General features: G+C 47.1%; 53 protein-coding genes (2 of these 53 cut by a window edge). All 53 read right to left on the bottom strand.

All coding sequences use genetic code 11. The features are described from left to right. Positions 1 to 98 carry the start of a YlbF/YmcA family competence regulator gene (locus J2S00_RS00585; protein WP_307334370.1) on the bottom strand. The gene continues 337 nt to the left of window position 1, outside the view, so the window shows 98 of its 435 coding nt (coding positions 1–98); it begins with the start codon at positions 96 to 98; its stop codon lies off the left edge, out of view. 4 nt (positions 99 to 102) lie between these two features. Beyond that, complete coding sequence (gene miaB / locus J2S00_RS00580; protein ID WP_307334368.1) at positions 103 to 1,632, bottom strand: tRNA (N6-isopentenyl adenosine(37)-C2)-methylthiotransferase MiaB; 1,530 nt, start codon at positions 1,630 to 1,632, stop codon at positions 103 to 105. A 144-nt stretch (positions 1,633 to 1,776) separates the two neighbouring features. Then, on the bottom strand, positions 1,777 to 2,235 hold the full coding sequence (locus tag J2S00_RS00575) for a DUF420 domain-containing protein (RefSeq protein WP_307334365.1): 459 nt from the start codon (positions 2,233 to 2,235) through the stop codon (positions 1,777 to 1,779). 78 nt (positions 2,236 to 2,313) lie between these two features. Next, on the bottom strand, positions 2,314 to 3,231 hold the full coding sequence (locus J2S00_RS00570; protein ID WP_307334363.1) for a cytochrome c oxidase assembly protein: 918 nt from the start codon (positions 3,229 to 3,231) through the stop codon (positions 2,314 to 2,316). A 204-nt stretch (positions 3,232 to 3,435) separates the two neighbouring features. Beyond that, complete coding sequence (locus tag J2S00_RS00565) at positions 3,436 to 3,777, bottom strand: cytochrome C oxidase subunit IV family protein (protein WP_307334360.1); 342 nt, start codon at positions 3,775 to 3,777, stop codon at positions 3,436 to 3,438. Between the two features lie 4 nt (positions 3,778 to 3,781). After that, complete coding sequence (locus J2S00_RS00560) at positions 3,782 to 4,390, bottom strand: cytochrome c oxidase subunit 3 (RefSeq protein ID WP_370875814.1); 609 nt, start codon at positions 4,388 to 4,390, stop codon at positions 3,782 to 3,784. Positions 4,391 to 4,395: 5 nt separating this feature from the next. Further along, positions 4,396 to 6,294: a cytochrome c oxidase subunit I gene (ctaD, locus tag J2S00_RS00555; protein WP_307334355.1), complete on the bottom strand. Its 1,899-nt coding sequence runs from the start codon at positions 6,292 to 6,294 to the stop codon at positions 4,396 to 4,398. Positions 6,295 to 6,351: 57 nt separating this feature from the next. Next, entirely contained in the window at positions 6,352 to 7,374 is a 1,023-nt protein-coding gene (gene coxB / locus J2S00_RS00550) for a cytochrome c oxidase subunit II (protein WP_307335186.1), read from the bottom strand. Between the two features lie 258 nt (positions 7,375 to 7,632). Then, entirely contained in the window at positions 7,633 to 8,373 is a 741-nt protein-coding gene (locus J2S00_RS00545) for an MBL fold metallo-hydrolase (protein ID WP_307334352.1), read from the bottom strand. A gap of 133 nt (positions 8,374 to 8,506) precedes the next feature. Next, positions 8,507 to 9,373 (bottom strand): 2-oxoacid:ferredoxin oxidoreductase subunit beta, encoded by an 867-nt coding sequence (locus J2S00_RS00540; protein WP_307334349.1) that lies wholly within the window; start codon positions 9,371 to 9,373, stop codon positions 8,507 to 8,509. 1 nt (position 9,374) lies between these two features. Continuing rightward, positions 9,375 to 11,105: a 2-oxoacid:acceptor oxidoreductase subunit alpha gene (locus tag J2S00_RS00535; protein ID WP_307334346.1), complete on the bottom strand. Its 1,731-nt coding sequence runs from the start codon at positions 11,103 to 11,105 to the stop codon at positions 9,375 to 9,377. A gap of 181 nt (positions 11,106 to 11,286) precedes the next feature. Next, positions 11,287 to 12,297, bottom strand: a complete 1,011-nt coding sequence (locus J2S00_RS00530) for a dipeptidase (protein ID WP_307334343.1) — start codon at positions 12,295 to 12,297, stop codon at positions 11,287 to 11,289. 51 nt (positions 12,298 to 12,348) lie between these two features. After that, positions 12,349 to 12,609 (bottom strand): stage V sporulation protein SpoVS, encoded by a 261-nt coding sequence (gene spoVS / locus J2S00_RS00525; RefSeq protein ID WP_307334340.1) that lies wholly within the window; start codon positions 12,607 to 12,609, stop codon positions 12,349 to 12,351. Between the two features lie 120 nt (positions 12,610 to 12,729). After that, positions 12,730 to 13,533: a TIGR00282 family metallophosphoesterase gene (locus J2S00_RS00520; RefSeq protein WP_307334337.1), complete on the bottom strand. Its 804-nt coding sequence runs from the start codon at positions 13,531 to 13,533 to the stop codon at positions 12,730 to 12,732. A gap of 95 nt (positions 13,534 to 13,628) precedes the next feature. Continuing rightward, positions 13,629 to 15,182 (bottom strand): ribonuclease Y, encoded by a 1,554-nt coding sequence (rny, locus tag J2S00_RS00515; protein WP_370875803.1) that lies wholly within the window; start codon positions 15,180 to 15,182, stop codon positions 13,629 to 13,631. Positions 15,183 to 15,375: 193 nt separating this feature from the next. Further along, a complete protein-coding gene (locus J2S00_RS00510) occupies positions 15,376 to 16,017 on the bottom strand; it encodes a RecX family transcriptional regulator (protein ID WP_307334334.1) in 642 nt (213 codons plus the stop codon). A 70-nt stretch (positions 16,018 to 16,087) separates the two neighbouring features. Then, entirely contained in the window at positions 16,088 to 17,140 is a 1,053-nt protein-coding gene (gene recA / locus J2S00_RS00505; RefSeq protein ID WP_307334331.1) for a recombinase RecA, read from the bottom strand. Positions 17,141 to 17,309: 169 nt separating this feature from the next. Continuing rightward, positions 17,310 to 18,551 carry a competence/damage-inducible protein A gene (locus tag J2S00_RS00500; RefSeq protein WP_307334328.1) on the bottom strand — a complete coding sequence of 414 codons (1,242 nt, stop codon included), beginning with the start codon at positions 18,549 to 18,551 and terminating at the stop codon, positions 17,310 to 17,312. Between the two features lie 58 nt (positions 18,552 to 18,609). Continuing rightward, positions 18,610 to 19,200 carry a CDP-diacylglycerol--glycerol-3-phosphate 3-phosphatidyltransferase gene (pgsA, locus tag J2S00_RS00495; protein ID WP_307334325.1) on the bottom strand — a complete coding sequence of 197 codons (591 nt, stop codon included), beginning with the start codon at positions 19,198 to 19,200 and terminating at the stop codon, positions 18,610 to 18,612. Positions 19,201 to 19,400: 200 nt separating this feature from the next. Further along, entirely contained in the window at positions 19,401 to 20,294 is an 894-nt protein-coding gene (locus J2S00_RS00490) for a helix-turn-helix domain-containing protein (RefSeq protein ID WP_307334323.1), read from the bottom strand. A gap of 5 nt (positions 20,295 to 20,299) precedes the next feature. After that, on the bottom strand, positions 20,300 to 21,112 hold the full coding sequence (locus tag J2S00_RS00485; RefSeq protein WP_307334320.1) for a DUF3388 domain-containing protein: 813 nt from the start codon (positions 21,110 to 21,112) through the stop codon (positions 20,300 to 20,302). Positions 21,113 to 21,255: 143 nt separating this feature from the next. Then, positions 21,256 to 21,516: a DUF3243 domain-containing protein gene (locus J2S00_RS00480; protein WP_307334317.1), complete on the bottom strand. Its 261-nt coding sequence runs from the start codon at positions 21,514 to 21,516 to the stop codon at positions 21,256 to 21,258. Positions 21,517 to 21,598: 82 nt separating this feature from the next. Continuing rightward, positions 21,599 to 22,327 (bottom strand): elongation factor P 5-aminopentanone reductase, encoded by a 729-nt coding sequence (ymfI, locus tag J2S00_RS00475; RefSeq protein ID WP_307334315.1) that lies wholly within the window; start codon positions 22,325 to 22,327, stop codon positions 21,599 to 21,601. A gap of 41 nt (positions 22,328 to 22,368) precedes the next feature. Continuing rightward, a complete protein-coding gene (yfmH, locus tag J2S00_RS00470; RefSeq protein ID WP_307334313.1) occupies positions 22,369 to 23,649 on the bottom strand; it encodes an EF-P 5-aminopentanol modification-associated protein YfmH in 1,281 nt (426 codons plus the stop codon). After that, a complete protein-coding gene (gene yfmF / locus J2S00_RS00465; protein WP_307334311.1) occupies positions 23,646 to 24,932 on the bottom strand; it encodes an EF-P 5-aminopentanol modification-associated protein YfmF in 1,287 nt (428 codons plus the stop codon). The genes yfmH and yfmF overlap by 4 nt, the downstream gene beginning before the upstream one ends. 101 nt (positions 24,933 to 25,033) lie before the next feature. Continuing rightward, on the bottom strand, positions 25,034 to 27,421 hold the full coding sequence (locus tag J2S00_RS00460; RefSeq protein ID WP_307334310.1) for an FtsK/SpoIIIE family DNA translocase: 2,388 nt from the start codon (positions 27,419 to 27,421) through the stop codon (positions 25,034 to 25,036). Between the two features lie 97 nt (positions 27,422 to 27,518). Continuing rightward, positions 27,519 to 27,719 (bottom strand): YlzJ-like family protein, encoded by a 201-nt coding sequence (locus J2S00_RS00455; RefSeq protein ID WP_307334307.1) that lies wholly within the window; start codon positions 27,717 to 27,719, stop codon positions 27,519 to 27,521. A gap of 14 nt (positions 27,720 to 27,733) precedes the next feature. Further along, the gene (locus J2S00_RS00450) at positions 27,734 to 28,549 is read right to left on the bottom strand and encodes a ClpP family protease (RefSeq protein WP_307334304.1); all 816 of its coding nucleotides are present in this window, start codon (positions 28,547 to 28,549) and stop codon (positions 27,734 to 27,736) included. A 131-nt stretch (positions 28,550 to 28,680) separates the two neighbouring features. Further along, entirely contained in the window at positions 28,681 to 30,348 is a 1,668-nt protein-coding gene (locus tag J2S00_RS00445; RefSeq protein ID WP_307334302.1) for a ribonuclease J, read from the bottom strand. 201 nt (positions 30,349 to 30,549) lie between these two features. Further along, on the bottom strand, positions 30,550 to 31,416 hold the full coding sequence (dapA, locus tag J2S00_RS00440; RefSeq protein WP_307335182.1) for a 4-hydroxy-tetrahydrodipicolinate synthase: 867 nt from the start codon (positions 31,414 to 31,416) through the stop codon (positions 30,550 to 30,552). Positions 31,417 to 31,438: 22 nt separating this feature from the next. Then, positions 31,439 to 32,665 carry an aspartate kinase gene (gene dapG, locus J2S00_RS00435; RefSeq protein WP_307334300.1) on the bottom strand — a complete coding sequence of 409 codons (1,227 nt, stop codon included), beginning with the start codon at positions 32,663 to 32,665 and terminating at the stop codon, positions 31,439 to 31,441. Between the two features lie 49 nt (positions 32,666 to 32,714). After that, positions 32,715 to 33,758, bottom strand: a complete 1,044-nt coding sequence (locus tag J2S00_RS00430; protein WP_307334297.1) for an aspartate-semialdehyde dehydrogenase — start codon at positions 33,756 to 33,758, stop codon at positions 32,715 to 32,717. Between the two features lie 49 nt (positions 33,759 to 33,807). Then, complete coding sequence (locus J2S00_RS00425; RefSeq protein WP_307334294.1) at positions 33,808 to 34,407, bottom strand: dipicolinate synthase subunit B; 600 nt, start codon at positions 34,405 to 34,407, stop codon at positions 33,808 to 33,810. Next, positions 34,407 to 35,303 carry a dipicolinic acid synthetase subunit A gene (gene dpaA, locus J2S00_RS00420; RefSeq protein ID WP_307334291.1) on the bottom strand — a complete coding sequence of 299 codons (897 nt, stop codon included), beginning with the start codon at positions 35,301 to 35,303 and terminating at the stop codon, positions 34,407 to 34,409. The genes J2S00_RS00425 and dpaA overlap by 1 nt, the downstream gene beginning before the upstream one ends. Before the next feature lie 118 nt (positions 35,304 to 35,421). Continuing rightward, positions 35,422 to 35,676: a YlmC/YmxH family sporulation protein gene (locus J2S00_RS00415; RefSeq protein ID WP_307335181.1), complete on the bottom strand. Its 255-nt coding sequence runs from the start codon at positions 35,674 to 35,676 to the stop codon at positions 35,422 to 35,424. Between the two features lie 122 nt (positions 35,677 to 35,798). Then, positions 35,799 to 37,058, bottom strand: coding sequence for a M16 family metallopeptidase (locus J2S00_RS00410; protein WP_307334289.1), 1,260 nt, complete (start codon positions 37,056 to 37,058; stop codon positions 35,799 to 35,801). A 61-nt stretch (positions 37,059 to 37,119) separates the two neighbouring features. After that, positions 37,120 to 38,193 (bottom strand): polysaccharide deacetylase family protein, encoded by a 1,074-nt coding sequence (locus J2S00_RS00405; protein WP_307334286.1) that lies wholly within the window; start codon positions 38,191 to 38,193, stop codon positions 37,120 to 37,122. A gap of 94 nt (positions 38,194 to 38,287) precedes the next feature. Beyond that, positions 38,288 to 40,426 (bottom strand): polyribonucleotide nucleotidyltransferase, encoded by a 2,139-nt coding sequence (pnp, locus tag J2S00_RS00400; protein ID WP_307334283.1) that lies wholly within the window; start codon positions 40,424 to 40,426, stop codon positions 38,288 to 38,290. A gap of 151 nt (positions 40,427 to 40,577) precedes the next feature. After that, positions 40,578 to 40,847: a 30S ribosomal protein S15 gene (rpsO, locus tag J2S00_RS00395; protein WP_307334280.1), complete on the bottom strand. Its 270-nt coding sequence runs from the start codon at positions 40,845 to 40,847 to the stop codon at positions 40,578 to 40,580. Positions 40,848 to 40,968: 121 nt separating this feature from the next. Next, positions 40,969 to 41,919, bottom strand: a complete 951-nt coding sequence (locus J2S00_RS00390; protein ID WP_307334278.1) for a bifunctional riboflavin kinase/FAD synthetase — start codon at positions 41,917 to 41,919, stop codon at positions 40,969 to 40,971. 11 nt (positions 41,920 to 41,930) lie between these two features. Further along, positions 41,931 to 42,833 carry a tRNA pseudouridine(55) synthase TruB gene (truB, locus tag J2S00_RS00385; protein ID WP_307334277.1) on the bottom strand — a complete coding sequence of 301 codons (903 nt, stop codon included), beginning with the start codon at positions 42,831 to 42,833 and terminating at the stop codon, positions 41,931 to 41,933. Positions 42,834 to 42,838: 5 nt separating this feature from the next. Continuing rightward, positions 42,839 to 43,822 (bottom strand): DHH family phosphoesterase, encoded by a 984-nt coding sequence (locus J2S00_RS00380; protein ID WP_307334276.1) that lies wholly within the window; start codon positions 43,820 to 43,822, stop codon positions 42,839 to 42,841. Positions 43,823 to 43,838: 16 nt separating this feature from the next. Continuing rightward, complete coding sequence (gene rbfA, locus J2S00_RS00375) at positions 43,839 to 44,192, bottom strand: 30S ribosome-binding factor RbfA (RefSeq protein ID WP_307334274.1); 354 nt, start codon at positions 44,190 to 44,192, stop codon at positions 43,839 to 43,841. Positions 44,193 to 44,218: 26 nt separating this feature from the next. Further along, the gene (infB, locus tag J2S00_RS00370) at positions 44,219 to 46,477 is read right to left on the bottom strand and encodes a translation initiation factor IF-2 (RefSeq protein ID WP_307334272.1); all 2,259 of its coding nucleotides are present in this window, start codon (positions 46,475 to 46,477) and stop codon (positions 44,219 to 44,221) included. Positions 46,478 to 46,500: 23 nt separating this feature from the next. After that, positions 46,501 to 46,803 (bottom strand): YlxQ family RNA-binding protein, encoded by a 303-nt coding sequence (locus J2S00_RS00365; protein WP_307334270.1) that lies wholly within the window; start codon positions 46,801 to 46,803, stop codon positions 46,501 to 46,503. Beyond that, a complete protein-coding gene (gene rnpM, locus J2S00_RS00360) occupies positions 46,793 to 47,080 on the bottom strand; it encodes an RNase P modulator RnpM (protein WP_307334268.1) in 288 nt (95 codons plus the stop codon). Before rnpM ends, J2S00_RS00365 begins: the two co-directional genes overlap by 11 nt. 25 nt (positions 47,081 to 47,105) lie before the next feature. Then, positions 47,106 to 48,233 carry a transcription termination factor NusA gene (nusA, locus tag J2S00_RS00355; protein ID WP_307334266.1) on the bottom strand — a complete coding sequence of 376 codons (1,128 nt, stop codon included), beginning with the start codon at positions 48,231 to 48,233 and terminating at the stop codon, positions 47,106 to 47,108. A gap of 21 nt (positions 48,234 to 48,254) precedes the next feature. Further along, complete coding sequence (gene rimP / locus J2S00_RS00350; RefSeq protein ID WP_307334264.1) at positions 48,255 to 48,722, bottom strand: ribosome maturation factor RimP; 468 nt, start codon at positions 48,720 to 48,722, stop codon at positions 48,255 to 48,257. Between the two features lie 156 nt (positions 48,723 to 48,878). Further along, positions 48,879 to 53,183: a PolC-type DNA polymerase III gene (locus J2S00_RS00345; RefSeq protein WP_307334262.1), complete on the bottom strand. Its 4,305-nt coding sequence runs from the start codon at positions 53,181 to 53,183 to the stop codon at positions 48,879 to 48,881. A gap of 100 nt (positions 53,184 to 53,283) precedes the next feature. Beyond that, a complete protein-coding gene (locus J2S00_RS00340; protein ID WP_307334259.1) occupies positions 53,284 to 54,990 on the bottom strand; it encodes a proline--tRNA ligase in 1,707 nt (568 codons plus the stop codon). Between the two features lie 49 nt (positions 54,991 to 55,039). Further along, on the bottom strand, positions 55,040 to 56,305 hold the full coding sequence (gene rseP, locus J2S00_RS00335; RefSeq protein ID WP_307334257.1) for an RIP metalloprotease RseP: 1,266 nt from the start codon (positions 56,303 to 56,305) through the stop codon (positions 55,040 to 55,042). Between the two features lies 1 nt (position 56,306). Continuing rightward, the gene (locus J2S00_RS00330) at positions 56,307 to 57,458 is read right to left on the bottom strand and encodes a 1-deoxy-D-xylulose-5-phosphate reductoisomerase (RefSeq protein WP_307334254.1); all 1,152 of its coding nucleotides are present in this window, start codon (positions 57,456 to 57,458) and stop codon (positions 56,307 to 56,309) included. Positions 57,459 to 57,544: 86 nt separating this feature from the next. Next, positions 57,545 to 57,671, bottom strand: partial view of a phosphatidate cytidylyltransferase gene (locus tag J2S00_RS00325; RefSeq protein WP_307334251.1) — the 3' end only. Its footprint extends 668 nt past the window's final position; 127 of the gene's 795 nt are visible here — the last part of the coding sequence; its start codon lies beyond the right edge, outside the window; it ends in the stop codon at positions 57,545 to 57,547.

The following is a 57,671-nucleotide window of genomic DNA, read 5'->3' as shown; positions in this document are numbered from 1 at the left end:
TTAAAGAAATCCACTTCTGCAGATTGGGCAATCAGTGTTGCTAGCTTTTCTGCTTGTCGAATAATTTCTTTGCGGGTGACAATTTCAGTGTTTGTCATGGCTTCATACCTCCACTGGCTGAACCTGCTCACCTTTTAATGTCCATGTTTGAGGCTCAGTGATTTTAACATAAACAAGCTTGCCAATAGAATCTTTAGATCCCTTAAAGTTGACCAGCTTATTGGTGCGTGTTCTCCCGGCCAAAATGTCAGGATTATTTTTGCTTTCGCCTTCCACCAATACTTCCACCACATGGCCCCGCAGGGCCTCGTTTTTGCGGCGGCTGATTTCGTTTTGCAGGGCATTGAGCCGGTACAGCCGCTCTTTTTTGACCTCTTCCGGGACATTGTCCTCCAATTGAGCAGCCGGGGTACCATGGCGTGGTGAATAGATAAAGGTAAACGCAGAATCAAATTCTACCTCTTTAACAAGGGACAAGGTGTCCTCAAACTGTGCTTCTGTTTCATTAGGAAAGCCGACGATAATATCGGTGGTCAGGGAAACGTTTGGAATGGCAGCTTTGATTTTCCGCACCAGTTCCAGATACTCTTCCCGCGTATATTTGCGTCCCATCAGTTTAAGCACATCATTGTTGCCGGATTGAACTGGAAGATGAATATGCTCAACCAGATTGCCGCCTTTGGCCAATACTTCAATCAGCTCATCGTCAAAGTCCCACGGGTGACTGGTGGTGAAACGCACTCGGGGGATATCAATCTTGCGGATATCCTCAAACAGATCGGCCAAACGGTAGCGCCTGTCGGTAAAATCTTTCCCATAGGCATTCACATTTTGGCCCAAAACGGTAATCTCCTGATAACCTTGGCGTGCCAGCTCACGCACCTCAGCCAGCACATCTTCCGGCCGGCGGCTGCGCTCTTTACCTCGGGTAAAGGGGACAATGCAATAGGTGCAAAACTTGTCACACCCGTACATGATATTGACCCAAGCTTTAATGCCTCCCTCCCGCTTCTGAGGAAGATTCTCAATGATATCTCCCTCTTTGGACCATACTTCGATCACCATCTCCTTGGAGAGGATGGCATCACGCAAAAGTACTGGCAAACGGTGAATGTTGTGTGTGCCGAAAATCAGATCCACATGGTGGTAACTGCGCAAAATCTTATTGACCACCGCTTCCTCCTGGGACATACAGCCGCATACTCCGATGATCAGCTCCGGCTTTTCCGTTTTCAAACGTTTCAGGCGGCCCAGTTCCCCGAACACTTTATCCTCAGCGTTTTCGCGAATGGCACAGGTATTATACAGGATCACATCCGCCTCTGTTTCCTCTTCCGTAGGGGTATAGCCCATACTTTCCAGCAATCCAGCAATATGCTCACTGTCATGCACGTTCATCTGACAGCCGTAGGTGACCAGCAGATACTTTTTGCCCTTGCCAATGCTGAGCATGTCTTCAGGGATCTCTGCTTCAAATACTTTAATATCTTCTTTACCCCGCCGGCGCCCTTCTTTAAAGTCCGGCTCCGAGTAAATGGTCACCTGACGTCCTTTTATGCGAATCCGTTTACGGTTATTCTCTTCAGAAATCACCCTAAATGAATCAAAGTATTTGCTGTAGTCTTTTGCCATCTATATCAACTCCTGTAACAAGGATGCAATTGCATTGTATTTTAACATAGTTATTATAACGGAATTTAAGATGATGAGCAAACGAACAGTTTGGCTATTTTAGCAACACATAGAAATATAAAAGGAGACTGACTGACAGTCTCCTTATCCACCAATAATGGCCCGAAACATATTTGTTGTCTCACCGGGCGGATAAATAACATAAAGTAACAGATACACAGCCACACCAGTTACAGCTGTGGAAAACCAAATCACCGATGTCACGGGACCAATCCGTTTATGTTTGCCAAACTGTTTTTTAAAGCCGTAATACAGTGTCAACAGTCCCAATACAGCGGCCACTGTGGCCAATACAATATGAAATAGCAAAAAGATGTGATAGAAGGGTGCCACGTGATCGGGGCCGCCAAAAGCGGTATTACCTACAAGCACCGTTCTGGACATATAAATGACAAAAAACAAAACAGCAAACAGCGAAGCTAGGCCCATCACCTGGATATGACGTTTCGTCTCTCCCCGGCGGATCAAAGCCCAGCCGATAGCCACAAGTATGGCACTCAGCACAATCATCGAGGTGCTTAACAAGGGCAAAATATAAGCCATTGCCATCCCTTCCCCAAATTAAGATGATAATAAAGCTGTGCTCAACAAGTAGCACTGCTTTCCCGACACGTTTAATCCTTAATTTCCCCGCTCTGTAGAGGGTTCTCTGATCAGTACTTGAGGCTGGTGTTCAGGTTCGCGGTTGGTGTTCAGATAAGCCAAGTCCGCTTCACTGACCGGATCAATATCCCGTCTGCTGCGTTCATTTCTCACCCACTGGAAGAAGATAATGATTAAGGCTGTGGCAAACGCACCTTCCTGCACCAGTTTCATGATCACGCCCCCCATTTGCTGGTCATCCAGGACAGGCAGTGGAGCAAATATTTGGGGTGTATCAATATAGGTGGTATACAGAATACCTTGGGCAAAAATAACCAGTGCACAGACAGGAGTAATCAAAACACTTCCTGTAATAATGTAGCCAAATTTGCGCAAAAAGCTCAACTGCTTTTCACCCGGCAGAGGAGTGATAATCGGCCACCACATGAAACAGGCTGCCACAAAGAGAAAAGTATGATAAACGACATGCAGCCAGTGGTTTTGCATCACTGTGTCAAACACGAAAGGCACGTGGTAAAAAGACAGAAAAGCATTAAAGTTAATCACTGCCACAACAGGATGGGTCATACAAGCAAATACGTTTTTTACAGCCCGAACACTCAACAAGGCATTCCATCCCCACTGCGGAATACCGATCATTAGCAAAGGGGCCGCGATCATATAGCTGACAGCCATCTGCAGCATATGGGCACTGAATAGATAGTAATAACCCAAAACATTCACTGGTGTCCCGTGAACAAAGTACAAAATAAGCAGCCCAGAGAGAAACATGGATTTTTTACCCCAGGATACGGGTTGTGTGAAATAAGGCAGGCGTTTTCTTAACGGACCCGTCAGTAAGATATAAAGGGTCGCTGCCAGCAGAACCATAGCCAATATATCCGGACGCCACAGCTCAACAAAGCTGTAGTTGTTCAGCACATTTTGCAAAGTCATGGCCGAGATCTCCTTTCTCCAGCCTCGCCAAAGCATTTTTGAAAAAAATTCTTAATCCTGGGTGAGTACACCATTCATCCCTTAAACAGGATATCTGCTCAACCATATTTTAAAACCCCTGCATGTCCTTTGCAAGCTATGACAAGGAATTGTCATGAATAAAGAACATGCCAGGGGCTTAACGTTATCCAGTATTGATGGATTTTACCACCAAATGAGCAGCATCAGGGAAGCAATGGTCAAAATAGCCACAAAAACGCCGCTAAATATAAACAAAATGGGGTATTCGCTTCCTTTTTCATTCAGATGCATGAAAATGAACAGTTGCAAAATGAACTGTATACAAGCCAGCAGCAAAATAAAGGGAATGGCAAAACCAGCCGGAATTTGCTCACTGGCTACTGCCACAAATGCCATCGCCGTTAGTACGATCATTAAGGCGAATGAAACATAGAGCTGAATGGTATCTTTCTTTTCAGCCTGCTTGTCTCTAATGGTTTCATCAACCGTATGCCGCCCGGGTGAGGTATTATTAACATTGGCCATCAGCTTAACCCACCTTTCCCATGAGGTAAACCAGGGTAAAGACGAACACCCACACCACGTCTACAAAGTGCCAATACAGACTGGCTACATAAAATTTAGGAGCCGTGTAGGTATTAATTCCTTGAGTACGGGAGCGGATCAACAGTGTGGCGATCCACAGCACCCCAAAGGTGACGTGAGCCCCGTGGAACCCAAGGAGGGTGTAGAAAGCAGAAGCAAAAGCACTCGTAGTATACCCGAAATCCTCATGAACTACAAATTGATAAAACTCATTAATTTCCAATCCAAGGAAGGCCAATCCCAACAGAATGGTAATCCAGAACCACAGCTGCATTCTGGCAAAGTCATTGCGCTGCATGGCTTTGATGCCCAGCACACTGGTCATGCTGCTGACCAACAGAATGAATGTCATCAGGGCCACATATTCCAGGTGGAAAAGATCCTTAGGCCCAGGGCCTCCCTGGGTTGAACCTTTGAGGCCCAGATAGGTACCGAACAGTGAAGCAAATAAAACAACGTCACTGCCGATAAAAAACCAGAAGCCAAGAAGTTTATTTTTACCTTCCAACGTCGCTTTTTCAGGATGGGCAGGAAGTGTATCAGCATGTTTCATTGCCATTATGCCCCAACCCCCTTATCCATGCCGTCATCATGCGGTTCGATGTGATGGCCGTGATCTTCAATGACAGAGCGTAATAACATACAGAACAGTGTACTGGCGATTCCGGCACCTGCAATGGTGAACGGAATAACATTGGACTCATAGAAAGAATGCAAGCAAAAGCCCAGTCCGGCAATGAACAGTCCAATGGACATAATCAATGGTAGTATTGACTGGTTAGGCATATGAATAGAACCTAAAGGTTCGGCAGGTATAATCTTGCCGTTACCTTCCGTTTTCTCTACAAACAGCGGGTCCAAGCCGCGTACTTTAGGGGTTTGGGCAAAATTATATTCCGGAATCGGTGTTTTTGTGGCCCATTCCAATGTACGTCCGTCCCATGGGTCATCTTCAGCCAGATCAGCCCGAAGCTGAGTATAAATAACATTGACCAAGAACAGGATGGTTGCCACTGCCATGAAGATAGCACCAATTGTACTGATAAAGTTTCCAGTTTCCAGTCCCAAACCTTCCAGATAGGTAAATACGCGTCTGGGCATGCCCTGTAATCCCAGGAAGTGTTGAATAAAGAAGGTCAGATGGAAGCCAATCAGGAACAGCCAAAACATCCATTTTCCTAGCGTTTCGTTTAACTTTCTGTTAAACATTTTCGGCCACCAGTAGAAAATACCGGCAAACAGACCAAATACAACCCCGCCGATAATAACATAGTGGAAGTGAGCAACAACAAAATAAGTATCATGATACTGGTAGTTAGCAGGAGCTGTAGCCAGCATAACACCGGTTACACCGCCAATGACAAACGTCGGCAGAAAACCGAGACAGAACAGCATGGCCGTTGTCATCTGAATCCGGCCGCCCCACATGGTGAGAAGCCAGTTGAAGATCTTAATCCCAGTTGGCACCGCTATGGCCATAGTTGCCACAGCAAACAGAGCATTAGCTACAGGACCCATACCGACAGTGAACATATGGTGAGCCCAGACCATAAAACCAATAAAGCCAATCAAAATGGTGGCAAACACCATCGAGGTATAACCGAACAGTCGCTTTTTGGAGAAGGTGCTGATCACCTCAGAAATAATCCCGAATGCAGGCAATACCAAGATGTATACTTCGGGGTGTCCGAAAATCCAGAACAGATGCTGCCAGATGATCACGTTTCCTCCGCCGGAAACGTTAAAAAACTGGCCATCAAAAATACGTTCGAACATCAGCAAGAACAGTCCTGCAGTCAAAGCAGGAAAAGCAAACAAAATGAGGGCAGAAGCAATAAAAGTTGTCCAAGTGAACATGGGCATGCGCATCAGGGTCATGCCAGGTGCCCGCATATTTAATATGGTCACCAAAAAGTTAATCCCGCTGATTAATGTCCCTGCACCGGAAATCTGTAAACCAAGTACATAAAAGTCAAGACCAGAACCGCTATATTGACTGGACAACGGCACATAAGCTGTCCAGCCGGCATCAGGTGCGCCACCCATGAACCAGCTCAGGTTCAACAGAATGCCTCCAAACAGAAACAGCCAGAAACCCAAAGCATTCATGAAGGGAAAAGCCACGTCTCTGGCCCCAATTTGCAAAGGAACAATCACGTTCATTAAACCGAACAAGAGTGGCATGGCAGCCAGAAAAATCATCGTTGTCCCATGCATGGTTAACAACTCATTAAAGGTGGAACCACTGATCAATGTATTTTCAGGGTACATGAGCTGCAGGCGAATCAACATGGCCTCAATTCCACCAAGTAAAAAGAAGAAAAAGCCTGCAGAGAAGTACATAATGCCGATTTTCTTGTGATCAACAGTCGTCAGCCAATCCCATATAACACTTCCAAAGCCAGTTTTTGGTCCCGCCGTGGAGACCTGACTCTGGCCTACGGCATGTGTTGACATATATCGTTACCCCCTTCATCACAAACCATATTGCTTAAGGTATAGCTTGTGCCAGTCTTATTGCAACTTTAACTGCATCAAGTATTCAACCAAAGCTTCAATATCATTTTCACTCAGGCCCAGCTCGGTTGCAGAAGGCATCTGATTTCCTTCCTTCACTTCCTCTGGGTTGGATATCCATCGAGCCAGATTCTCCTCATTGTGCTGTAAAATGCCCGCAATCATTTCCCGATCCCCAAAACCAGCCAAATTGGGATAAGGAGACTTGGTTACACCATCAGTGGCATGACAGGCAATACAGCTTTGCTCAAAGATTGCACGTCCTTCTTCAGCCAGCGCTGTTTTGGGTTTATCGTCATATTCTGTCATAGTTGCTACCCATTGTTCGAACTGCTCAGGCTCCACAGCAATCACTTTAAAGTCCATCAAGGCGTGAGACGGACCACAAAGTTCAGCACATTTGCCGTGATACACACCAGGCTCGCTTGCTTTGAGCCACATGTTGTTGGTCAGCCCCGGGTTGGTGTCTGTTTTACCTCCTAAGCTGGGTACCCAGAAGGAGTGAATCACATCTTTGGAAGTCAATTCAAAATAAACACGCTGACCGGTAGGAATATAAATATCCTGGGCAGTGACAATACCTTGGTCCGGATACTCCACTTCCCACCAATACTGATGAGCGGTTACCTTAATTAACAAAGCATCACCGGCCTCTTCTTCATCCGAATAGGATTCGGCAAGGGAAAACGTGGTGACAACCGTCGGTATGGCCAAAATAATGAGCAAAATAATCGGGATGACAGTCCAGATAATCTCCAGAGTATGGCTTCCTTCAACTTGCTCAGGATAGCCATCTTGACCGGGGCGTTGCCGAAACTTAATCAAGACATAGACATAAATGATCATAACAACAGCAAGCACGCCGATCATGATGTACAAGCTAAGCTTGATCAGAGAAAACTGCTTCTCAGCTACCGGGCCCGCCGGATCCAATGCAGACAGATATGGCTTGCCACAACCTGTTAGAACCAGTGCGAGCACTAAAAATAAAAATAGTGATCGCCACATGCTACGACTCATTAATCCATCAACCCCACTTTCTTTCTCTGTTGTGTCATTGTCCACCATTTGCCCATCTTGACGCCAGCATCCAGTCATGCAGCATCTTGGAAAGCATGGCAGAACTGCTTGTGTCCTTCATTTTTTCCATCATTCCAGCTCGGATACATAACTAGAATAGCACACCGGATACCCTCCGACAAGTTTTTCACAATTTTGTCATATATACTCGTGATGTGAGCCCGATTGGAAAACAAAAGCTGCTCCCGTATGTCTACTTTATGAGAGCGATAGGTGAAACCCCATAAGGGCGGCAGAAATTTTTCCACTAAAAAATGCTTTTGCTTCCTGCACATATTGATAGGGATCAACCTCAGGGTAAAAATGGGTTAAAACAAGGTGTTTTGCTTCTAATCTGGCGGCGATTAAGGCCGCTTCTTTGGCAGACAGATGCTTAACTCCCGTTCGTTTATTCTGCTCTAAAAAAGAGGACTCAAGAATGAGTACATCCGGCCGGAGTGGAACATGATCCCAATCCGTATCCGGGCCGCTATCAGCTCCATACACCAGGGAAGATCGTCCGTCAGTGACATGCCAGCCATAACACGGACCTTGATGATCTGTCTGGAAAAAGCGGAACCGACAAGAACCCAACTCAATATCTTGGCCTTGGCCAATGTCCTTAGCTACACTAATATCTTTATATGTTCTAATTTCTGCCTTATCTGGCGGAAGCGATGGCCCATAAATGGTAAGAGGTCCAGAACGCGATCCATTAAGTAAGGCCATATACGCTGCGTACTGAAAAACTCCCACATCTGCCACATGATCATGGTGGTAGTGAGATAAGATAATAGCATCTACTTCTTTGGGGTTAATCCATTTATGGATATGACTAGCAACTCCACTTCCACAATCAAACAAGAGCTTTGTACCAGTGTGATCCTCAAACAAATAACCTGGTGTCGCTTCACCTGCTTTGGGAAACGGGGAGTAACAACCAATGACTGTCAATTTCACTTGCCATACCTCCTGCTTCATTCAGCGTGATTTCGATTGTGTATCTTGCCGGAATGACGGTCTCTACATTGCAAAAAAGGGGGAAGCAGTGCTTCCCCCTTTCAGCGCTCACATTTATTATTTACGCATCAGTTTACATAAACTCGTGAACCAAATCATTAAATTTTTCTTCACTGATGTGGATGGATTGATGGGCCAGCGGCTCTTTCTTAAATCCTTTTAACTGGTCTTCATAAGCCGGTTTATCAAGATCTTGATAAATCAGACCGGTGACTAACCCATTGTGTTCCATGAGCACTTGCATCGCTTGCAAACGGTTGTGAGGATCATAACCTTCAATGCTGGACAGGTCAGTCAGGTTTTCTTTATACCAATCATAGGTGTTCACTTTATTGTAAGTGACGCAAGGACTGAACACATTGATGAGGGCGAATCCTTTATGTTTCATACCTTGCTCAATTAAGGAAGTTAATCCTTTCAAGTCACTGGAGAAGCTTTGGGCAACAAAGGTGGCTCCTGCCGTTAAGGCTGCTTCAAGAATGGCGATTGGTGATTCAATTTGCCCGTCAGGTGTACTTTTTGTTTTAAAACCAACCTGAGAGCGGGGAGAGGTTTGCCCTTTGGTCAGACCATAGATGTGGTTATCCATGACAATATAGGTAAGATCAATGTTGCGACGGATGGCATGCAATGTATGTCCCAAACCGATGGCAAATCCGTCTCCGTCTCCCCCTGCAGCGACAACAGTCAGATCCCGGTTGGCCAGTTTCAGCCCTTGGGCAATGGGCAGCGCTCTCCCATGAACACCATGAAATCCGTTGGCATTAATATACCCGGAGATACGTCCAGAGCAGCCAATTCCAGCTACAACAGCCAGGTCCTCCGGCTCCAAACCCACATTGGCAGCGGCGCGCTGCAAAGCGGCCTGGACGGAGAAGTCACCGCATCCTGGGCACCAGTTTGGTTTCACTTTATTGCGAAAATCTTTGAAAGTGGCCATCTTATAACAGCTCCTTTAATCCTTTTTCAATTTCGTGGGGCAAGAACGGATTACCGTCATATTTGTTTAATTGACGTATTTTTTCAGCATACCCCACGTTCAGTCGCACCAGATTGGCCAGCTGGCCGGTGGCGTTGTTTTCAACCACAAGCACTTGTTTGGCACTTTCAATATATGGTTTCAGTTCATCAGTTGGGAATGGGTGCAGCAAGCGGACGTGGACATGGTTCACTTTATGGCCCTCGGCCTCAAGCCGCTCTTTGGCTTCGGTAATGGTACCCACCGTGGAACCCATACCCAACACCAGAATGTCAGGATCTTCATACTTGGCATCAAAGGTTAAAGGCTTGTAGAATTTAAGGTTGCTTAACTTGCGCAAGCGTTTATCCATTTGTAATTTACGGTTTACGGCATCTTCGGACGGGCGTCCGTTTTCCCCGTGTTCAACGCCAGTGGCATGAATCAAGCCGTTTTTTGTTCCGGGAAGCACCCGCGGAGAAATACCGTCATCGGTGATCTCAAACCGTTTAAACAGCTCGTCTCCCTGTTCAGGAACTTCATCAAGCAATTTACCCCGGCGGATCTCGACCCGACTGTAATCCAGGGGATCAACGGTCTGTTTACCCAGTGACAACTGCAGGTCAGAAGCAATAATAACCGGGCATTGCAATTCCTCTGCAATATTAAAGGCTTCTACGGTATCATAAAAAGCCTCTTCCGCGGTACTCGGTGCAATGACCACTTTCGGGATCTCGCCGTGAGTACCGTGAATCAAGGCATTGATGTCACTTTGTTCCTGTTTGGTCGGCAAACCTGTGCTGGGGCCGCCCCGCTGAGTATCAACAATGACGACGGGTGTCTCTGTCATGCCGGCCAGGCCAATGCCTTCCATCATCAAAGAAAGACCAGGGCCTGCCGAAGCGGTCAAGGCTCGTACACCTCCAAAGTTGGCGCCAATAGCCATGGTAATCGCTGCAATTTCGTCTTCGGTCTGAACAACAGTTCCACCAAACTCAGGCAATTTCTTAATCAAATATTCCATAATTTCGGAAGCGGGTGTGATAGGATAAGCAGCCATCAAACGGCAACCAGCTGCAATGGCCCCCAGGGCGATGGCATCGTTACCAATCATAAACATACGCTTCTTGCCGTCGGCTTGCTCCAGACGCAGACTTTCCAGCTCTCCCCCGGCCTGTTCCATAAATACATCATACCCTTTATTCAGGGCTTGAATGTTCATGTCAATGATTTTGTCACCTTTACGTTTAAATATCTCTCTGACGACATCATGGAACGCATCAATATTAATGCCCAGTGCTGAGGCTGATGCGCCAACAGCCACCATGTTTTTCATTAAAGAGCTGCCTAGTTCATCTGCAATCTGGGTAAAAGGGACAGCATACAAAGTTCCATTTGCCCCTTCCGGCAGCTTGGGATTAAACTTGCTGTCAGCAATGACAATGCCGTGCTCAGCCAATTCGTGGATATTAAGATCGATCGTTTCCTGGTCAAAAGCGACTAGAACGTCCAGATCATCCGAAATGGCCCGGGTCGGCCTGGTGCTGACTCTGATTTTGTTGTTCGTATGGCCCCCCTTGATTCGAGACGAAAAATGGCGATAACCATACAAATGATAGCCCATACGCTTGAGGGCAACCGCGAAGATCTCCCCTGTACTTTCAATCCCTTCTCCTTGTTGGCCGCCAACTTTCCATGAAAGTTGATTCATCATGAACATTTCCACTCCTTCTACCCTTACCATCATGACGTTGTATTTAGAAGAAAAAGAATCATAAAAATTAGAGAATCACTTCTTAAACTTTTACAATTGTAGACCTATCGGCCTAAAATTGCAACCCTTTTCATCTAAAAAGTAGTAAGTGATTTTCTCATATTATTGTAACGTATTTTTATTAATTGCTCCATACTCTTAAATAATAGTTTTTCCAATTGGTAAATAGAATTTTATCAAGAAAGTCAGCGGAAAAATGTTTTTGGCATGTCTCTATCAAACGAGGCCACTTGCCGCTATGTTCCAATCCTTGAACTGTTGAATCAATCCCATCAAAGTCAGAGCCAAAACCGATATAATCCTCTCCCCCCAAAGAGACCATATGATCGATTTGGTATAAAACAGATTCAATGGAAACGGAGTCATCTCCGCCTAGGAAATAGGGTACAAAGTTGATACCCACTAAACCTTTCATTTCAAAAATAGCTTTTAACTGCTCGTCTGTCAGATTACGGCGGTGTTCATAAAGTTTTCTGGCATTACAGTGGGAGGCCATCACCGGCTGTCTTGAGCGGGAGATAACATCCCAGAAAGCAGGTTCAGCCAGGTGGGAAATATCGATTGCCATCTTTAGACGATTCATTTCTTCTACCACTTCTATTCCAAATTGTGACAACCCACCAGGATTAGGCTCACCCACACCGTCAGCTACCATATTGCGGTGGTTCCATGTCAGTCCCATACTTCTGACACCTAACTCATAAAACGTTCTTAAAAACAGCAGATTATCTCCAATCGGTTCTGCTCCTTCCATTGACAATATGACAAACAGGGCATCATCTTGTTCAACTCGCTCCAAGGTTTCCCGGTCTTTGATGAGACGAACCCCTTTTGCGGATCTTAGGATATGATGGTGAAAAATATCTATCATACGCAAAGCTTCCGTCAGTTTTTGAGCCTGAGGTACCTCAGGCGGAACAAAAATAGCCATGGTTTGTACTTTAACTTGTCCCTTCTTCAAACGTTGAAAGGAACAGTGCAGCTCCTCCGCCGAGGTAAAAAAAAGCTGTGCATCCCCCTTCTCCCACAAGCGGAACAACACATCACAATGGCCATCAAATACATGTCCTTTCATTGGCATGATCCTTTCTGATCCATGTTCATCGTTATAAACAGCAAACAGTGCATCCAATTTAAAACAGAAACCTGTCTGCCCAAAAAAAGGCAGACAGGTCCCACTTCATTATCTAGGTTCTACAATTAGCTTTATGGCTGTCCGTTCTTCACCGTCAATCAAGATATCAGTGAAAGCAGGAATGCAAATAAGGTCAACACCACTAGGTGCTACAAACCCTCTGGCAATCGCTACGGCTTTAACCGCTTGGTTGAGTGCACCAGCACCAATGGCCTGAATTTCAGCGGATCCACGTTCCCTTAACACACCAGCAAGTGCACCAGCTACAGAATTGGGATTAGATTTTGCTGAAACTTTTAATACCTCCATTTTTTGTTCCTCCTCATTTAGTGTGATGATTGATATCACTTCTATGTGTATTCGCGGTCGGCTGTAATAATTCCTGCTTCGGAACTAAAAAATTCTAAATATTTTTCCTATTACTTCGGACTATTGATCGGCATTGAAAGGGTGATCATCATCAATCCGGATGCGGGCTATGTCCAACGCTTTTCCAGTTTCGCCGTTGATAGTCACCAAGACAGCATTGAGTTGGGCCGGGCCTTCTTTCAATACCTCAAAGCGAGCTGGCATGGCGGTCAGAAACCGGTATAAAATCGCTTCTTTTTTCATGCCTAATATACCGTTGCGGGGACCTGTCATACCCACATCAGTAATGTAAGCCGTTTGTTTGGGTAAAATTCGCTCATCTGCCGTCTGAACATGGGTATGGGTACCTACCACTGCAGAAACTTTACCATCCAAATACCAGCCCATCGCTTCCTTTTCACTGGTCGCTTCCGCATGAAAATCAACGAAAATAATATCGGTCTCTTTTTTTACTATATCAATCAATTCATCTGCTTTTCGGAACGGACAATCAATGGCCGGCAGAAAAGTGCGTCCTTGCAGATTAATCACGGCAATTTTAAGCTGATTCATATTAAGGATCGTGTGTCCTTTGCCGGGCGTTCCCTCGGGGAAGTTTGCAGGACGTATCACGTTGGCGGCTTTTTCCAGAAAGTCTCCTGTATCTTTTTGGTCCCACGTATGATTGCCTAGAGTGATCACCTGGGCCCCAGCTTCAAATAATTGTTTGGCCAATTTTTCAGTGATGCCTTTACCACCGGCAGCATTTTCACCGTTGATAATCGTCACGGTTGGCTGATATTTTGCTTTAAGTTTTGGCAAATATTTTTTAACCATGTCCCGTCCGGGCGAACCGACTATATCCCCGATAAATAATACTTTCATGTATTCCCTCCTTGCTTCTGTTTTCATTTTATCATATTCTTTCACTCAAAAAAATAAAGTGGCTCAAACGCCACTTTATTATTCACACAATCTGTTTACTTTGCATATTGCACTGCCCGGGTTTCCCGGATCACGGTCACTTTAATATGGCCGGGATAATCCAGTTCACTCTCAATTTTTTTGGTAATTTCCCGGGCCAGTTGATAAGCCTCTAGGTCATCCACCATATCCGGTTTGACCAATATCCGTACCTCTCGGCCGGCCTGAATAGCGTATGATTTTTCCACGCCATCAAATGATTCAGTTATTTCCTCTAATTTTTCCAATCGTTTCAGGTAGGTCTCCAGTGTTTCACGCCTTGCGCCAGGCCGGGCAGCAGATAAGGCATCTGCAGCCCCTACTAATGCAGCAATCACTGAAGTCGGTTCCACATCTCCGTGGTGGGAAGCAATCCCGTTAATGACCACTTCAGGTTCATTATATTTTTTGGCCAATTCGATACCAATCTCAACGTGACTGCCTTCCACTTCATGGTCGATGGCTTTACCAATATCGTGCAACAATCCGGCCCGTTTAGCCAGATTGACATCTTCACCCAACTCAGCAGCCATCAGCCCTGCTAAGAAGGCCACCTCCATCGAGTGTTTCAGTACATTTTGGCCATAACTCGTCCTAAAGTGTAAGCGGCCCAGAATTTTGATAATGTCGGGATGAAGACCATGTACGCCTGTTTCAAATGTAGCTTGTTCACCGTAGTTACGAATGCGCTCATCTACTTCACGGCGCGCTTTTTCTACCATTTCTTCAATCCGTGCCGGATGAATGCGTCCATCGGCAACCAATTTCTCCAGCGCTGTTTTGGCAATCTCCCGCCGAACCGGATCAAAACCGGACAAAATCACTGCTTCAGGCGTATCATCAATAATCAAATCGATCCCTGTGAGTGTTTCCAAGGTGCGAATATTACGGCCTTCCCGGCCAATAATCCGGCCCTTCATCTCATCATTAGGCAGATTGACGACAGAAACAGTCGTTTCCGCTACATGATCAGCAGCGCAGCGCTGAATGGCTAATGATAGAATTTCCCGTGCTTTCTTCTCGGCTTCTTCCCTGGCTTGTGTTTCAATCTCCTTAGCCAGCATGGCAGCTTCATGGCGGACTTCCTTCTCCACATTGGACAGGATCATCTGCTTTGCTTCTTCTTGACTTAAATTGGCGATTCGCTCCAACTCTGCCTGCTGCTCTTTATATAAAGCTTCCACTTTGCTTTCCATCTCTTCAACTTGTCGTTGTCTTTGGTTGAGGGATTCTTCTTTTTGTTCCAAAGCGTTCAGCTTGCGATCGAGCGCCTCTTCTTTGTGAATGATCCGGCGTTCTTGTTGTTGGATTTCCTGGCGACGTTCTTTAAATTCTTCTTCCGCTTCGGACCGGATCTTAAAGGCTTCGTCTTTCGCCTCCAAGATTGTCTCTTTCTTTAACGCTTCGGCTTCTTTTTTGGCGTTTTCTATGATTTGCCCGGCAGCCTGTTCCGCACTTTTAATTTTGGCTTCGGCAATCGATTTACGAACGAAGTACCCAACACCTACACCGACAGCAACAGAGACCAGCAAAATGGAGATGCCTAGGAGCAGGTCAATCGTTAATGTCATCGTCTCACCTCCTCTTGCACTCATTGCTGGCTCAGTGTGAACTCCCTCTTCATTCAGTTGTGTCCATCCACCTGTTTTTTCCCAAAAAAAAGAAAAACAAGTCTGTCTACCCCGTTTGTCTGGCAGCACACATGATAAATGTGCATTTTAATTGTATATTTGTCCCAGCGTCATGTCAAGTTGTTTCGCCAGACTAAAAATCGTGCTCATCATCCATAAGCTGTTCATAAACAGTTTCGATTACATGTAACGGATAACCCCTTTGGCTTAAATAGGCAAATAGTTTGTGCTTTCTTTTTGTGGGTTCAAGTCCCTCATACCTTTTCATTCGCTTTTGGGCGAGCTTAAGACAGGCTTCCTGCTCAGCCCTGTGATCAATCCGGCTTAAGGCACTCCGGATTACTTGTTCATCAATGCCCTTTTCCTTCAATTCCTGACGAAGAAGATAACGCCCTTTATGCTTTGTGGAGAGACGTTCTTCAATCCATTGGACAGCAAAAGCTTCATCATTCAGGTATCCTTCCCCGACCCATTTGACAATCACTTCTTCTATCAGAGCTTGGTCAAATCCCTTCTGCTGCAGATAAACTCTCATTTCGCTCTGCGTACGGGGCCGGTAGCTGAGATAACGCAAACCGGCACGTTCAATTTTCTTTTTCTCTTCTTCTTTGACAATGGCCTCTAGCTCCGCCTCGTCTACTGCTTTGCCTTTAAGCAGCCGCTTGTCAACAACAACATCTTCGTGAACAGAAAAAGCATATTCATCATTGACATAGATGTGATAGCGGTGTGGATTGCGACTGTGTTGGATCACTTTTGTTATCTTCCTGCTCATCAAGAAAAACCTCTTTTCTTTCGGCCATTAAAGCAAGAAAAGGGGGAGTCTCCCCCTTCCAAACTTATCACTATTCCAAATCAAGGGCTAATGTTTCCTTCATCTCACTGTTCTCGTTAATGGGCTGAGTGACAGCTTCCAGGCCAAAATGTTCCCTGATTTTATTTTCAATCTCCTGGCACAGCTCAGGATGCTCAATCAAATATTGTTTGGCATTTTCCCGGCCCTGTCCCAGGCGCTCTTCATTGTAAGAATACCAGGCTCCGCTTTTCTGAACAATATCCAGGTCTGCAGCCATATCCAGCACACTGCCTTCACGGGAAATGCCTTCACCGTACATAATATCCACATCACATGACTTAAACGGGGGAGCCACTTTGTTCTTTACCACTTTAATCTTCGTTTTGTTACCGATCAGGTCATTACCTTGTTTAATGGTTTCTGCCCGGCGGACATCAAGGCGGATGCTGGCATAAAATTTCAAAGCACGTCCACCAGGTGTGGTTTCCGGATTACCAAACATAACGCCTACTTTTTCACGCACTTGGTTAATAAAAATGGCGATTGTTTTCGATTTGCTGATGGCACCGGAAAGTTTGCGCAAAGCTTGGGACATGAGGCGGGCTTGCAGACCCACGTGGGAATCTCCCATCTCTCCCTCAATCTCAGCTTTGGGCACCAGGGCCGCCACAGAGTCAATGACAATGATGTCAATCGCTCCGCTGCGCACGAGCGCTTCAGCGATTTCTAAGGCTTGTTCCCCTGTATCAGGTTGGGACAGGAGCAGCTCATCGATATTAACCCCTAAGTTTTTGGCATATTGGGGATCAAGGGCGTGTTCCGCATCGATAAAAGCAGCTTGTCCCCCCATCCTTTGGGCTTCAGCAATGGCATGTAAGGCCACCGTCGTTTTACCTGACGATTCGGGACCATATATTTCCACAATCCGCCCCCGCGGATAGCCACCCACACCTAAGGCAATATCTAAAGCAAGCGCTCCGCTGGAAATGGTGGACACTTGGTTGTTGGCTGCCGCCTCTCCCAATTTCATGATTGATCCTTTGCCAAACTGTTTTTCGATTTGACGCAAGGCCATGTCCAAGGCTGCCCGACGATCAGACATCATTCAACTCTCCTTTTTAATATTTTCCATATACATCATGACTAGTTGGTGCATATTTTTAACGCAGCTATGTACTGCTAATGCTGTTGTTTAAGTCTATCATACCCTCTTTTTCCTGATTTGCCAATAGCAAAATCGAACATTTATTCCCTTGCAGACAAGCATGCACTCACACCAATGTTTCAACAGTCTTAATGAGGTAAAACAAAGCCAATTTGGCTGCCCGCTGCTGAATGGTGTTGCGCAGCCCTCCCAAGTTTAACTTTTGAACGGTTGTATCTTGTGCACTTGCTACACCAATATAGACAAGTCCCACAGGTTTTCCTTCCTGTTGTTCCGGCCCTGCCACACCGGTAACGGATACTCCGAGATTTGTGTTAAATTTTTGGCGCACCCCTTCAGCCAACATCCGTGCTCCCGCTTCGCTGACAGCCCCATCCTGACGCAAAACTTCAGGGGAAACACCTAACTCTGCTGCTTTCACGCCTGTGGAGTAGCAGACAATCCCTCCCGGGAATACTTGGCTCGCTCCACTGACCCGCGTGATCAAATGGCTGACTAAACCACCCGTGCAACTTTCCGCAGCCGCTACTGTCAAATTTCTTTTCTGCAAAAGACGAACAAGGACTTCTTCCAGTGTCTCTTCATCCCAGCCATACTGGTACTTGCCCACCCGGGATTGAATCTCGGCAATAAGGCTTCTCATCTGTTGTTCCGCCTCGGCTTTGCTTTTGGCCAAACTGGTCAAGCGCAGAGTTACTTCCCCTTCTTTGGCCAAGGGGGCGATGGTAGGATTGGTCTGCTGGTCAATCAGGTCCTCCAGCCGGCTTTCCAGTGCTGACTCCCCAATTCCGCAAAACCGCATCACTTTGGAATGGACAATATGTTGGTCAGCCAACAGACTTTCCAGAAATGGACGGGCATGGTTTTTAAACATGGGGGTCAATTCACTTGGTGGCCCGGGAAACAAAAGATACCAGACCCCTTCATGTTTGACAGCCATTCCCGGTGCCAATCCGGTTTCATTGGGAAAGACATGGGCCCCTTCAATCACCAGGGCCTGACGCCTGTTGTTTTCGGTCATTGGGACTTGTCTGGTTTCAAAAAAGTGCTGGATTGTTTCCATCGCTTGCAGGTCAAGAGTTAATGAGCGTCCCGCATGACGGGCCACGATCTCTTTAGTCAGATCATCTTTGGTTGGTCCCAATCCCCCTGTTAAGAGCACCAGGTCGGAACGGGAATGGGCAATCGCCAGTTGGGCGGCTAACCGGTCTGGATTATCTCCCACAACTGAGTGAAAATAAACAGAAATGCCCAAGGAATTCAATTGTTCAGACAAGAACCGGGCGTTTGTATTGGTGATTTGTCCCAACAAGAGCTCTGTACCAACTGCAATAATCTCGGCTTGCACACTTTTCACTCCCTTAATGAGGCATAAAACGGACAAGGTGGTTCATCAACCTTGTCCGTTATTTGGGCATGGAACGCTTAAATTGTATCACTTTTCGGTTTTTCACAAAATAATCGATGCCTGATAAGATGGTCACAATGACGGCAACCCACATGGCAATGGTATCAAAGGGAATGCCAATCAGACCAAAGGGGAAATTGTTGAGCATCACGGTCACAATGGCTATAATCTGCGTCAATGTTTTCAATTTAGCCAAAGGACTTGCTGCGATGACATGCCCGTCAGCCGCAGCAACCAATCTCAGCCCTGTGACAGCAAACTCACGGCTGATAATCACGATCGCCATCCAGCCTTCAATGCTTCCCCTGTCCACAAGGGAAATTAAGGCAGCCGTAATCAACAGTTTATCGGCCAAAGGATCCAAAAACTTTCCGAAATTGGTCACCATTTTACGCTTGCGGGCGATATACCCGTCAAGCCCGTCTGTACTTGCAGCGATGATAAAAACAACCGTGGCGATAATTTCGGAATAGGTAATGGTCATGCCGGCAAAAGTAACGGAGCCCAGATCAAAACGGATCAGTAAAAACAGCATGACAATCGGAACCAGGAAAACCCTGGCCAAGGTAATTTTATTCGCTAAATTCATCAGTTTTCCTCCAAGTCATCGGCAACAATGATGTAGGAATGTTACAGTAGTCACAGGACTGCAGGATACTGATATCAGTATAATACATGGTCCATAGCGTGTCAAAATACGGCAACAGCTTTGCACCAATTATCTTGCACAAGAAGAGAAGAGCCATATTGACGGCATTAGCATCGCTCATCAACATGACTGGGTGTTTTTTAATCCACTGGATTAAAACTGATCACAATATGATGAACATGGGATAACCCGGACAAATCAACTGGCTCATTATTAATATACAATTGGGCGCCAGGCGTGTTGCCAAAGTGAAACCTCACTTGTTCATAGCCGGAAAGATCCCACTCTCGGTCCGAACCATGTTGCAGGTTCAACTGCTCGATTTCCGTTTCAGCTACTTCATCATTTAAGCTGTACCATACGTTCCCGTTAACTGCTTCCAGACGGACAATTGCCTCTCCAACATGCTCATATGTATAGTAGGTTCGGTTCCCTTCTGTCCTCTCTCTGGTTAAGACAGGTTCAGAATCTGGCTCTTCTGATTGCTGGGCAGATTTATTCTCATTCTGATTCTCTCCACCATTTTCAGCATCGGTTTCATGTGTTTCTTCACCCTCCTCCCCTCCAGAGACCAGTTCGTCACCTTCACTGTTCACGCCAGGGGCATCGTCCATGGGGGATTCAGCTTCAGGATTGACAAAGCTCACAAAAGCGATGTAAAACACGAAGCCAATTAACAGTAAAAAGGCATAAAAAATGAGATTGGATACCCACTTTCCTCCCTTTGGGGAAGCGGATCTTCGTGCTCTCTTGCTCCTGCGCTGTCGCGTAGGTATCTGCTCGGCAGGCGCCTGAGGAACACGGGGAAGTTCCTGGGCAAACTGCTCCAGCACTTGCTCGGGGTTAAGCCCAAGAGCTTCAGCATAACTTTTAATAAACGCTCGGGCGTAAAAAGCACCGGGCAAAGCATTATATTCCCCTTTTTCGATCGCCTCCAAATACCGTTTGCGAATCTTGGTCACTTCCTGGATATCCTCCAGCGTCATCTTCTTTTCCTTGCGGGTCTCTTTCAGATAGCGGCCCAGTTCAGACAAGTCAGTCACCTCCATTCACTGTCAAAGGTTGAGATATGAGGGTCAATGTCAGTGGGGATTTCTTCATCTTCGAAGTTACGCAATTCAATAATATAGTCAAAATCCTCCAAACTGTATTCGGTGTAACGCACGAAAATATCAGGGTGCTCCACCACTTTTGTCGCATCCAAACGTAAAATTTCCCTCAGTAATGTTTGGTGTTGTTCAGGAGCCCGCAGCGTCGATACAATCCCATCAACAATAAAGACATGATCGGTAGATCGTTCGTCATCGGCCATTTGACTGCGAATGGTTTGTTTCAATAAAGTGGACGAAACAAACGACCAACGCTTATTCGCACACACACTGGAGGCCACAATCGATTCTGTCTTGCCCACTCTCGGCCTTCCTCTGATACCGATCAACTGGTGCCCCTCTTTTTTGAAAATTTCGGCCAGAAAATCAACCAAAAGCCCGATTTCATCACGGACAAAACGAAAGGTTTTCTTATCATCGGCATCCCGGGAGATATAACGGCCATGGCGTACGGCCAGGCGGTCCCGCAGCTTGGGATGACGCAACTTGGTCAGAGAGATATTATTGACCCGCTCCAAGAGACTTCTGAGCAATTCAATGCGTTCATCATCGTCACTTTCCAATATCAGCCCCCGCCGGTTCAAGTCGACACCATTAATCGTAATGATATTTATCTTTAACATTCCCAACAGAGAAGAGATATCACCAAGCAAACCAGGGCGGTTTTCATGAATCAGATACTCCAAATACCACACTTTTTTTTCTTGCTTTTCATCAGCCACACTTATCCATCCTTCCAGCATGACAATCCGCTACCGACACTATTCTACACAATTTGAAAGAGTTCCTGCTACATTTAATTTAAAAATTTTTGGGTTAAATGTAAACAGATAAACGCCCTTTCCTGTGAAAGAGCGTTTATGCTGAGCCAACGTGTTTCCTTGGTTCAGTGAGTCGTTCCCTCATTTTGGACCAGTTTCACCATCAGCTGGGCAAGCATTTTTTGTTCTTCTTCACTGCCCACTTCCCACAAAGCCTTGAGTAAACGTTCCTCACCGTTTTTTGGATCCACTTCAGCAGCCAGATAGTCACCAATGCGGTAAGCCATTTCGTTAATGACTTCCTGGGTCATCCCTTCTTCCTGTGCTGCATGCAAGCGGTCACCTAAAAAGTCTTTCCATTGCTCAAAATTATCTAAAATAGACATATTTTCCCTCCTCGCCATCCTACGTAATAAAATGGGACTTTCATCTCTTAATATGGTTAGCTGCAGGTATTTTATGCATGCCTCAAGTTAGCCAACCGCCATTCACCCGTAAAATATCTCCCGTAATATAGCTGCTTTCCTCCAAAATCAAAAAATGGATGGCATGGGCCACTTCCTCAGGAAGACCCAAGCGTCCGGAGGGAATAGCTTCGGCCAAGGCTTGCTTTTCCTCAGGTGTATACCCCTCAAGCATCGGTGTTTCGATGGCACCGGGAGAAACAGCATTTACTGTAATGCCGGAAGGGGCCAGCTCCTTGGCCAAGGCCTTGGTCAAGGCGTTTAACCCGCCTTTGACCATGGAATAGAGGGTTTCACACGAGCCGCCGGTTTCTCCCCAAATGGAGGTAACATAGACAATTCGTCCCCAGTGATTGGTGATCATCGAGGGTAAGAGACGCTGTGTCAGCTTAAACGGTGAAGTGAGATGCAATTGGATCATGCGCTCATAGTCCCGTTCAGAAATCTCAGTAAACAAAGCAACATGAGCCTGACCTGCGTTGTGGATGAGAATATCCGGCTTCCTGGTCAGCCCCTGCAGCAACTGCTCAACACCCTGGGGATGACTTAAATCTGCACCATGAATGTCAACCTCTATGCCATATGTGGCAGCCAGTTGTTCTTGCAGACAGGCTGCAACTTGATGGTTGGAATGGTAATGTAGCTGCAAGAAATAACCACTTTGCGCCAGCTTCATCGCTGTTGCCTGACCAATTCCGCCTGTTGCACCCGTAATCAATGCCACTTTGGCCAACTCCGTTCTCCCCTTTTCCTTCCGTCGGTTACACGTTGCTGTTATTTGACGATACACACCGCAAACTGATCGTCATTCACATGTTCAGCCAGGCGCTGTTCAATATCTTCAAAGCGCAAGGACTCCAAGACCGGTATAATGTCAAATAAATCGATCTCGTTAAATTTGTACCGGGTAAATTGTGTGGCAATAAACTCAGGGGAGTTTAGCGCTTTGAGGAAATGCCCGATTTTCTTTTTACGGTTCCGTTCAAACTCGGCCTTCTCCAAACCCTCCCTTTTCACTTGAGCCAGCGTATCCTTTACCCGCTGCAGTAATTTTTCCGGATGTCGGGTATTGCCACCGATCATAGAGAAGCCATATTTTTGTTCCAGATTATAATCAATGGCAAAGGAATCATCGATTAGTCCCTCCTCCATCAGTTGTTCGTAGACATTGGAGGTGGGACCGAGAATCATTTCCATTAATATATGCGTGGACAGCTCCTGTTTCAGCATCTCTTTGCCGTTAAGCCCCACGTTGGTTTCCTTAAAGCCCATAAATATTTTGGGCATATCCACCTTCAGTTCAATCTCATGCCGTTCTTGTGCTACGGAGTCCGGTTCTTGCTCAAACAGACGTTTAATCTCCCGGGCAGGCTGAAATGATTTCTGGGCTTGATTTTCCTTAACCAGGTCAAAAATCTCCCCAGGTTGAACAGCCCCAACCACAAATAACAGCATGTTGCTGGGGTGATAAAAGGTTTCATAACAGGTATAGAGCAGTTCTTTGTTAATCCGGTAGATGGAGTCCACCGTGCCAGCAATGTCAACTTTGACCGGCAAACGGTGATAAAGGGCCTCAATAAAGCCAAAATAAACCCGCCAATCCGGATTATCCTGATACATGCGGATTTCCTGCTCGATAATGCCTTTTTCTTTTTCCACATTTTGATCTGTAAAATACGGGTTTTGCACAAAGTTTAACAGTGTGCTCAAATTTTTTTTGACGTGGTCAGTGCAGGAGAAGAGATAAGCCGTCATGTCAAAACTGGTAAATGCATTTGCTTGGGCGCCATACTGACTGAACTCATTGAAGACATCCCCTTCATCTTCTTCAAACATTTTGTGCTCCAAAAAATGGGCAATCCCGTCGGGTACCTTTATTTCTTCCCCTTGATGGGAAACAAAATGATTGTCGATGGAACCGTATTTTGTAGTAAAGGTGGCATAGGTTTTGTTAAACCCCTGTTTGGGCAGTACATACACATCCAACCCGTTCGGCAACTGTTCGTAATATAACGTTTCCTGCAGTTGGTCAAAGACAATCTCTTCTGCACTCATGAGGCGTCCCCCGTTTCTTCAGAAGTTAAAAAGTAGATGGTATCAATTTGCACTTTTTGAGCGACACGCTGGATCTCTTCTTTCGTCACCTGTCGAATGTCCTGGATCAGGGTCTCACTTCCTCGCTCCTTACCACCGACAATGCCATGAAAAAAGCGCTCCATCAATTGGAAAGGCTGGTCGTTAGCTTCCCTGATCTGGTTGATGAGCATGGCTTTGGTTTGATTCAATTCCTCATCCGTGATATGACCATTTGCTGTTTCCTGCAACTGCTGTCTAATAATCTGAACCGTTTTGTCGTAATGGTTGAAATCAATCCCCGACATGATCATCATGAAGCCTTTGTGACTTTCAATACTGGAGTTCACATAATAAGCCAGAGATTCTTTTTCCCGCACATGGCGGAAGAGCTTGGAATGGGAAAATCCACCAAACAGGCCATTGAAGACAAGCAAGGCGATGTAATCCTCATCGACATAAGCCGTTTGTGTCCGGCAACCAATATGCAATTTACCCTGGGAAATTTTTGTTTTTTCAACCACTCTCCGTTCTTCGTCCACTTCCTGTTTGACAGAGACACGAGGAATGTCTAGAGGTTCAGTACGGGGCAGGTTGAAGTGTTTGTCAACCATTTCAGTGATATATTCTTTATGTAGATCCCCTACTACGAATAAATCCACAGGATGGGTGCTCAAGACCCGTTGGTAAAACTGATACAGTGATTCAGGAGTAATGTCTGCCAACTGTTCTTTGGAGCCGTAGGCGAAAAGTCTGTAGGGTTCTTCTTTAAACATTTCCTCCGTGCACCGTTTGTTGGCATACCGTATTTTATCATCTTTGATCTGGCTCAGTTTACGCTCCAAAAGGTCTTTTTCCAGTTCAACATGACGAGGATGGAATACACCGTTTTCCAGGCGGGGGCGCATGATGATCTCGCTTAACAACTGAATGCCCCGTTCGAACAGAGGTTCCTGATCGGTCAAAAATTTTTCGTTGGCCACTTGCAGCCTGAAAATGACCACCTGCTCTTCTCCCCGTTTAACCACATCAGTGGATAACGATGCCCCATACAAATCATCCAGAACCCGGCGCACATGCTGGGCTGTCGGATACTTTTCCGTTCCCCTTTTTAAAACTGAGGGCAGTAAAGCCACCTTGGTATGATCTTCTTCTGTCAGAGGGTGGCGGATGTAGACGGAAATAAAATTGGTTTTGTATTTCGGTGTAGAGATCAAATGAACCGGAATCTGGTTAACACGAGTCGATTGAAACTGATCTGCCATCCATGTGGTCTCCCTTCTCTCGAACTACTTTCTTTTAGTGTATTCAGCTAACAGCGTCGTCATCCACCCAATAAGGTTTTCTGACATATCAATGCTTTCTGTTATGAAATATGACTTTCCTCTTTGGACACCAGCACTTCCCTCGGTTTGCTTCCTTCATACGGTCCCACAATCCCATTCGCTTCCATGGCATCAATCAAGCGGGCCGCTCTTGTATAACCAATGCGGAAACGCCTTTGCAGCATGGAAACAGAAGCAGAGCCCTGCTGAATAACCAGCTCAACAGCCTGGTCATACAGTTCATCTTCCACAGACTCCCCTGTCTGTTCATCCGCCTGTTCAGGAATCATCTCTTCATGGTATTGAGCTTTTTGCTGGTTAATGCAATAGGTGACAATCTCTTGCACTTCCTCATCGGAAATAAAGGCCCCCTGTACACGTAACGGCTTGGCTGCGCCCACAGGCAAAAACAGCATGTCTCCCCGCCCCAACAGCTTTTCTGCACCACCCATATCCAAAATGGTTCGGGAGTCGGCCTGGGAAGAGACGCCGAAAGCAATGCGGGAAGGAATATTGGCTTTGATCACACCGGTGATCACATCCACTGATGGACGCTGAGTAGCAATAATCAAGTGTATGCCTGCCGCACGGGCCATTTGTGCCAGGCGGCAAATGGCATCTTCCACATCACCCGGAGCCACCATCATCAGGTCAGCCAGTTCGTCAATGATTATCACAATATAGGGAAGCAGCGGTTTTTTAGCTTCTGCATCCTTAGCATTCTCTTTGCGGATTAAATCGTTATATTTGTCAATATCCCGCGTTCCACTGTGGGCAAACAGCTCATAGCGCCGCTCCATTTCGGCCACCACTTTTTTCAAGGCCAGGGCGGCTTTTTTGGGGTCTGTCACAACGGGAGCCAGCAGATGGGGAATGCCGTTGTAGACATTCAGCTCTACCATCTTCGGATCGATCATCATCAGTTTCACTTCATGGGGTTTGGCCTTATACAGAAGGCTGGTAATGATGCTGTTAATACACACGCTCTTTCCGCTTCCCGTTGCCCCAGCCACCAGCAGGTGCGGCATTCTGTTCAAATGGGCAACAATCGGTTCCCCTGAAATGTCACGACCCAAGGCAATGCTCAGTTTAGACTTAGATTCATGGAAAGCGGAACTCTCCAACACTTCTCTTAAAGTGACCATGGCCACATCTTTATTGGGCACTTCGATCCCAATCGCCGACTTTCCCGGAATGGGCGCTTCGATGCGAATCCCTTTGGCGGCCAAGGCCAAAGCAATGTCGTCTGCCAAGCTGACAATTCTGCTCACCTTCACGCCAACGGCCGGATGCACCTCATAACGCGTCACAGCAGGTCCACGATGAACCTGTGTGACTTTAGCATTGACCCCGAAGCTTTCCAGCGTTCTTTCCAGTTTGCGGGCATTGGCCCGCATATCCTGTATCCCTGCCTGCTGATGTTTGGACTGCTTGCGTAACAGAGAAAAAGGTGGGAGCATGTAGTCACTTTCTTCTCCGTCTTCCCGGTAAGCAATCACATCATCAGCAGTAACAGGTTTCTGTCCATCTGCAGCCGCTTCTGTCTGCACTTTTTCCTTCGGTTCCACTGCTAGGTTAGGCTTGCTTTGAACCGCATCAACGATCTCGGTCCGCTCTTCTTCATAAGCCACATCCGTAAAGTCGCGGATGACTGGGTCGGCTTGATCATGGGAAGTTTCTCCTGATGCAAATTCATCAGCCCGGTGAACCGTCATCTCTCTGCCTAAGCGGGCTTCATACTTATGGACCGATTTGGCCCTTGATTGCTGGGCTGTAATGACTTCATGGTCAGCCTCTTTCATCAACTCTTTAAACGTGAGACGCTTTTCCTTCAGCCATTCCGCACTGCGGCGGCTGAAGCGGCGCACCGCTTTTAAAATATCAACATAAGAAATCCCAAACAACAGCATCAGGCCGATTAATATAAGGAAAAAAATGACAATCAATGTACCTGTATCAGCCACCATAAAATGTAATGCGGCAAACAGGACAGCTCCAATCATGCCGCCTCCAAGATCTACCGTGGGAATCTCCGCGGTGACATCTTCTACGAACAGGTTCCACGTCATCTTTAGCACCGATTGGGGGAAACGTCCGTCATCAGTTAAGGATTGAAAAAGAGTATAATGATTGAGAATCAACAGGGAACAAATGATCAAGACAATGCCTGTCCATCGGTAATGCCATCTCGGCCAAGCACGCTTGATAACCAAATAGACAGAAATGAAGGCCATACCTAAAGGGAGGATAAAGTCCCAGTTACCGGCAAAAAAGCGAAACATTCCCCTGAATAATCTGCCAACAGCCCCCGGTTGAACAAGGGCAATGACTGAGAAAGCCAAAAGGATAAGACCATACAACTCGTATAATAACGCACGTTTGATCCGCTCTTTTCGCGCTTGTTTTCTTCGTTTACGCTTGCCTGCCATCGGGTCAACCCCTTATGTAAGATAGAATGAAAAACAGCCGATGACAAATCGGCTATTTTTCATTAGTATAGCATGATTTGGTAAAGTAGACTAGCGGTCAGGAGGACCGAAAATAAATCACAGAGCCTGGAGAATAGTTGGGGTTCAAATAATCTTGGGGATTAGCACTTAGTAAGCGCACAATTTTGGCCTGATACGGACCACTGGGCTCAATCATCATTTTAACCCCTTTATAATCAATCTCTTCAAAATGGGGATTAAATTGTTCATAACCTTCATACACCCATTCCAATGGCATTGACGTGTAAATAATCATTGCAGCATCCCTTCCTGTTGTTGTTCTTGCTGCAAGTGCTCTTCCTCCTGTTGCCCTTTTGCAGCTTGAATCAGTTCATTCAGCTTGCTGAGGGCCTGCCCCAATCCGCCCACCTCATCGATCAATCCGTAGCTGACAGCATCACTGCCGATGACATTGGTACCAATATCCCTTGTCAATTCTCCTGTTTTAAACATGAGTTCCTTGAATTTTTCCGGTTTTATATTGGAGTGGCGGGTGATAAAGCTGACCACCCGGTCCTGCATTTTATCCAAATATTCAAAGGTTTGAGGGACACCAATCACCAACCCCGTTAAACGTACGGGATGAATTGTCATAGTGGCTGTTTCAGCAATGAAACTGTAATCGGCCGCTACGGCAACAGGCACACCAATGCTGTGTCCTCCTCCCAAAACAAGCGCGACCGTCGGTTTAGACGAACTGGCAATCATCTCGGCAATGGCCAAACCAGCTTCAACATCTCCACCAACCGTATTGAGGACAATCAGAATGCCCTCAATATTGGGGTTTTGTTCCGCTGCCACCAGCTGGGGAATAATGTGTTCATATTTCGTTGTTTTGTTTTGCGGCGGAAGTTGAAGATGTCCTTCAATTTGGCCAATAATCGTTAAGCAATGTATGTTGCTCTGGAAGTTGGGTAAACCTGGAGTGCCCAGTTGTTGAATTTTGTCCATGATCCCCCCTGGTTTTTCCTGGGAAGAAGGGGGATTCTGCGGACCGGGGGGAGAAGCTGGTGCACCCGGGTCTTGTTTGGCAGGTTGGGTTTCACGTGTTGGATTTTTGTCTGTCATCTTTCCTCCTCCTTCTTCGTTTAGTATCTGTCAGTCACAAGATTACATACCCATCGTCAATAAACAAAAAGAGCCTTTTCCCAGCAAAGGGGTAAAGGCTCTCTGTTAGGTAAAACAGTCCAAAATGAGCGTCAGGCTTCCATGATAATCGGCAAGATCATGGGTCGCCGGCGTGTTTGGTCATAAAGGAAACGACTTAAAGCTTCCCTGACATTGTTTTTCAAAGTGGACCAATCATGAGTTTGCTCATCGAGACAGCGTTCCAGAGTGGTTGTGACAAGCTGAATTGCATCATCCATCAGCTCTTCAGACTCACGGACATAAACGAATCCACGGGAGATAATGTCCGGTCCTGAAATAACGGAACCATTTTGTTTAGAGAGTGTAACTACAACAATCAAAATGCCATCTTGTGATAATAGTTTGCGGTCTCTCAACACAATATTGCCCACATCACCTACACCAAGACCGTCAATGAGCACATGTCCGGCTGGCACTTTGCTGCCCAGGCGTGCTTTTCCTTTGTGAAATTCCACTATATCCCCGTTTTCAATAAGGAAAATGTTCTCCGCCGGTACACCGGTTGCTTCAGCCAGCTTGCCATGCTGGCGAAGCATGCGGTACTCTCCGTGAATAGGAATGAAGTACTTAGGTTTCATCAGGTTGAGCATCAATTTTAACTCTTCCTGGCTGCCGTGACCAGAAACATGAACACCTTCCAATCCGTAGACGACATGGGCACCGGCCTTAAACAGTTGGTCGATGGTGCGTGAGACAAATTTCTCATTCCCAGGGATAGGCGTGGCGGCAAAAATGACCGTATCTCCCGGTAAGATGTCCACCTGTTTATGACTCGCTTTGGCCATGCGGGTTAAAGCACTCATCGGCTCACCCTGGCTGCCCGTAGACAGGATACACACTTTGTGCGCAGGCAAACGGTTCATTTCGTCAATTTCAATCAGCAAATCATCTGGGGCGTGCAAATAGCCCAAATCCCGGGCAATCTGTACCACAGTGAGCATGCTGCGCCCGACGATGGCCACCTTGCGGTTTGTTTCCATGGCCGCTTCAAAGACATTTTGAATACGATGAATATTGGAGGCAAAAGTGGCCACGATAATGCGGCCTTTGGCTTTGAAAAATTGGTCGGTAATGGCCCGCCCCACTTCTTTTTCAGAACGGGTGTAGCCCGGACGTTCCGCGTTAGTGCTGTCAGAGAGCAATGCCAGAACACCCTGCTCGCCAATCTCTGCCATGCGGCCAATGTCAGCATACTCATTATTAATGGGCGTGTAGTCAAATTTAAAGTCGCCAGTGTGGACAACTCGTCCCTCGGGTGTATCTATACAGACCCCCACCGAATCTGGAATACTATGGTTGGTTTTGAAGAAGGTGAGGGTAAAGCAGCCCAGATTAATCTTGCTTCTTTTGTGAATCAACACCCGTTTGACCTGGTGCAAAATATTGGCTTCTTTCAGTTTGCCCTCGATTAAGCCAAGTGTCAGTTTGGTGGCAAAGATAGGGGCTTTGATCCGTTTTAACACATAGGGTAAGGCGCCGGTATGATCTTCATGACCGTGTGTAACCACAATGCCTCGGATGCGTTCTTGGTTCTCTTCCAGATAAGTAATGTCAGGGATGACGATGTCGATTCCCAGCATGTCTTCTTCAGGATATTTAAGTCCTGCATCGATAACAACAATGTCGTCTCCATATTCTACAACATACATGTTTTTACCTATCTCGCCCACACCGCCCAGGGCGAAGATTAGCAATTTGTGTTCGTTTTGTTTTGACAATTGATTTATCCTCCCATGTTGCCATATTCAGTTGTAGTTACACCCGAACACTGCCCCTTTCACAAACCTGAAAAACCGCACATTATCACTTGATCATATTATACAGGATGGGAGTTGGTGATCACAAGTTTATTTAACCATTTTATACCTATTTTAAAGTGTACATTTTTTTACTCACATCAATGTGTCCCATAGTTACGCTTAATAAAAGTGGGTCAGAATCTGTTGCTTTTCACTGTCTGTCAAAGGAACCAGTGGCTGACGGACAGGGCCTGCATCAACGCCTTGTTTCGCCAGTACTAGTTTAACAGGCACTGGAGATGGAGCGGCAAACAAGGCTTTGCATTTGGGGTACAGCTCACGATGAAGCTGAGCCGCCTCATTGACATTTCCCTGCACAAAAGCTTTAATCATGCGGCTCATTTCCCGGCCAACAATATGACTGGCCACGCTGACCACGCCATACCCACCAATGGACAAGACAGGGAGAGTCAGGTTGTCATCTCCGCTGTACAGCAGAAAATCATCCGGTGTACCTTTAATAATCTCTGTCATCTGTCCCAGATTGCCACTTGCTTCTTTGACCATGGTAATATTCGGAATCTCAGCCAGCCGGCAAACGGTCTCAGCTTCCATATTAACACTTGTCCGGCCGGGCACATTATATAACATCACCGGTAAGGAAGTAGCTTCGGCCACCGCCTTAAAATGCTGATACAAACCTTCTTGGTTAGGCCGGTTATAGTAAGGAGTGACCAGCATGACCCCATCCACCCCTAAGGCTTGAGCTTGTTGGGTTAAGGCTATTGATTCCCGTGTATTGTTGCTACCTGTTCCGGCGATCACTTTGACTCTGCCAGCGGCCACCTGAAGCGTATGTTCAAATAAGGCAAGCTTCTCTTCTTTGGATAAAGTAGGAGATTCACCGGTTGTTCCCGCCACGATGATAGTCTCAGTTCCAGTTTGAATGAGATGTTCAATCACGTCTGTTTGACGATTCAAGTCCAGATTTCCTTGTTCATCAAAAGCAGTTACCATTGCTGTATGCAAGCGTCCAAATCCCACCAGGGATACCTCCCTTCCGACACGCTTAATGATTTAACTTGTGCAAGTTAAACTTGCGGTGCAAGGCATTAACAGCCCGGATCATATCTTCGTCTTTGACCAGAACCCAAATAGTGGTATGGGAGTCAGCAGACTGCAATATCTGGATGTCTTCCTCTGTTAATGCTTCAACAATTTGAGCCATAATGCCCGGAACCCCAGCCATCCCTGCCCCAACAGTAGATACTTTGGCACAATGAGGAACCACTTTGACCTCATAGCCCATCTCTTTGATCAGTGCAATGGCTTGATCGGCCACATCATTAAACACCGTATAAGCCACGCCCATAGGATTAACATTGATAAAATCGACACTGATCTTATTTTCAGCCATCGCCTTAAATACTTTTAACTGCAGGTCATACTCATTGTCTTTGGCCAACACTTTAATTTGAGTCAAATGGGGGACATATGCGATCCCTGTAATTAAACGCTCGTTTAAATTCTGTTGATAATGACTGACCTTGTCTAATGTGGTCACCAAAGTGCCCGGGTCATCTGAGCTTGTGCTCCGCACTCGTATCGGCACTTGACTTTGCATGGCAATTTCAACTGCGCGGGGATGAATGACCTTAGCTCCTTGATAGGCTAAATTACAGATCTCTGTATAGGTCACCCAATTGAGCGGAGCTGCATCTTTAACGATGCGGGGATCAGCGGTCATAACCCCTTCCACGTCCGTAAAGATATCCACATACTCTGCTTTTAACGCCACACCAAGAGCAGTGGCTGTGGTATCGCTGCCACCGCGGCCCAAGGTAGTCATCTCCCCTGCTGATGTACCGCCTTGGAAGCCGCACACTATGACCACTTTGTCTCTGGCCAGTTCATCCAAAATGCGCTGGGGGTTAATAGAAATAATCTGAGCCTGGCCAAAAGTGTCATTTGTCAGGATACCCGCCTGCATGCCAGTTAATGCGACAGCCGGAATGCCTTCTGCATTTAACATGCTGGATAAGGTGGTGCTGGAGATGATTTCCCCGCAGCTGAGCAACAAGTCGCGCTCCCGGTCAGAAAGGTGGTTACCGTTTTGTCTGATCAACTCCAGCAGGGTATCCGTAGCGTACGGATCTCCTTTGCGTCCCATGGCAGAGACCACCACGACCACATGATATCCTTCTTCCTTTGCTTTTTTGATATGCTCAATCGCTCTGGCTCTGATCTCTCTATCCTTTAACGATGTTCCACCAAATTTTTGAACAATAATCTTCATCTATACATCCCTCTTTGATGGTTGCTGCCTTAAAGCCACGTCACTCTGCTCAAGATTTAAATTTAGAAATATAAGCTTCGGCGATTTGAATGCTGTTATAAGCGGCACCTTTTAACAGATTGTCGGAGACAACCCACATATGCAAGCCATTGGGTCGGTCGAGGTCGCGACGAATCCGTCCCACAAACACCTCAGGCCGTCCAGCAGCACGAGTGGCCAAAGGATACTCCTGTTCTGCCGGATTATCTTCCACAATGACACCTGGTGCTTCACGGAGAAGCTGTCTCACTTCTTCCACGTTCACCTCTTGCTCCGTCTCTACATAGACAGACTCCGAGTGGCCCGTAAAGACGGGAATACGAACGCAAGTCGCAACGACTTCAATCGTGTCATCATGCATAATCTTCTTTGTTTCCCTAACCATTTTCATTTCTTCCAGGGTATAGTCATTCTCTTGGAAAAGATCGATTTGCGGAATGGCGTTGAAGGCGATCTGGAATTTCTTTTTATCTTTCGCTACCGGCAGTACTTCAGGTGTGAACGCTTCGCCATTTAAAACTTTGGCACTTTGCTCCTTCAGCTCTTCCAGAGCCACATTGCCTGCTCCGGACACTGCTTGATAGGTAGAAACAATAATGCGTTTCAGTCCGTATTTATCCTTAATAGGTTTAAGGGCAACCACCATTTGAATCGTTGAACAGTTTGGATTGGAAATAATCCCCTGGTGCTTGGCAATGTCTCCCATATTCACTTCCGGAACAACGAGGGGCACATCAGGCTCCATGCGAAAGGCATTGGTGTTGTCAATCACCAGTGCACCTCGTTTTACCGCTTCTTTGGCAAACTGTTTACTGACACTTCCTCCAGCACTGAACAGGGCGATATCGACCTCTTCAAATGCATCAGGTGTCGTTTCCTGAACAGTGATTTGTTCTCCCTTGAAAGAGACTTGCTTTCCCGCTGAACGACGAGAAGCAAGCAATGTCAGTTTATGAATCGGAAACTGTCTCTCTTCCAACAGTTTGACCATCTGCTGTCCAACGGCGCCGGTTGCACCAACAACAGCAACATGATACGTTTGAGTACTCATCAATAAAACTCCTCCCCATGATTACCTTCTTCAATGTCACTATTCTACTATTTTAATTCATATACTTATATTTTTCTACTATCATGGGTTGAAGTTGTTTTCCATCCAAGGCCGCTTCGCATGTTTCCTTGATCAATTCCATGCGCGCCACTAAAGAGTTGGTTTTGGCCAAAGGATTATCCTGACCAAAAGGAACAAAAAAGATATTTTTGGTATTGATCAGCTTAGCCACATTTGCCGCATTCAGTCCTAACCCATCGTTGGTTGAAATGGCAACCACGACCGGACGAAGGTTGCGCAGAGTCGCTTTAGCAGCCATCAGCACCGGACTGTCCGTCAGGGCATTGGCCAATTTGGCTGTTGTATTGCCCGTCATGGGGGCGATCACCATCACATCAAGCAACTTGGAGGGGCCTAATGGCTCAGCCTTGACAATACTATCAATAATTTCCTCCCCGGTAATCTCCTTAATTTTGCTCAACCAATCCTCTGCCTGGCCGAATTTGGTATCCGTTGATTTGACTGTATGGGTGACGATCGGGATCACCCTTGCTCCTCCGTCTTTAAGCTTCTTGATTTCCGGTATCACCTCTGCGTAGGTGCAATGGGAACCGGTCAAGCCGAAGCCAATGGTTTTGCCTTTCAAATCCATTATTCTTCCCCCCTGGATTGCCGTTCTTCAATCATCAGCTGAGTGATCACATTGGCCAATATGCGGCCGGCAGTTTTCGGTGCAACAATTCCAGGCAGGCTGGGAGCTAAGAGCGCTTTAATCCCTCTTTTCTCAGCAAACCTGAAGTCTACACCTCCAGGTTTAGAAGCCAAATCAATGATTAAGGTGTGAGAAGGCAGACGCACAATCACTTCTGCCGGAACCACTTTGGCCGGAATCGTGTTAAACAGGATATCGCAGTGATGGATATATTGTTTAATATCCTGAATATGAAAAGGTGTTAAACCCATCTCATAGATACGGGCTAAATGTTCCGGTTTGCGGGCGCCTACAAGTACTTTAGCTCCGAGCGCATGCAGTGCTCTGGCCAGCGACATGCCCACTCGCCCTAATCCCAACACAACACATTTGGATCCGTGCAAAGTGATATCCGTGTTTTGGATGGCCATCATCAAGGCACCTTCAACTGTAGGGATGGAATTGTAAATAGCCACATCATCCCTGTCCAAAAGCCGGACTAACTTGATGTTGTATTTTGAGGTCAGCTGCTCCAAATATGGCGTGGCCATCCCCGTATAGATGACACAGTGCTCAGGCAAGGTCTTGATCCAATCTTCCTTTAGGATGATGGTTTGGTCGGAAAAAACACTTTCCACAATCCCGTCAGCATGAGCGCCCACAATGGGCAGGATCAGGGCATCCACATCTTCAAATATTTCTGGGGCAGGATCCACTTTCGTTGCTCCCGGGAACTGGCTTTCCAACTGGTTAAAACCAATAAGCGAAATGGTAGCGTCCAGTTCACTGCACTTTTTAATCACTTCTATTTGCCGGGCATCTCCACCTATGAAGGCGATATGACAACCTGTCAACATGAATGAACTGGCTCCTTTCCTGAAGAACATGGTATCAACTGGAATCATTACCTATCTACCTTCATCGTATGACAGGTGCCTAGAGGGAGTGCAGGATTAAATGCTTATTTTTTTGTTCCTATTCATAGACTCTTCCTCTCTGCCTCAATTCAACGATCATCATTTCAGGACCGATCTTGCGCACGGCCTGCCACGGGATGACGACCTCCGCCCGCTTTTTCCCCAGGCCAAGAAACGAGGCCGTAGGTAAAAGGAGCGAATGAATGCTGCCTGTTGTTTCGCAGATGACAAGGTCGGTCTGCCCCACCAGTCCCAAACGCTCCCCATTGTCCACATCAATAATTTCCTTTCCGCTCAGTTCACTTAAGCGCACTAGCAACATCTCCTCTCCATCATCATTCTACTACTGTCTTATTCAACCCTGGTAAACATCATGACAAGGGAGCCGCTAATAAGACATAAAAAAAACCCATCCTCAGATGGGAGAATGCAGGCTTAAACAAGCAGGTGTTCCGGATGTATGCTGCCCGGAATATGCTCCAATGGACTAACCAGAGCGAAGCTGTGTTTCTGCCTGAACAGCCGGGCTGCCAGCTCGTGAACATCGTCCAGCGTAATCGCATCAATACCTGCCACAATTTGATCCAGGGTCAAATGCCTGTTTAAGAGCAGTTCATTGCGGGCAATGCGAGACATGCGGGCATTGGTACTTTCCAAGCTGAGCATTAGATGACCTTTTAACTGTTCCTTGCCATTCCTTAATTCCTTTTCTGTTATGCCGTCTCTAGCCAGATCATGAAGAATGGACGTGCATAACTCATATACCTTTTCAATTTGTTGGGGGGATGTCCCGGCATAGATATGCAGCGAGCCTGTCTCCTGGAAGCAGGAATGGTAGGAGAATACTGAGTAGGCCAGCCCCTGTTCTTCCCTGATTTGTTGGAACAAACGTGAGCTCATGCTGCCGCCTAAAATATTATTTAATAAGATGAGAGCGTACTGTTTTGAATCACCGAAAGGTAATCCCGGTAAGCCGATGCACAAGTGGGCCTGTTCCGTTTCCTTCACTTTAAGCAAATGTTCGCTGGTAAAAAAAGGCTGGGACTGTCCTTTAGGTTTGTGATGGTTTGTAAAACGGTCAAAATAGTTTTGGGCCAGGTTGATTAATTGAGCTTCATCAATATTGCCCGCAACGGCAACCACGGTATTTTCTGGAGTGTAATACTGATCCATGTACTGGCGGAGATGTGCCGGGGTTAACTGCTGCAAGACCTCTTCGCGCCCCAAGATGTTGTAACCCAAGGCATGGTCTTTGTATGTGGCTTCAGCGATCAGATCATGGACGACATCATCGGGCGTGTCCTCATACATGTGCAATTCTTCCAGTACGACGTTTTTTTCTTTTTCCAACTCCTCTTCACTAAGCGTGGCGTTAAAAAACATATCAGACAGAACGTTAAAGGCATACTCCACATGCTGATCAAGTACCTTGGCGTAATAACAGGTATATTCCTTGGAAGTAAAGGCGTTTAAGTGTCCGCCGATGCTGTCAAATGCTTCGGCAATATCCCGGGCCGTTCGGGTTGTGGTGCCCTTAAACAGCATGTGCTCAATAAAGTGTGAAATGCCGTTGTTTTCAGGTGTTTCATGCTTTGATCCAGCACCAATCCAAATGCCGATAGATACTGAGCGCACCGAAGGGATTTTTTCCATGACGAGGCGCAAACCGCTTGCAAACCGATGTGTTTGAATCAAGATGAATCCTCCTTAAATGTTGCCAATCATACTGCTCTGTTTAAGCAATAATATACCAAAGTTATTCAACTCTCACAATAGCTATGGTTCTCTCCGGACTGAGCACTTGCGCTACGGACCCGGCCTGCAATTCCTTTTGCAGTGCACCTTCAATTAAGCTGGGGAGTGCCTCAACCGTTGGGGCAGTAGGATGCATCAGAATCAGGGAACCATTCTCCAGATAAGGCACAATGCGGGCTCTAATTTCTGAAGGAGCAGGTTTTTTCCAATCGACCGTATCCAGTGTCCACATGACGGTATGCATATTGAGCTCTCTGGCCACTTTAACCACACGGTTATCATAGGCTCCGGCAGGCGGGGCAAAATAACGGCTTCTAACCCCAAGTTCTTGAATCAGCTGCTCTGTCTTGCTGATTTCCTCATGGATCTCTGTGATGCTCAGCCTGCGCATATCAGGATGGGAATAGGCGTGGTTACCGATTTCGTGTCCCCGTGTGACGATCTCCTGCGCCACTTCTATATTCCGTGACAACCACTTTCCATCCAGGAAAAAGGTCGCTCTCACCTGATAATCATCAAAAATGTCTAACATCTGCGGCACATATTCCGTTCCCCACGCTACATTGACCATAAAGGCAACCATCGGCTTTTTAGGATTCCCTCTGTAAATAGCAGCAGGTGGCAGGTCGTCCAAGCTGACTTCCGGCTCCACTTCGTTGATCACCAGATGTTCCAGCCGTACCTTTCCTGTCTGTTTGGCTAACTCATATGATTTAGCCACATCGACTTCAATGCCGTTGTACCCCGGTATCGCTTTCCAGACCCTGTCAATCCGGGCATTGACCGGCTGTTCATTAATGGTGCGGGCCAACGCTTCTATCTCTTTCAGCAGAGGGTCTGTACGGTCCCCCGCATGTTGCCGGCCTTTATCCCCTGCATCTTGTGAGTCTGTATCCCCCATAGCTTGCGAATCAAGAACGACACTGGTTGCTGTTTCCACATGAGGATTTTTTAAAGTGTATATGTATGATTGAACAGCTGGCGCATTAACCAGGGCCAGCACAATCATGAAGGTAAGACCATAGCAGAGACCAACCAACCATTTCTTTCCTTGTTCAAATTTGGACACGGACATGCCACTTCCTCCCATGGACAACATCTCTCTCCATCATTCTATTGTCCACAGGGGAAATTGATGCAAAAAAATTGAGGCTATATCACTATAGCACTCAATTTCTTTTGCTGAGGGATTTCCGGTTTTGTTCCTTAAGCAATGCTTTACGGGATAAGTTGACGCGTCCCTGATCATCAATTTCTGTCACTTTAACCAGAATATCGTCGCCAATTTTCACCACATCTTCCACACGATTAACGCGCTGCTCAGCAAGTTGAGAAATATGGACCAATCCCTCCTTGCCAGGCAGGATTTCCACAAAGGCGCCAAACTTTTCGATCCGCTTCACTTTGCCCAGGTATGTTTCGCCTACCACCACATCGCGCACGATGTTTTCAATGATCTGCTGGGCCTTCTCAATCATGGCCACATCCGGAGAAGCAATATATAAGCGTCCATCTTGCTCAATATCAATTTTTACGCCTGTTTCATCAATGATTTGATTGATCATGCGGCCGCTGGGTCCTATCACATCACGTATTTTCTCCGGTGAGATGCGCATGGTTTTAATTTTGGGGGCGTATGGAGACAATTCTTTTCTTGGCTCTTCGATCACAGCCAGCATTTTCTCCAGAATATACAGGCGTCCTTGCCGGGCTTGTTCCAGAGCCTCTACCAAGATCTCTTTGGACAGTTGGTCAATCTTAATGTCCATCTGCAAAGCGGTAACACCTTTCTTCGTTCCCGCCACTTTAAAGTCCATATCACCCAGTGCATCTTCCATTCCCTGGATATCGGACAAGATGGTGATGTGATCCCCTTCTTTGACTAGTCCCATGGCAATCCCGGCCACAGGTGCTTTAATGGGAACCCCTGCATCCATCAAGGCCAACGTACTGGCACAAATACTGGCCTGGGATGTAGACCCGTTGGACTCCAATACTTCAGATACCAAGCGGATCGTATACGGAAATTCTTCTTCAGAAGGTATGATGGGCTCCAATGCCCGTTCTCCCAATGCTCCGTGTCCGATTTCCCGGCGTCCTGGCGCCCGGGGTGCCCGTGCTTCACCCACACTAAATGGAGGGAAGTTATAATGATGCATGAATCGTTTAGATTCTTCTACTCCCAAGCCATCAAGAATTTGCACGTCTCCCAACGCACCAAGGGTGCATACGCTAAGAGCCTGAGTTTGTCCACGGGTGAACAATCCCGAACCGTGCGTACGGTGCAACAAACCAACTTCACATGAAATGGGACGGATTTCGTCGCTTTTACGTCCGTCAGGCCGGATCTTGTCAACCGTGATCAGGCGACGTACTTCCTGTTTGAGCAGCTTGTCAAACACCAACTCCACATCTTTCAGTTTTTTGTCCCGGTCCTCATCATCTTCATTGATTTGTTCGCTGAAGTGCTCTAAGGTTTGATTTTTTACAGCTTGAATAGCTTCTTCCCTAGCTTGCTTATCTTTCACTTGTATGGCTTCAAGCAGGTCTTTTTTTACATATGATTCAACAGCTTGCTCAATCTCAGCATCCACCGTATAAAGTTCCACTTCCATTTTCTCTGTGCCCACTTCTTGAGCAATTTCCTCTTGGAAGCGAACCAAGGATTGAATCTCCTCATGCCCTTTCAGCATGGCTTCCAACATGATCTCCTCAGGCACTTCGTCTGCACCTGCCTCCACCATGTTGATCCCTTGCATGGTACCAGCCACTGTCAGGTAGATGTCACTTTTCTCCAATTCCTGCCAAGTAGGATTAATGATAAATTTTCCATCTACTCTCCCCACATTAACACCAGCTATGGGGCCGCCAAAAGGGATGTCAGAGATCATGAGAGCCAAGGAAGAGCCAATCATGGCCGTAATCTCAGGGGAGCAATCCTGGTCAACGGATAACACTGTACTGATCACATGTACCTCGTTGCGAAAACCATCTGGGAAAAGAGGGCGAATAGGCCGGTCGATCAAACGGCTGGCCAAGACCGCTTTTTCACTGGGGCGGCCTTCCCGTTTAATGAAGCCACCAGGAATTTTTCCCACGGCATAGAGACGTTCCTCGTAATTAACGGTCAAGGGAAAGAAATCCAGATCCTTGGGCTCTTTAGAGGCCGTCACCGTACATAAAACAGCGGTGTCACCGTAACGGGCCAAAACAGCACCGTTCGCTTGCTTGGCCATTTTGCCAATCTCAAAACTAAGGGGCCTTCCTGCCCACTCTGTTGCAAACACTTTAACGTCATCATTACTCATCTATGTTGTTTCCTCCTCTCGATACAGGATTTATATTCGCTAATAGTCTAGTATTTCCTTCTTTTAATCTGATTAAAAATGAAAAAAAAACAGGTTAAAAACAAGTTCAAGGACGCAGAAAAAGCGGGAGATATCCCGCTTTCTGTCTGCCTTAACGGCGTAAGCCAAGTTTGTTAATCAGGTTGCGGTAGCGCTGAATGTCTTTCTTGCGCAAATAAGTTAATAAGTTTCGGCGCTGACCGACCATTTTTAACAGACCACGCCGAGAATGGTGATCTTTTTTGTGCTCGCGCAAATGCTCGTTCAGATAATTGATTTTTTCCGTAAGGATAGCAATTTGCACTTCCGGAGAACCTGTATCGTTTTCGTGGACTTTAAATTCTTCGATGATTTGCTGTTTGCGTTCTTGAGTTAATGCCATCCTTATTCACCTCCTTCATATGATCCCCTAAAGCATAGCCATGCGGTGGTGAGGCGCATAGCCAAGCAATAGGTTGCTTTTTGTCCTTGTACAGGACATCCTAAGTTAAGATACCATAATTTCAAATGTTTGTCGAGTCCATTAAAATACTTTGGGCCTTTTGAACATCACATTTAATTTGGGTTTGTAAGGCACTGGCCGACTCAAATTTCCGTTCCGGACGTAAAAAGTCGATAAATTCAACGGTTAATGTTTCACCGTATAAGTCCCCGTTAAAGCCAAACAAGTAAACTTCAATCGAAATCTGAGCCTCTGCCTGCTGAAAAGTAGGTTTTCTGCCTACGTTAGCCACCCCTGGATAGCGCTCTTGGCCACATGTGGCATAGACAGCATATACACCATATCTGGGAATGACATAAGGATAAAGGGGCTCAAGGTTTGCTGTAGGAAAACCGATCGTTCTCCCTCTTTTGTCTCCATGAACGACCTTTCCTGCTATGTGATATGAACGACCTAATAAAGCACGTACCTGGGCTACATCTCCCTCATTCAAGAGTGAGCGGATCAGGGAAGAGCTGATTTTTTGCTCATCCTGTTTCACTTTGGGGACGACATCCACTGCAAAATCAGCCTGTTCACCGCTCCATCGCTCAAGGGTGTGAATATCGCCCGCTCCCTTATGGCCAAAATGAAAGTCAAAACCGGTCACGACCTGTTTAATATTCAGCCCTACAATATACTGTTCAATAAACTGGGCAGGTGAGAGCATGGACAAGGCCGGAGTAAACTGAACCACATAGGCTGCATCAAGTCCCAAACCAGCTAACACATCCAGTTTATCCGGTAGAGGTGTCAGATAAGCAGGCATCTTTACCAGACCAAGCACCTCTTTGGGATGAGGGTAAAACGTCATCACAGCTGAACAGATGCCCTGCTCGTCCGCCCGCCTAACCGCTTGACGAATGACAGCTTGATGGCCAAGATGCACACCGTCAAAGTTGCCCAAAGCAACACTTGCCGGAGCAGGCTTTTCTTTCAGATCTGACGGATGAGTAATTTGATAAACTCTCATAGGGTACTCCTTTATGTAAACAAAACTTTTTTTGGTTTCAACAAGGTTGGTTGTGCCGCATAATAAAGGGCAATAAACTGGCCATGGGGGTCATACACACGGTACAGTTCACCCTTTTCCACCCTGTAGTTAAGGCGAATCGTTTGGCCGTGTTTTACCCGTTTAATCATCTCTTTTTCCAGTTCCACTTTGGGATAAGCGGTCAGAGCAGCATCCAGGGGATAGAGCCTCTTTGGCCAATCGGCACTGCTCCAAGTTTTGACTTCATCAAGCGTGACACTTTGTTCCAAGCTGAACGGCCCGCTTTTGGTCCTTACCAGGGAAGAAAGGTGGGCAGGGTAGCCTAAGGTCCTGCCGATGTCTACTCCCAATGTGCGTACATAAGTACCCTTGGAGCAGCGTACTCTAAACCTAATGGTAGGATAGGGCAAACCCTGGTCATAACGGAGCAGTTCCAGGTGGTGAATCACCACCCGGCGGCTTGGCCGCTCGATCTCTATCCCTTCCCTGGCCCATTCATACAGCCGCTTCCCCTTTACTTTTACGGCTGAAAACATGGGCGGAGTCTGCTCTAGTTCACCTGTAAAGCGGTTCAGAACGTCTACAACAACCCTTTCTGGGGGAGCTTCCTGTACAGGTTTCTCTTCCACCACCTGACCTGACTGGTCCTCGGTGGTCGTAGCAAAACCAAGCGTCACTTCGGCAATATATTCCTTTTCTTTCTCGGTCAAAAACTGGGCGATCTTGGTCGCCTTTCCCAGGCAAAGGGGCAAGACACCGGTCACTTCAGGATCCAGGGTGCCCGTATGGCCCACCTTTTTGGTTTTGGCCAGTTTTCTGACCGCGGAGACACAGTCATGGGAGGTCATCCCTTTAGGTTTGTTTAAGACCAGGATGCCAGTTAATACGTCCATTTTACTCAGTGTAACACCTCTTCCAATTTGGCCAGCAAAGCTTGCTTTGCTTCGGCCAGAGTCCCTCTGTAAGTGAATCCGGCTGCTTTGGCATGACCGCCACCCCCAAAAACTTGGGCAATCTCGGCCACATTGACCGTATCTCTTGAACGCAGTGAGACTTTCACCTGACCTTGCTCCACCTCTTTGAGCAGGATGCCCACCTTAACACCAGCAATATTGCTCGGATAGCCTACTAAGCCATCAATATCGTCACGGTCCACTCCCGTTTGGTGAATCGCCTCCAGCGAAACAGACATCAGCGCCACTTGCTGCTCATAGGCAAAGGTTAAGGTATCCAAAGCCTGCTTCAAAATTTTAATATGGCCTGTGGTGATTGTTTCCAGGGCGTACTGGGCAATCTTGGCCGGTCTTAGGTTATAAGTTAGCAGGTCAGCTGCCATCTCCAGCACTTTATGAGTGGTGTTGGCGTAGCGAAACCCGCCCGTATCGGTTAAAAGTCCGGTATACAGAGCCTCTGCCAGATCAGGAGCAAAGGCCTGTTGGAAGTGACGTTGGCATAAATCGTACAGGATCTCAGTGGTTGAGGCCGCTTCAGGTTGGATCACATTCACTTGACCGAAGCGTGTGTTGGTGGGATGATGGTCAATGTTAAGCAGTTCGGCATCATCACTAAACAATGGACCGATCTCCCCCAATCGTTCCTGGTCGGCTACATCGACGGCAATGACATAGCGAAACCGCTGATCGACAGGTGTTTCCGACAAGTTGATAATCTGTTCGAACCCTTTTAAGAATGAAAAGCGCCGTGGGGAAGCTCCCTCATTAACCAACATGTATGATTTACCCAGAAAGTGGAGCAAATGGGCAACCGCCAATACAGATCCTGTTGCATCACCATCTGGATTCACATGTGATACCACCAGAAACTGATCATGATCTTTTATAAACTGTGAGGCTTGGGCCAGAGCTTGCCGGTATGTTTGCATAGACGCACTCCTTTAATTAGCCTTTATCCTCTTGGTTTAATTCTTGCAGCAATTTTTCAATGCGATTACCATATTCAATCGATTCGTCAAATTTAAAAACAAGTTCAGGCGTGTGACGTAAACGTACCCGCCGGCCAATTTCAGAGCGAATAAATCCCTTCGCTTTGGCCAGCGCTTCCAGAGTTTGTTCTTTCTGTTCTTCGTTGCCCAGCACAGTGAGATAAACTTCAGCCTGCTGCAAGTCTCCGCTCATTTCCACCCCTGTCACCGTGACAAAGCCGATGCGGGGATCTTTCAATTCCTGTTGAAATATTTGACTTAACTCTTTTTTAATGGCTTCACCGACACGCTGAACACGAACATCACGCATCACTGTTCACCTCTCATCGCTTACGCTTACCGCTCAATTTCTTCCATAACGTAGGCTTCAATGACATCGCCTTCTTTAATATCATTATAATTCTCAATGGTAATGCCGCATTCATAGCCCTGGGCTACTTCTCTCACATCATCTTTAAAGCGTTTCAGGGCATTGATTTTACCTTCGTGGATCACGACACCGTCACGAATGAGGCGCACCATGGAATCGCGTGTAATTTTGCCCTCTTTGACATAGGAACCGGCAATCGTTCCCACTTTGGAGACCTTGAAAATCTGTCTCACTTCCACCGTACCAATCACTTTTTCCTGGTACTCCGGATCCAGCATGCCTTTCATGGCATTTTCAATTTCTTCTGTGACATTGTAGATAATGCGATGCAGGCGTATATCCACTTTCTCCTCCTCAGCCAACTGTTTGGCTTGGGGCTGGGGACGCACGTTAAAGCCGATAACAATGGCATTGGATGCCGCCGCAAGGGTCACATCCGATTCGGTGATGGCACCCACAGCAGAGTGGATGATCTTGACCCGTACCCCTTCTACATCAATTTTTTCCAATGCTGCTTTAAGGGCTTCGACAGATCCCTGCACATCCGCTTTCAGGATGACATTGATCTCCTTGATGTCACCCTCTTGTATCTGCTGAAACAATTCGTCCAGATTAACCCGTGATGTAGCGGCCCTCTCTTCCTGCTTCTGTTTCTCTGCCCGTGCTTCACCGATCGCCCGCGCCTTTTTCTCATCTTCAAAGACTTTAAACTGATCCCCTGCCTGAGGCACATCTTGTAAGCCGGTGATCTCCACAGGAGTGGAAGGTCCGGCTTCTTTGATGCGGCGGCCTTTGTCATTGGTCATGGCCCGCACCCGTCCATAAGTGTTGCCCACCACGATCGGATCGCCCACACGCAAGGTGCCGTTCTGGACCAATACGGTTGCCACAGGGCCCTTCCCTCTATCCAATTCGGCTTCAATCACCGTGCCAGTTGCTAAGCGGTCCGGGTTTGCCTTCAATTCTTCCATTTCAGCCACGAGCAGGACCATTTCCATGAGTTCATCCAGGCCTTCTCCTTTTAAGGCAGAAATAGGAACAAAGATCGTATCACCGCCCCACTCTTCAGGCACAAGATTGAGCTCCATCAGTTCCTGCTTCACCTTCTCCGGATTGGCTTCCGGTTTATCCATTTTGTTGATGGCTACAATAATCGGCACTTTGGCAGCCTGAGCATGATTGATCGCTTCTCTTGTCTGGGGCATGACACCATCGTCCGCGGCAACAACGATAATGGCGATATCAGTCACCTGGGCCCCTCTGGCTCTCATCGTGGTGAACGCTTCGTGCCCCGGAGTATCCAGGAAGGTGATTTTCTTCTGCTCATAATCAATTTGATAGGCGCCAATATGCTGGGTAATGCCTCCTGCTTCCTGAGCGGTCACGTTGGTATGCCGGATCGTATCCAGCAGAGTAGTTTTACCGTGGTCAACGTGACCCATCACTGTGACAACAGGCGGCCTTTCCTTGAGCAGTGCCGGATCATCTTGTTCTTCGATCAGCTCAAATTGAGTCTCATCCACTTCCACTTTGTGCTCAACTTCAATGCCATACTCTTCTGCGATCAAGGTAATGGCGTCCATGTCCACTTCCTGATTGATAGTGGCCATGATGCCAAGCATCATCAGTTTTTTGATTACTTCAGAAGGTTCCTTTTTCAGGCTTTTGGCCAGTTCCCCAACGGTCATAGGGCCGGAGACAGTGATTTTTTCAACTGACTTTTCAGCTGCAACAAATTGCTCAGGCTTGTGGGTTTTGCCAGCCTGCTTGGACTTTTTCGACTTGTTGCCCTGCGGGTCATGGCGCTGTTCTTTGCGTTGATTTTTATCTTCACTGTGTTTAGGCAGTTTCTTTCTTTTCGGTTTTTCCTTTTTAGGTACGTTGTCCGCCTCATCACTTGCCGTCATCTCGGCACGGGATGGTACAACCTTTTCATGTGGTGTATCAGCCTGCCGCGGTTTCTTTTGTCCGTCCTTTTTACCCTGCCCTTTGGAGGGTCTGTGTTTTCTGTCATTCTCTTTTTTGGCGGGAGATGCTTTGGCTTTAGGTTCTGCTTTTTGTTTCAATCTTTCCATATAGGCTTCCACTTTGCTCACCATGTCCGGATCCATGACACTCATATGATTGCGTACATTAATATTAAGACGCTTCAGGATCTCTAATACTTCCTTACTGCTCATGTTTTGGTTTCTAGCATACTCGTACACTCTCAGTTTTTGTGTCATAACGTCACCCCCGAAATAAGTTATTATGCTGTACTGTAACGTCTAAGTCCATTAGCAAATCCCTGATCCGTTACGGCCACAAGCACCCGTTCATGTTTGCCAATAGCATGTCCCAACTGATATCTATCACCTACGATAAGATAAGGTATGTTATAAAAAGCAGCCTTATCTCGGATTTTCTTGTGCGTATTGTGGGAAGCATCAGTAGCCACAAGGACAAGACAAGCCAGTTGTCTCTGCATAGCTTTTAAAACTTGTTCTTCTCCCGAAACCACCTTTCCAGCTCGCATGGCCAAACCGAGTAACTGCCAGAATTTAGTGTTCATCTTGTTCGTTTCCCCATTTTTTCACTTCTTCTTCCAGCGTAGCATAGATGTCATCACTCACCTTGACCTTTAGAGACCGGTCCAAGGCCTTTTTCTTACGGGCGAGCTGGAAACAAGCAAGAGTGGCGCATATGTAGGCGCCCCGGCCTGAGGCTTTCCCAGTCGGATCAAGCTTCACTTCATGCTCCGGTGTACGCACTACCCGCAGCAACTCTCTTTTAGGAATCATTTCTTCACAAGCGACACATTTTCTCAAGGGAACTTTGCGACGCCGCATCTGTTACCCAACCCCCCCTGTCCAATCAGGATTGCTCTCTGTCATCGATAGTCTCAGTGGTTTCTTCCTCCAGCATATCTTCATGTGCCACCTGTTCATCCCTGTTTAACAATCCTTTTTCTTCAGCTTCAGACTCGCTTTTGATATCAATCTTCCAGTTGGTCAGTTTAGCAGCCAGACGGGCATTTTGCCCCCTTTTGCCAATGGCTAATGAGAGCTGATAGTCAGGCACAATCACCTGTGTCATTTTTTGGTCATCATACACATCGACACGGACCACTTTGGCCGGGCTTAAAGCATTGGCTACGTACACAACAGGATCATCGGACCACTGGACGATATCAATTTTTTCGCCGTTGAGTTCTTGCACAATGGTTTGCACCCGCGCTCCTTTGGGACCTACACAGGCTCCCACAGGGTCCACATCTTCGTTGTGGGAATAGACCGCAATCTTGGACCGGTCCCCTGCCTCCCTGGCCACGGACTTGATCTCTACCGTTCCGTCGTAAATTTCGGGAACTTCCAGTTCAAACAAGCGTTTAAGAAAACCAGGATGAGTACGGGAAAGAAGAATAAGCGGGCCCTTGGTCGTTTTCTCCACCTTGGTAATGTATGCCTTCACACGGTCACCGTGCGTAAATTGATCAGAGGGCATTTTCTCATGAATGGGCATCAACGCCTCGGCCCGGCCCAAGTCAATATAGATAAAACGTCCATCTTGACGCTGGACAATACCGGTCACAATGTCCTCTTCCCTGTCAATAAATTCGTTGTAAATGATGGATCGTTCCGCTTCCCGAATGCGTTGAGTCACCACTTGTTTAGCTGTCTGCGCCGCAATCCGCCCAAAATCGCGCGGGGTCACCTCTATTTCAACAATATCCCCCACTTCATAGGACGGATCCATGCCCCGGGCAGCCTCAAGGCTGATCTCCAGGCGAGGATCCCCTACTTCTTCCACTACTTCTTTACGGGCAAAAACACGGACGGTTCCCGTCTCCCGGTTAATATCTACTCGCACATTCTGGGCAGAGTTAAAATTTTTCTTGTAGCCGGAAATCAGGGCGGTTTCAATCGCTTCAATCAGAACATCTTTACTGATTCCTTTTTCTTTTTCAATGGCATCCAATGCCTCCATAAAGTCCGTGTTCATTCAGTTTCTCCTCCTTTCAGTCTAAAAGGCGACAGCTAAGCGCGCCTTGGCCACTTTAGCATAGGGAATGTCAACCGCTTTTGTGGTAAGCTTTACTTTTATTTCAATCGTCAGGGTCTCTCCATCAAACTGTGTCAGGCGTCCTTCAAATACTTTTTGACCTGCAACGGGCTCATAAGTGGTCACATAAACATGTTTGCCCACAGCCCGCTTAATGTCCTCTTCGTTTTTCAAAGGACGTTCCGCTCCCGGTGAGGACACTTCCAGAAAGTAGGCCTGTTTGATCGGATCCGCTTCGTCCAGTTTGGCCGACAAAGCCTCGCTGACGGTACTGCAATCCTCTATGTCCACACCACCGGGTTTGTCTATGTATACCCGCAAATACCAGTTACGCCCTTCTTTTTTAAACTCAATATCAACCAATTCCAATTCTTTTTCTTTTAAAATGGGCAAAACAAGCGTTTTGGTCAGTTCAACCACATTACTCAAACACAGAACCTCCTTTAGTTCACCTAAAACGAAAGAGTGGGACCGACCCACTCTTTGACATTTCGCCTATTCACAGTATTACCAGTACTAAGATAGCATAGTCGTGACAAAAAATCAATCCTTTTCTGGCCACCGCTAAAAACGAGAGACTTCTGGTCAGAACAGGGACAGTTGATTGGATTCAGGCAGCTCTTTCAGACAGCCATGTTGCTCCAAAAAATCAATGACGGTCTTGGACACTTTGCTGCGGCTTTGCAAATCTTCCTTGGACAGGAATTCCCCTTCATTGCGGGCCTTGACAATATTTATAGCAGCGTTGGTACCAATCCCAGGGATGGCATTAAACGGCGGGATCAGGCCATCGCCGTCGACGAGAAACTGGGTGGCATCAGAACGGTACAGATCCACATTTTTAAAGTGAAAACCGCGCTCCACCATTTCCAAACACATCTCCAACACGGTCAGCAAACTTTTTTCCTTGGGCTGGGCTTGGTTGCCCTTTTCCAGGATCTCTTCTATGCGCTGGCGGATGGCCTGGGATCCTTTCATGGCCAGCTGCACATCAAAGTCATCTGCCCGGACCGTGAAATACGACGCGTAAAAGTGAATGGGATAATGCACCTTAAAGTAAGCAATGCGGACCGCCATCAGCACATAGGCCACCGCATGCGCCTTAGGGAACATGTACTTAATTTGCTGGCAGGACCAAATATACCAGTCCGGCACACCGTGCTCTTTCATGTAGTTAATGTCATCTTCTTCAAGCCCTTTCCCCTTGCGCACCCGCTCCATGATTTTAAAGGCGCGGGACGGTTCCAAGCCTTTGTGGATCAAGTAGACCATGATGTCGTCACGGGTGGAAATCACTTCTGACAATACGGCTTTCCCCTCGCGGATCAATTCCTGGGCGTTGTTGAGCCAGACGTCCGTGCCGTGTGACAGTCCTGAAATGCGCACCAGCTCAGCAAAGGTGGTCGGGCGGGTATCCTCCAGCATTTGGCGTACAAAGCGGGTGCCAAATTCGGGGATGCCCAGTGTGCCCGTTGTGGACATGATCTGTTCTTCGGTCACTCCCAGTGGCTCCGTGCTGCTGAAGATTTTCATGGTTTCCGGATCATCAATGGGAATCTCCTTGGGATTGATGCCTGTTAAATCCTGCAGCATGCGGATCACAGTCGGATCATCGTGTCCCAGTATATCCAGCTTGAGCAGGTTATCGTGAATGGAATGGAAGTCAAAATGGGTCGTGCGCCATTCCGAGCTGCTATCGTCAGCCGGATACTGAATCGGAGTAAAGTCATAAATTTCTTTATCGGCTGGCACAACGATGATCCCGCCAGGATGCTGCCCCGTGGTACGCTTCACGCCCGTGCAGCCCTTGGCCAAGCGGTTGATTTCGGCCTGGCGGAATGTTTTGCCTTCTAGCTCCTCATATTTTTTTACAAAACCGTAAGCTGTTTTATCCGCCACCGTACCGATCGTCCCCGCCCGGTACACCTTGTCCACCCCGAACAGCTCTTGCGTATACTTGTGGGCAACGGGCTGATACTCACCGGAAAAGTTGAGGTCGATATCCGGCACTTTATCTCCCTTGAAGCCCAAAAAGGTTTCAAAGGGAATGTCGTGACCGTCTTTGATCAGCTTATGGCCACATTCAGGACAATCTTTGGCCGGCAAGTCAAAACCTGAGCCCACTGAGCCGTCATCAAAGAACTGGGAATAGTGGCAGCTGGGACACACATAATGGGGTGGCAGCGGATTGACTTCCGTAATCTCCAGCATGGTAGCTACAAAAGAGGAGCCCACTGACCCCCGGGATCCAACCAGATAACCGTCCTGCAGGGATTTATGCACCAGCTTTTGGGAGATTAAATAGATAACAGAGAATCCGTTGCTGATAATGCTGTTCAGCTCTTTCTCCAACCGTTTTTCCACAATCTCTGGCAGCGGATCTCCGTAAATCTCTCTGGCACGGTTATAACACATACGGCGAATATCTTCGTCAGCCCCCTCAATGTGCGGGGTATACAGATCGGGCGGCACCGGCATAATCTCGTCGATTTGTTCCGCAATCTGCTGCGGCTGTTTGACCACGACTTCCTCCGCTTTCTCGCTTCCCAAGAATTGAAACTCCTTCAGCATCTCATCGGTTGTGCGGAAGTAAACGAGGGGCAGGCGATTGGGATTAAGCGGTGTGGCTCCCCCTAGCGTGGTGACTAAAATTTTACGGTAAATGGCATCTTCCGGATGGAGATAATGCACGTTGCCGGTGGCCACCACCGGTTTGCCCAGTTTGTCCCCCAGCTTAACGATGTTGGCTAAGATGGTTTGGATATGGGCCCTGTCCTTGACCAATTCTTTTTCTATCAAATGTTCATAGTTGGAGACAGGCTGAATCTCAAAGTAATCGTAAAATTTGGCGGTCTCCTCCACCTCTTCCGGTGACTTCTGCATCATACCCTCAAAGATTTCACCCTGGTCACAAGCAGAGCCTACCATCAGCCCCTCCCGGTATTGCTCAATCAGGCTGCGCGGGATGCGAGGGGTGCGGTGAAAGTATTTCACATGAGCGAAAGAAATCAATTTGTATAAATTTTTCAGCCCTTGCTGTGTCTTAGCCAATAGCGTGCAATGGAAGGGACGCTGGCGGATGACATCCCCGCTCCCTTTATATTCATTCAATTGATCTAGCTGAGTAATCTCTTTTTCCTGGCAATCGCCGATCATTTTCCACAGCAAATAGCCTGTGGCTTCCGCATCGTATACCGCCCGGTGATGGTTGACCAGTTCAATGTTAAACAGTTTACACAACGTATTAAGGCGGTGATTTTTGAGATCGGGATAGAGGAAGCGGGCCAGTTCCAGGGTGTCCAGTACAGGGTTGTTCAAATCCATGCCCAGCTGTTTATAGCCCACATGCAAAAAGCCCATATCAAAGCTGGCATTGTGGGCCACCAGGATGCTGTCGCCCACAAAATCGTAAAAGCGGCGCAGAACATCATCAATTTCCGGGGCATCCTGCAACATGTCATCGGTAATCCCGGTCAGTTTTACAATTTGCTCAGTCAATGGTTCATGGGGATTGGCTAACTCTGAAAACTTGCCGATGACTTCTCCACCCCTGATTTTGACGGCGGCCAGCTCAATGATTTTGTTGTACACGGCGGACAAACCAGTTGTCTCCACATCAAAGACAACATAGGTTTCATCTTTTAAGGTGCGGGGCTGTGGATTGTAAACAATAGGCACCCCGTCATCTACGACGTAGGCTTCCACCCCATAAATGATTTTCACTCCGTGCTTTTTACCTGCCGCATATGCTTCCGGGAAAGCCTGGGCCACGCCATGGTCAGTAACCGCAATGGCGCTATGTCCCCATTCTGCTGCTTGCTGAACATAGTTGGAAATGGACGTGACGCCGTCCATGGCTGACATGTTGGTATGTAAATGGAGTTCCACCCGCTTCTCAGGCTGGGTATCTTCCCGCCCTTTTTTTTCAATCTTGTTAATATCAGTGGCCATCAGTACCAGTTCCCGTTGGAAGGTATCCAGTTGGACACTGCCCCGCACTTTGACCCACATGCCTTTCTTGACAGCCTGAAAAGCTTCAATATCCTCTTTGCCCTTGGAAAACACCTTCACTGTAATAGAATCGGTGTAATCGGTCATGTCCATGCTTAAGAGGGTCCGGCCGCTCTTCAACTCCCTCAAATCAATATCAAACACATACCCCTGCACAACCACGTTTCGTTCTTCTTCCTGGATCGCTTTAATAGAGACAGGATCTTCTTTAATCGCATAGCCAATTATCGCTGTGGAAAGAGAAGGCTTCAATTTGGCTTTAGCCTGGGTTGCCTCTTTCTCTTGCCCCGCTTCCTGCATAGCTTTTTTAGCCCGAGCCCGGTCCTCTTTCTCCCGCTCCTCCATAAACTGCTGATAAGCTTCTTCCGCCTCTATCAGCACATAATCTGTCTTTGGATTAAAATCCATAAACTGCTGATAAAATTGTTTAAGCAATGGTTCCACTTTTTTCTGGTATAACGCCTTCTCCACTTCATTAAACACGGAGAAGCGCACAGTATGTTCCTCCCACCGGGGAGGGAAAGACTCCAGCCGTTTAAACACACCATTTAAGCGTTGGCGGTGTTCCTGTAAAAATGCTGGCCAATAATCAGTAAAGAGTGAACCTTGATCAACAGGTGTAGTATACCGCAGGCGAAAATGAATATCAGCCAAATGGGCAAAAGAGTCCCGCAGGCGTTCTGAGAAGAGTTGGTAGACAGCGGGCGGAAAAGGCTTTTCCATCATAAAATGGAAAAGCCAGCGTTTCTCCTGTTCAAACAGTTGTAATTTGTCTATATAAGCCTCTTTAAAATAGGTGTCTTGAATTTCTTGGGGAATCCCTAGTTGTTCCAAGAGGACCAACAGTCTCTCCCGCTTCGTTTCCAGGGCGGTTGTCATGGATTGATGTTCCCCCTCTCCCTGTTCCATCAATCACTAAACAGTTAAAATAGCCTCTGATTGCTATACGCTTAAATCTGTTTTCTCAGCATGGCCAAGGTTAAGCCTGCTCCAGTAAGGAAGGAATCTGCTCAATCAGCTGCTCTGCTTTCAGCTCCTGTGTTTCCCCATTCTTGCGCAACTTGCTTTCAACAATCCCTTCCCCTGCTTTTTTACCAACCGTTATTCTGAGCGGTATGCCAATCAGATCCGCATCCTTAAACTTGACGCCGGCCCGCTCCTGGCGGTCGTCATACAGGACCTCATACCCCGCCTCCCTAAGCTGGGTATAAAGTTGTTCAGCTAACTCCCGTTGAGCATCATCTTTCATGTTAACAGCAATGAGATGAATATCAAATGGTGCCAGTGCTCTGGGCCAGATAATGCCATGTTCATCATGATGCTGCTCAATCACCGCCGCCAGCGTGCGGGTCACACCGATGCCGTAGCAGCCCATAATCATCGGCTGTTCCTTGCCGTTTTCGTCCAGAAAGGTAGCACCCATGGCTTCACTATACTTAGTACCCAATTTAAACACATGGCCCACCTCAATCCCCTTGGCAAAGTGAATGGTGCCTGCGCAGCGAGGACAGGCATCTCCCTCACTGATCTGCCTTAAGTCTGCGTAGCATTCAACACTAAAATCTCGATCCACACTGACATGCACAACATGCTTGTCCTTTTCGTTGGCACCAGCTAGCGCATCGGTCATGCCTTTGATACTGTAATCAGCGATTACTTTACAGCCATCCAAACCGACAGGACCGATAAAGCCCGGCTCAGATCCCAGTTCCGTACGAATCCGTTCTTCATCCAAGAGCTCCACTACATCTGCGTCAAGCAGATTTTTCACTTTCACCTCGTTGAGTTCGAAATCACCCCGGACAAGGGCCACCACCACTTGTCCATCCACAGCCAAAGCAACCGCTTTGATAATCTGGCTAGGCGACACATTGAGCATCGCCGCCAGCTGTTCAATCGTTTTGGCTTGAGGCGTGTCCACTTTTTCCATAGGCAAGCCGCTGCCCTGAACTTGCTCATACTCCTGCTGGTTCACTTCCGCTTTCTCAATGTTGGCGGCATAATTGCACGTATCACAATAGGCAATGGTATCTTCACCAATGTCAGACAAAACCATAAATTCGTGGGTGCCCGTCCCCCCAATGGCACCGGCGTCCGCTTCGACAGCTCTGAAGTTAAGCTGGCAGCGGGAAAAGATAGCCTGGTAAGCGTCATACATTTTACGATAGCTTTCATCCAAACCTTCACGGGAGGTGTCAAATGAATAGGCATCTTTCATTATAAATTCTCTAGCCCTCAGTACCCCAAAGCGGGGACGCCGTTCATCACGATACTTGGTCTGGATTTGATAGACAGTCATAGGCAGCCGTTTGTAAGATTTCACCTCATCCCTGAGCAGCCCCGTGACCACCTCTTCATGGGTGGGACCTAGAGCAAACTGTCGTTCATGACGGTCAGATAAGCGCATGAGCTCCGGTCCGTAGACATCCCATCTTCCCGTTTCCTGCCAAATTTCAGCCGGATGCAGGGCAGGCATCAACAGCTCTTGTGCTCCCGCTTTATTCATCTCCTCACGGATAATATCTTGGATTTTTTTTAACACACGCTGGGCCAAAGGCAGGTAGGTGTACAGGCCGGAAGCCAGCTGACGAATCAGACCGGCTCTGAGCATCAGTTGATGACTGGCCACTTCCGCATCAGCAGGGACATCTCTCAAGGTCGGAACAAGATAATGTTGCTGTCTCATTTCTCCATCACCCTTCTCCAATCTTTAACAACGTGCTTTAACAAAGCGGCTAGTTGAAGAATACTCGTTGAATATCGTTCCAGGTTACGACCAGGATCAATAACATTAAGAGGGCAAAACCAATAAAATGGGCCAATCCTTCTTTTTGGGGGTCAATAGGCCGTCCCCGGACCGCCTCAATACCCAGAAAGAGCAACCGCCCTCCATCCAAGGCCGGGATGGGAAGTAAGTTAAGAATGGCCAGATTGACACTTAAGGCGGCCGTCCAGCGCAGGAGCACAGGCAGCCCCGCTTGGGCAGCCTGCCCTGTGAAATCGAAGATGCCAACCGGTCCGGCCAAGGCGTCAATGCCCAGTGCACCAGTAATCAACATGCCGATGCTTTTGAAGATAAGTGTGGACATCTCAATCATGAGATTAAATCCATGGACAAAGGCGCCCACAAACGATTGTTCAAAATGCTGATAAACGCCAATAAACCCGAACTGCTGTCCTGGTTGCATATCAAGTTCCCGTACCGCAGGAGTGATAGCCAGCTCAAACTCCTCGTTATTTCGTTCGATAAGAAAGGTCAGCTCTTGTCCGGGATTTAACATAATGGTTTGTTCCAGTTCACTCCAATTATCCATAACCTTTTGATTAATCGCCAGAATACGATCTCCGGCCTCTAGACCTGCTTCTTCTGCCACAGACCCCGGCATGACATCACCAACGATAGGCTCATCACTGGGAACTCCGAAGCTTAAGGCCAATCCGGTGAACAAAACGAAGGCCAAGATGAAGTTAGCTAACGGACCGGCCAAAATGGCGGCTGCCCGCTGGCCCAATGTTTTACTGCCAAATTGGCGGTCATAAGGGGCAATCAACACTTCCTGGCTGTCATAGACCAACAGGGCCTCCCGGTCAACCTCATACCGGACCAGTTCTTCTGCAGCATTGTAACCTTCAATGTATAGATCATGCTCCAGGTCAATGCGTTGAACGTTTAAGGGCTCAGCATGGGCAGGCCTGGTCTTTCGGTTTAAAATTATTTTAGAAACCTTACCTTGTCCGTTAAAAACTAAGCCTACATCGTGACCCGTTTTAATTTGAACCATTTCCGGGTCCTCCCCAGCCATCCGCACATACCCTCCAAGGGGGAGCAAACGTATGGTATATAAGGTTTCACCCTTACGGAAAGAAAACAGCTTAGGGCCGAAGCCAATGGCAAATTCCCGGCACAAAATGCCGGCCCTTTTGGCCATGATCAAATGCCCCAGTTCATGGACAAAGATGATCACACCAATGACCAAAATAATGCTACTCACCGTTTGCATATCAGCACCTTCTTTCTATCGATTTTGCCCTTTCTCTTGCCCATCGGTCAACTTCTTCTATCTCTTCCAATGTGGGGTTGGCAATCGGTTCATGCTGGTTCATTGTTTCCTCAATCACTTTTTCAATGTCCAGGAAGCTGATTTCCGAACGTAAAAACTGTGTCACGGCAATCTCGTTGGCCGCATTTAAGACGGTCGGCATGGTACCTCCTGTTTTCCCTGCTTCAAAAGCCAGCCTTAGACAGGGATAACGGTTGAAGTCGGCCTCTCTGAAATGCAAACAGCCAACCTGAGCCAAATCTAGCCGCGGTGTAAAGAACGGATAACGTTCCGGATAAGTTAAGGCATACTGAATGGGCACTCGCATATCAGGGGTTCCCAGCTGGGCCATCACCGCACTGTCTTGAAAAACCACCATGGAATGGATAATGCTTTCATCATGTAAGAGAACCTCAATGTTGTCATAGGGCATGGAAAACAGCCAGTGAGCTTCAATCACTTCCAGCCCTTTATTCATCATGGTGGCTGAATCAATGGTTACCTTCGGTCCCATAGACCAGTTGGGATGCTTGAGCGCATCTTCAAGGCTTACATTTACAAGCTCTTCTCTACTTTTATGTCTGAAACTGCCCCCTGATGCCGTTAAAATGATTTTTTCCACTTGACTCTTGTTTTCACCTTGTAAACATTGGAAAATGGCTGAATGCTCGCTGTCAACAGGCAAGATGCTGACTTGGTGTTTAGCTGCCAGTTCCATCACAATCTGGCCTGCCGTCACTAAAGTCTCCTTATTGGCTAAAGCAATCTGTTTCCCTTGCTCAATCGCCGCCAAGGTGGGTTTTAGTCCAATACTGCCCACAACGGCTGTCACCAGCGTATGTACATCTTCATGAGTGGCGACTTCGATCAATCCTTCCAGTCCATACACCACTTTAGTATGGGCTGGGATATGTATTTTGACCCTTTCGGCCAGCTCCTTTGTACTTACTGAGACAAGCGCTGGCTGAAACTTGTTGGCCTGTTCAATAATTAAGTCTGCGTTTGTACCGGCTGCCATGGCCACCAGTCTAAACGAACCGGGATGGGAAGCAATCACTTCTAATGTTTGTCTGCCAATAGAACCTGTTGAACCCAAAACTGCAATATTTTTCATTGTTCTAACCCCTGTTTCTATCTTTTCATTTTCAAACTATATCAATCATTTTGCCTAATGACAACGGTCTTTGCAACATATCGTCCCTAAAGGAGATAGAGCAGGACAAAAACAAAAATTAAGCTGTCGAAACGATCCAAAACACCGCCATGGCCCGGAAGAAGCATTCCTGAATCCTTCACGCCGTAATAGCGCTTTAATGCTGATTCCACC

The organism is Caldalkalibacillus uzonensis (assembly GCF_030814135.1).
Classification (GTDB): Bacteria; Bacillota; Bacilli; order Caldalkalibacillales; family Caldalkalibacillaceae; genus Caldalkalibacillus; species Caldalkalibacillus uzonensis.
This window is presented reverse-complemented; position numbering and strand designations above follow the sequence as displayed.

Coding starts and splice junctions, on each gene's coding strand:
- J2S00_RS00330 (WP_307334254.1), bottom strand. CDS start 57,458: ATGAAAAATATTGCAGTTTTGGGTTCAACAGGTTCTATTGGCAGACAA.
- J2S00_RS00560 (WP_370875814.1), bottom strand. CDS start 4,390: ATGAAACATGCTGATACACTTCCTGCCCATCCTGAAAAAGCGACGTTG.
- J2S00_RS00520 (WP_307334337.1), bottom strand. CDS start 13,533: ATGAAAGTATTATTTATCGGGGATATAGTCGGTTCGCCCGGACGGGAC.
- J2S00_RS00575 (WP_307334365.1), bottom strand. CDS start 2,235: ATGGCTTATATTTTGCCCTTGTTAAGCACCTCGATGATTGTGCTGAGT.
- J2S00_RS00340 (WP_307334259.1), bottom strand. CDS start 54,990: ATGAGACAGCAACATTATCTTGTTCCGACCTTGAGAGATGTCCCTGCT.
- rny (WP_370875803.1), bottom strand. CDS start 15,182: ATGACATTAACGATTGACCTGCTCCTAGGCATCTCCATTTTGCTGGTC.
- rpsO (WP_307334280.1), bottom strand. CDS start 40,847: ATGGCATTAACTCAAGAACGCAAACAGCAAATCATCGAAGAATTTAAA.
- J2S00_RS00510 (WP_307334334.1), bottom strand. CDS start 16,017: ATGAGCAGGAAGATAACAAAAGTGATCCAACACAGTCGCAATCCACAC.
- dpaA (WP_307334291.1), bottom strand. CDS start 35,303: ATGTTGACAGGTTGTCATATCGCCTTCATAGGTGGAGATGCCCGGCAA.
- J2S00_RS00425 (WP_307334294.1), bottom strand. CDS start 34,407: ATGGATTTGAAAGGCAAAACCATTGGCTTCGGCTTGACCGGTTCCCAT.
- J2S00_RS00455 (WP_307334307.1), bottom strand. CDS start 27,719: ATGCCATTGGAATGGGTGTATGAAGGTTATGAACAATTTAATCCCCAT.
- yfmF (WP_307334311.1), bottom strand. CDS start 24,932: ATGGCAGATCAGTTTCAATCGACTCGTGTTAACCAGATTCCGGTTCAT.
- J2S00_RS00535 (WP_307334346.1), bottom strand. CDS start 11,105: ATGATGAATCAACTTTCATGGAAAGTTGGCGGCCAACAAGGAGAAGGG.
- spoVS (WP_307334340.1), bottom strand. CDS start 12,609: ATGGAGGTATTAAAAGTTTCAGCAAAATCTAATCCCAATTCTGTAGCT.
- recA (WP_307334331.1), bottom strand. CDS start 17,140: ATGTCTGATCGTCGGGCAGCCTTGGACATGGCCTTGCGTCAAATCGAA.
- ctaD (WP_307334355.1), bottom strand. CDS start 6,294: ATGTCAACACATGCCGTAGGCCAGAGTCAGGTCTCCACGGCGGGACCA.
- infB (WP_307334272.1), bottom strand. CDS start 46,477: ATGACACAAAAACTGAGAGTGTACGAGTATGCTAGAAACCAAAACATG.
- J2S00_RS00380 (WP_307334276.1), bottom strand. CDS start 43,822: ATGCAAACATACCGGCAAGCTCTGGCCCAAGCCTCACAGTTTATAAAA.
- rseP (WP_307334257.1), bottom strand. CDS start 56,305: ATGCAAACGGTGAGTAGCATTATTTTGGTCATTGGTGTGATCATCTTT.
- J2S00_RS00460 (WP_307334310.1), bottom strand. CDS start 27,421: ATGGCAGGCAAGCGTAAACGAAGAAAACAAGCGCGAAAAGAGCGGATC.
- J2S00_RS00540 (WP_307334349.1), bottom strand. CDS start 9,373: ATGGCCACTTTCAAAGATTTTCGCAATAAAGTGAAACCAAACTGGTGC.
- J2S00_RS00365 (WP_307334270.1), bottom strand. CDS start 46,803: ATGAACACTAAATTCTGGCAGTTACTCGGTTTGGCCATGCGAGCTGGA.
- rnpM (WP_307334268.1), bottom strand. CDS start 47,080: ATGCGGCGTCGCAAAGTTCCCTTGAGAAAATGTGTCGCTTGTGAAGAA.
- coxB (WP_307335186.1), bottom strand. CDS start 7,374: ATGAGTCGTAGCATGTGGCGATCACTATTTTTATTTTTAGTGCTCGCA.
- J2S00_RS00450 (WP_307334304.1), bottom strand. CDS start 28,549: ATGACAGACAAAAATCCAACACGTGAAACCCAACCTGCCAAACAAGAC.
- rbfA (WP_307334274.1), bottom strand. CDS start 44,192: ATGCGTGATGTTCGTGTTCAGCGTGTCGGTGAAGCCATTAAAAAAGAG.
- J2S00_RS00390 (WP_307334278.1), bottom strand. CDS start 41,919: ATGAGAGTTTATCAAATTACTCATCCGTCAGATCTGAAAGAAAAGCCT.
- J2S00_RS00480 (WP_307334317.1), bottom strand. CDS start 21,516: ATGTCTATTTTAGATAATTTTGAGCAATGGAAAGACTTTTTAGGTGAC.
- pnp (WP_307334283.1), bottom strand. CDS start 40,426: ATGAGTAATGATGACGTTAAAGTGTTTGCAACAGAGTGGGCAGGAAGG.
- dapG (WP_307334300.1), bottom strand. CDS start 32,665: ATGAAGATTATTGTTCAAAAATTTGGTGGAACATCGTTAAAGGATAGA.
- J2S00_RS00565 (WP_307334360.1), bottom strand. CDS start 3,777: ATGGCCAATGTTAATAATACCTCACCCGGGCGGCATACGGTTGATGAA.
- J2S00_RS00345 (WP_307334262.1), bottom strand. CDS start 53,183: ATGACAACCGCCCTGGAAACGAAGCGGGAGAGACTGTTGGTCCTCTTG.
- yfmH (WP_307334313.1), bottom strand. CDS start 23,649: ATGAGTGCAGAAGAGATTGTCTTTGACCAACTGCAGGAAACGTTATAT.
- J2S00_RS00570 (WP_307334363.1), bottom strand. CDS start 3,231: ATGACTTTGCAAAATGTGCTGAACAACTACAGCTTTGTTGAGCTGTGG.
- pgsA (WP_307334325.1), bottom strand. CDS start 19,200: ATGAATTTAGCGAATAAAATTACCTTGGCCAGGGTTTTCCTGGTTCCG.
- J2S00_RS00405 (WP_307334286.1), bottom strand. CDS start 38,193: ATGTCCGTGTCCAAATTTGAACAAGGAAAGAAATGGTTGGTTGGTCTC.
- nusA (WP_307334266.1), bottom strand. CDS start 48,233: ATGAACACGGACTTTATGGAGGCATTGGATGCCATTGAAAAAGAAAAA.
- J2S00_RS00485 (WP_307334320.1), bottom strand. CDS start 21,112: ATGCTGGAAGGATGGATAAGTGTGGCTGATGAAAAGCAAGAAAAAAAA.
- miaB (WP_307334368.1), bottom strand. CDS start 1,632: ATGGCAAAAGACTACAGCAAATACTTTGATTCATTTAGGGTGATTTCT.
- truB (WP_307334277.1), bottom strand. CDS start 42,833: ATGGACGTATTAACTGGCATCCTGGTCTTAAACAAACCTAAAGGGATG.